Annotated in this window: 47 protein-coding genes and 1 pseudogene (1 of these 48 running past the window's edge); 28 read left to right on the top strand and 20 right to left on the bottom strand. The window is 33.3% G+C overall.

What is annotated here, in order from left to right; translation table 11 throughout:
• The 3 genes from V7719_RS16610 to V7719_RS16600 all read right to left on the bottom strand — a co-directional run.
• A protein-coding gene (locus tag V7719_RS16610; protein WP_335731071.1) for a tetratricopeptide repeat protein crosses the window boundary here: on the bottom strand, positions 1-1,222 show its 5' portion. 365 nt of this gene lie to the left of the window's left edge; only the first 1,222 of its 1,587 coding nucleotides appear in the window; the start codon lies at positions 1,220-1,222; its stop codon lies off the left edge, out of view.
• 173 nt (positions 1,223-1,395) lie between these two features.
• Positions 1,396-3,294 (bottom strand): T9SS-dependent choice-of-anchor J family protein, encoded by a 1,899-nt coding sequence (locus V7719_RS16605; protein ID WP_335731070.1) that lies wholly within the window; start codon positions 3,292-3,294, stop codon positions 1,396-1,398.
• A gap of 275 nt (positions 3,295-3,569) precedes the next feature.
• Positions 3,570-4,382 carry a DUF1853 family protein gene (locus V7719_RS16600; RefSeq protein WP_335731069.1) on the bottom strand — a complete coding sequence of 271 codons (813 nt, stop codon included), beginning with the start codon at positions 4,380-4,382 and terminating at the stop codon, positions 3,570-3,572.
• A 76-nt stretch (positions 4,383-4,458) separates the two neighbouring features.
• Here V7719_RS16600 and V7719_RS16595 point away from each other — a divergent pair, with 76 nt between their 5' ends.
• The 3 genes from V7719_RS16595 (at position 4,459) to V7719_RS16585 (ending at position 8,012) form a co-directional block, all read left to right on the top strand.
• Positions 4,459-5,580, top strand: coding sequence for a DEAD/DEAH box helicase (locus V7719_RS16595; protein ID WP_335731068.1), 1,122 nt, complete (start codon positions 4,459-4,461; stop codon positions 5,578-5,580).
• A 232-nt stretch (positions 5,581-5,812) separates the two neighbouring features.
• Positions 5,813-7,366, top strand: coding sequence for a DEAD/DEAH box helicase (locus tag V7719_RS16590; protein WP_335731067.1), 1,554 nt, complete (start codon positions 5,813-5,815; stop codon positions 7,364-7,366).
• Positions 7,367-7,466: 100 nt separating this feature from the next.
• Entirely contained in the window at positions 7,467-8,012 is a 546-nt protein-coding gene (locus V7719_RS16585; RefSeq protein ID WP_335731066.1) for a DUF4251 domain-containing protein, read from the top strand.
• Between the two features lie 2 nt (positions 8,013-8,014).
• On the opposite strand, the gene V7719_RS16580 is transcribed toward V7719_RS16585, so the two are convergent.
• Positions 8,015-8,485 (bottom strand): LytR/AlgR family response regulator transcription factor, encoded by a 471-nt coding sequence (locus V7719_RS16580; protein WP_335731065.1) that lies wholly within the window; start codon positions 8,483-8,485, stop codon positions 8,015-8,017.
• Between the two features lie 348 nt (positions 8,486-8,833).
• Positions 8,834-9,025 carry a hypothetical protein gene (locus V7719_RS16575; protein ID WP_335731064.1) on the bottom strand — a complete coding sequence of 64 codons (192 nt, stop codon included), beginning with the start codon at positions 9,023-9,025 and terminating at the stop codon, positions 8,834-8,836.
• 189 nt (positions 9,026-9,214) lie between these two features.
• Between V7719_RS16575 and V7719_RS16570 the strand changes: the two genes are divergently transcribed.
• Together V7719_RS16570 and V7719_RS16565 are read left to right on the top strand one after the other, a co-directional pair.
• Positions 9,215-10,492, top strand: coding sequence for a nuclear transport factor 2 family protein (locus tag V7719_RS16570; RefSeq protein ID WP_335731063.1), 1,278 nt, complete (start codon positions 9,215-9,217; stop codon positions 10,490-10,492).
• Between the two features lie 48 nt (positions 10,493-10,540).
• Positions 10,541-11,113, top strand: a complete 573-nt coding sequence (locus V7719_RS16565; RefSeq protein ID WP_335731062.1) for a hypothetical protein — start codon at positions 10,541-10,543, stop codon at positions 11,111-11,113.
• A gap of 69 nt (positions 11,114-11,182) precedes the next feature.
• Here V7719_RS16565 and V7719_RS16560 read toward each other — a convergent pair whose 3' ends face one another.
• Positions 11,183-11,779 carry a hypothetical protein gene (locus tag V7719_RS16560; protein ID WP_335731061.1) on the bottom strand — a complete coding sequence of 199 codons (597 nt, stop codon included), beginning with the start codon at positions 11,777-11,779 and terminating at the stop codon, positions 11,183-11,185.
• Positions 11,780-11,788: 9 nt separating this feature from the next.
• Positions 11,789-12,352: a YceI family protein gene (locus V7719_RS16555; protein WP_335731060.1), complete on the bottom strand. Its 564-nt coding sequence runs from the start codon at positions 12,350-12,352 to the stop codon at positions 11,789-11,791.
• Positions 12,353-12,542: 190 nt separating this feature from the next.
• Between V7719_RS16555 and V7719_RS16550 the strand changes: the two genes are divergently transcribed.
• Positions 12,543-13,352: a winged helix-turn-helix domain-containing protein gene (locus tag V7719_RS16550; protein ID WP_335731059.1), complete on the top strand. Its 810-nt coding sequence runs from the start codon at positions 12,543-12,545 to the stop codon at positions 13,350-13,352.
• 3 nt (positions 13,353-13,355) lie between these two features.
• Here the strand turns inward: V7719_RS16550 and V7719_RS16545 are convergent, their stop codons facing one another.
• The 6 genes from V7719_RS16545 to V7719_RS16520 form a co-directional block, all read right to left on the bottom strand.
• Positions 13,356-14,363: a PorP/SprF family type IX secretion system membrane protein gene (locus V7719_RS16545; RefSeq protein WP_335731058.1), complete on the bottom strand. Its 1,008-nt coding sequence runs from the start codon at positions 14,361-14,363 to the stop codon at positions 13,356-13,358.
• Positions 14,364-14,393: 30 nt separating this feature from the next.
• Positions 14,394-22,616, bottom strand: coding sequence for a T9SS type B sorting domain-containing protein (locus tag V7719_RS16540; protein ID WP_335731057.1), 8,223 nt, complete (start codon positions 22,614-22,616; stop codon positions 14,394-14,396).
• 71 nt (positions 22,617-22,687) lie between these two features.
• A complete protein-coding gene (locus tag V7719_RS16535; protein ID WP_335731056.1) occupies positions 22,688-25,288 on the bottom strand; it encodes a PorP/SprF family type IX secretion system membrane protein in 2,601 nt (866 codons plus the stop codon).
• Between the two features lies 1 nt (position 25,289).
• Positions 25,290-26,753 carry a gliding motility-associated C-terminal domain-containing protein gene (locus V7719_RS16530; RefSeq protein WP_335731055.1) on the bottom strand — a complete coding sequence of 488 codons (1,464 nt, stop codon included), beginning with the start codon at positions 26,751-26,753 and terminating at the stop codon, positions 25,290-25,292.
• Positions 26,754-26,848: 95 nt separating this feature from the next.
• Positions 26,849-28,162, bottom strand: coding sequence for a hypothetical protein (locus tag V7719_RS16525; RefSeq protein WP_335731054.1), 1,314 nt, complete (start codon positions 28,160-28,162; stop codon positions 26,849-26,851).
• A 270-nt stretch (positions 28,163-28,432) separates the two neighbouring features.
• Entirely contained in the window at positions 28,433-28,885 is a 453-nt protein-coding gene (locus V7719_RS16520; RefSeq protein WP_335731053.1) for a hypothetical protein, read from the bottom strand.
• Positions 28,886-29,388: 503 nt separating this feature from the next.
• Between V7719_RS16520 and V7719_RS16515 the strand changes: the two genes are divergently transcribed.
• Positions 29,389-30,021, top strand: a complete 633-nt coding sequence (locus V7719_RS16515) for a hypothetical protein (RefSeq protein WP_335731052.1) — start codon at positions 29,389-29,391, stop codon at positions 30,019-30,021.
• A 15-nt stretch (positions 30,022-30,036) separates the two neighbouring features.
• Here V7719_RS16515 and V7719_RS16510 read toward each other — a convergent pair whose 3' ends face one another.
• Positions 30,037-30,954, bottom strand: coding sequence for a M23 family metallopeptidase (locus V7719_RS16510; protein ID WP_335731051.1), 918 nt, complete (start codon positions 30,952-30,954; stop codon positions 30,037-30,039).
• A 365-nt stretch (positions 30,955-31,319) separates the two neighbouring features.
• Between V7719_RS16510 and V7719_RS16505 the strand changes: the two genes are divergently transcribed.
• The 5 genes from V7719_RS16505 (at position 31,320) to V7719_RS16485 (ending at position 37,886) form a co-directional block, all read left to right on the top strand.
• Positions 31,320-33,347 carry a M13 family metallopeptidase gene (locus V7719_RS16505; RefSeq protein ID WP_335731050.1) on the top strand — a complete coding sequence of 676 codons (2,028 nt, stop codon included), beginning with the start codon at positions 31,320-31,322 and terminating at the stop codon, positions 33,345-33,347.
• Between the two features lie 235 nt (positions 33,348-33,582).
• Positions 33,583-33,957, top strand: coding sequence for a DUF4242 domain-containing protein (locus tag V7719_RS16500; RefSeq protein WP_335731049.1), 375 nt, complete (start codon positions 33,583-33,585; stop codon positions 33,955-33,957).
• Between the two features lie 91 nt (positions 33,958-34,048).
• On the top strand, positions 34,049-35,143 hold the full coding sequence (locus tag V7719_RS16495; protein ID WP_335731048.1) for a nickel-binding protein: 1,095 nt from the start codon (positions 34,049-34,051) through the stop codon (positions 35,141-35,143).
• A 304-nt stretch (positions 35,144-35,447) separates the two neighbouring features.
• Positions 35,448-36,041, top strand: coding sequence for a helix-turn-helix domain-containing protein (locus V7719_RS16490; protein WP_335731047.1), 594 nt, complete (start codon positions 35,448-35,450; stop codon positions 36,039-36,041).
• A gap of 180 nt (positions 36,042-36,221) precedes the next feature.
• Entirely contained in the window at positions 36,222-37,886 is a 1,665-nt protein-coding gene (locus V7719_RS16485) for a serine hydrolase domain-containing protein (RefSeq protein ID WP_335731046.1), read from the top strand.
• Here the strand turns inward: V7719_RS16485 and V7719_RS18820 are convergent.
• Positions 37,883-38,587: pseudogene (locus tag V7719_RS18820) on the bottom strand (LytR/AlgR family response regulator transcription factor). The gene V7719_RS16485 and the pseudogene V7719_RS18820 overlap by 4 nt on opposite strands.
• A complete protein-coding gene (locus V7719_RS16470) occupies positions 38,584-39,708 on the bottom strand; it encodes a sensor histidine kinase (RefSeq protein ID WP_335731044.1) in 1,125 nt (374 codons plus the stop codon). Before V7719_RS16470 ends, V7719_RS18820 begins: the two are co-directional and overlap by 4 nt.
• A gap of 214 nt (positions 39,709-39,922) precedes the next feature.
• Between V7719_RS16470 and V7719_RS16465 the strand changes: the two genes are divergently transcribed.
• Entirely contained in the window at positions 39,923-41,179 is a 1,257-nt protein-coding gene (locus V7719_RS16465; RefSeq protein WP_335731043.1) for a S41 family peptidase, read from the top strand.
• Position 41,180: 1 nt separating this feature from the next.
• Positions 41,181-42,218 carry a WD40 repeat domain-containing protein gene (locus tag V7719_RS16460; RefSeq protein ID WP_335731042.1) on the top strand — a complete coding sequence of 346 codons (1,038 nt, stop codon included), beginning with the start codon at positions 41,181-41,183 and terminating at the stop codon, positions 42,216-42,218.
• A 365-nt stretch (positions 42,219-42,583) separates the two neighbouring features.
• Here V7719_RS16460 and V7719_RS16455 read toward each other — a convergent pair whose 3' ends face one another.
• Together V7719_RS16455 and V7719_RS16450 are read right to left on the bottom strand one after the other, a co-directional pair.
• Positions 42,584-43,324 carry an acyl-CoA desaturase gene (locus V7719_RS16455; protein ID WP_335731041.1) on the bottom strand — a complete coding sequence of 247 codons (741 nt, stop codon included), beginning with the start codon at positions 43,322-43,324 and terminating at the stop codon, positions 42,584-42,586.
• Positions 43,325-43,381: 57 nt separating this feature from the next.
• The gene (locus V7719_RS16450; protein WP_335731040.1) at positions 43,382-43,951 is read right to left on the bottom strand and encodes a Crp/Fnr family transcriptional regulator; all 570 of its coding nucleotides are present in this window, start codon (positions 43,949-43,951) and stop codon (positions 43,382-43,384) included.
• 175 nt (positions 43,952-44,126) lie between these two features.
• On the opposite strand from V7719_RS16450, the gene V7719_RS16445 reads away from it, so the two are divergent.
• The 4 genes from V7719_RS16445 to V7719_RS16430 all read left to right on the top strand — a co-directional run bounded on the left by V7719_RS16445 (position 44,127) and on the right by V7719_RS16430 (position 48,859).
• A complete protein-coding gene (locus V7719_RS16445) occupies positions 44,127-45,467 on the top strand; it encodes a DEAD/DEAH box helicase (RefSeq protein ID WP_335731039.1) in 1,341 nt (446 codons plus the stop codon).
• A 5-nt stretch (positions 45,468-45,472) separates the two neighbouring features.
• Complete coding sequence (locus V7719_RS16440; protein WP_335731038.1) at positions 45,473-46,786, top strand: DEAD/DEAH box helicase; 1,314 nt, start codon at positions 45,473-45,475, stop codon at positions 46,784-46,786.
• A 4-nt stretch (positions 46,787-46,790) separates the two neighbouring features.
• Positions 46,791-48,326: an SDR family oxidoreductase gene (locus V7719_RS16435; RefSeq protein ID WP_335731037.1), complete on the top strand. Its 1,536-nt coding sequence runs from the start codon at positions 46,791-46,793 to the stop codon at positions 48,324-48,326.
• Between the two features lie 92 nt (positions 48,327-48,418).
• Complete coding sequence (locus V7719_RS16430) at positions 48,419-48,859, top strand: KTSC domain-containing protein (protein ID WP_335731036.1); 441 nt, start codon at positions 48,419-48,421, stop codon at positions 48,857-48,859.
• 191 nt (positions 48,860-49,050) lie between these two features.
• On the opposite strand, the gene V7719_RS16425 is transcribed toward V7719_RS16430, so the two are convergent.
• Positions 49,051-49,209, bottom strand: a complete 159-nt coding sequence (locus V7719_RS16425; protein ID WP_335731035.1) for a hypothetical protein — start codon at positions 49,207-49,209, stop codon at positions 49,051-49,053.
• A gap of 85 nt (positions 49,210-49,294) precedes the next feature.
• Here V7719_RS16425 and V7719_RS16420 point away from each other — a divergent pair, with 85 nt between their 5' ends.
• Together V7719_RS16420 and V7719_RS16415 are read left to right on the top strand one after the other, a co-directional pair.
• The gene (locus V7719_RS16420) at positions 49,295-50,299 is read left to right on the top strand and encodes a fatty acid desaturase family protein (protein WP_335731034.1); all 1,005 of its coding nucleotides are present in this window, start codon (positions 49,295-49,297) and stop codon (positions 50,297-50,299) included.
• 16 nt (positions 50,300-50,315) lie between these two features.
• Positions 50,316-50,558, top strand: a complete 243-nt coding sequence (locus V7719_RS16415; RefSeq protein ID WP_335731033.1) for a cold-shock protein — start codon at positions 50,316-50,318, stop codon at positions 50,556-50,558.
• A gap of 68 nt (positions 50,559-50,626) precedes the next feature.
• Here the strand turns inward: V7719_RS16415 and V7719_RS16410 are convergent, their stop codons facing one another.
• The gene (locus V7719_RS16410; RefSeq protein WP_335731032.1) at positions 50,627-51,532 is read right to left on the bottom strand and encodes an SAM-dependent methyltransferase; all 906 of its coding nucleotides are present in this window, start codon (positions 51,530-51,532) and stop codon (positions 50,627-50,629) included.
• Between the two features lie 177 nt (positions 51,533-51,709).
• On the opposite strand from V7719_RS16410, the gene V7719_RS16405 reads away from it, so the two are divergent.
• From V7719_RS16405 to V7719_RS16370, 8 genes are all read left to right on the top strand, one after another.
• On the top strand, positions 51,710-52,285 hold the full coding sequence (locus V7719_RS16405) for a TetR/AcrR family transcriptional regulator (RefSeq protein WP_335731031.1): 576 nt from the start codon (positions 51,710-51,712) through the stop codon (positions 52,283-52,285).
• 55 nt (positions 52,286-52,340) lie between these two features.
• On the top strand, positions 52,341-53,063 hold the full coding sequence (locus tag V7719_RS16400) for an SDR family oxidoreductase (RefSeq protein ID WP_335731030.1): 723 nt from the start codon (positions 52,341-52,343) through the stop codon (positions 53,061-53,063).
• Between the two features lie 310 nt (positions 53,064-53,373).
• Positions 53,374-54,483, top strand: a complete 1,110-nt coding sequence (locus tag V7719_RS16395) for a serine hydrolase domain-containing protein (RefSeq protein ID WP_335731029.1) — start codon at positions 53,374-53,376, stop codon at positions 54,481-54,483.
• Positions 54,484-54,495: 12 nt separating this feature from the next.
• The gene (locus V7719_RS16390; RefSeq protein WP_335731028.1) at positions 54,496-55,200 is read left to right on the top strand and encodes an SDR family oxidoreductase; all 705 of its coding nucleotides are present in this window, start codon (positions 54,496-54,498) and stop codon (positions 55,198-55,200) included.
• Positions 55,201-55,300: 100 nt separating this feature from the next.
• The gene (locus V7719_RS16385; protein ID WP_335731027.1) at positions 55,301-55,762 is read left to right on the top strand and encodes a nucleoside deaminase; all 462 of its coding nucleotides are present in this window, start codon (positions 55,301-55,303) and stop codon (positions 55,760-55,762) included.
• A gap of 3 nt (positions 55,763-55,765) precedes the next feature.
• Positions 55,766-56,224, top strand: coding sequence for a RidA family protein (locus V7719_RS16380; RefSeq protein WP_335731026.1), 459 nt, complete (start codon positions 55,766-55,768; stop codon positions 56,222-56,224).
• Positions 56,225-56,229: 5 nt separating this feature from the next.
• Positions 56,230-56,826, top strand: coding sequence for an NAD(P)H-dependent oxidoreductase (locus V7719_RS16375; protein ID WP_335731025.1), 597 nt, complete (start codon positions 56,230-56,232; stop codon positions 56,824-56,826).
• 203 nt (positions 56,827-57,029) lie between these two features.
• Positions 57,030-57,320, top strand: a complete 291-nt coding sequence (locus V7719_RS16370; RefSeq protein WP_335731024.1) for a hypothetical protein — start codon at positions 57,030-57,032, stop codon at positions 57,318-57,320.
• The last annotated feature ends 351 nt before the right edge of the window (positions 57,321-57,671 follow it).

Raw genomic sequence — 57,671 nt, 5'->3', positions numbered from 1 at the left:
GATTGTTTCTATCTGATAGATATAAGGCTTTTGAAGATAGCTTTCTGTTCTTAAAATCAATCTCATTTTTTAATTTTTCCTGCTGCAGTAACGACAAGGTTTCTTTTTCTTTCAACTGTTTTTCTAACAATATTTTTTCTGTTTTTTCTTTATCTAATTCTAGATTAGTTAGTTCTTCAGTTTTTTCGTGTAATATCTTTTTTTGTCTACTCTTCATAAAGCTATTACGCAATGCCCAGCCAATAATCACAACAATAAAAAAAGAAGCAAATAATAAAATATAAAATTGTTTCCCCTGATCCTTAATTTTTTCTTGTTGATACAGTAGTTCTTTCTGATAGTTTTGAATCTCAAATTTCACTTTATTGCTCTCAAATAAACGGCCATTTTTAATATTATTCAGCCTGTTTTGTGCTATTAATAACGTATCCTTAATAGATAAAGCCGACTTAAAATCACTTTGCTCTATATGCAAATCAGATAAATGCTCATAAACATTTATTTTGTTTTCTATATTTAAACGACCTTCAAGGGCTTTATTTGCATAAAACATAGCTTTCTTAAAATCTCCTTGCTTTTGATATGACTTAGAAATGATTAAATAATTAGAAACCTTATGCTCCTTATATTCCTCTGTAAAAAATTGCGATTCTAGTTGAAATGAAAGCTTTATTGATTCTTTATACCTACCGCCTAACATATAATTATTGGATAAGATAAGATTTGCTTCTAAAAGCATTTTTGGGTCGTTTTCAAAAATTTGAATCGCTTCTTTTAGAAATTCTTGGGCTGTAGTTAGGTCATTTTTTTCATTTAAAACCGCACCTAGGTTTATTGCATATAATCCCTTTTTTATTAACTCTTTATTGTCATTTGCTGTATTATATGCTTTTCTGAAATTTTCTTCAGCCTTATCAAAGTTTTTCTCCTTAGAATACAGTATAGCAATATTATTGAGAACACTTATTTCATAGGTTGGTTGCAAATGATTTATTGCAATATCATATGCTTCTATATAGTTGGAAAGTGCCTCTCCATAATCTAACATAGAATAATAGTTAGCTCCAATATTATTTAATGCTAAAAACAGATCTTCATAATTCTCATTTTGTAGAGCCAGAGATTTAGCTCTAACTAATAGTTCCAAAGACTTTTCATGGTCCTTTTGTGTCATAGCTTCAATCCCAGATTCAATGAGTTCTCTTTCAGATTCTTGAGACACACAAACGAACTGGGTAAACAAAAGAAGACAAATTATACTATACCTCATAAGGTTAAAGATTTCTCTTAATCAAATATAGCTAAATTTTAGTTTACTAATTTTAATAAAATAGCACAAAAAAAGTGGTCTATTATAAGACCACTTAAAAAAACATGTTAGCTATTAATCCTAAGTTATTTTTTTATTATACGTTTTACAAGCATTCCATTTGTTGTTTCAACTTGCAAAATATAAAGACCACTGCTTAATGAAGAAACATTGATCTGATTATTTATTAAATCAATATTATGAGCAGCACCTAAAATGTCAAATAATCTCACATTATTAATAGAGTTATTTGAATTTAATTTGATATTTATCACTTCAGTTGTTGGATTAGGATAAACCAATAAATCCTTATCTAAATCAAATTCAGAGTTAGACAATGTGGATTCGTTTGCATTAAGAGCTATAAAGTATTCATAGTTTTGACCAAATGAATCAGCTGTTGCAGTAATGGGTAATCCTCCGCAGCCATCAGTTCCAAAATATCCTGGTTGTCCAGTTCCAGCCCCTTGAGCTGGCAGAAAATTAGCGCCAACTGGGTTTGGTACTACATATTCTACTACAATATGGGTAACTGTTGAAGGCACTAAAATTGGAGTTGTAAAATTATAGCTTCTCAACTCTGCCATGAAATTAGCATTTCCAACATTTATTGGATCTAAAGCAAAATCTTCTGTACCTAATACCGTAGCTGTTCCTGGATCAAACCCAGTTGGAAAAGTGCCATCTGCTTCATAAACATTAACCGTTATTGTTTGTGCTATATCATTTTGAAAAACACCAATGTCAATTGAAACTAAATCTATAGGTGTTATTACTCCAAAAGTTGCCAATTCAAAATGCCTTGCAATTCTATCGTTTGGACCACATGTAAAACCTTGAGCTTGAGATACCGATGATCCAAAATTATGGGTAATTGTGTAATCTGCTGATGGAGTAGGAACATCATTTGCGTCTACAGAAATAAAATACTCATAGTTTTGAGGAAACACATCTCCTGTAGCAGTAATTGGTAATCCTCCACATCCATCAGTTCCAAAATATCCAGGCTCTCCAGTTCCAGCGCCTTGAGCAGGATGAAAATTAGCGCCAACTGGGTTTGGCACAACATATTCAACTACTATATGAGTAACTGTTGAAGGCACTAAAATTGGTGTTGTAAAATCATAGCTTCTCATCTCAGCCATAAAATTAGCATTTCCAACATTTATTGGATCTAAAGCAAAATCTTCTGTACCTAATACAGTAGCAGTGCCTGGATCAAACCCAGCTGGAAAAGTTCCGTCTGCTTCATAAACATTAACTGTAATTGTTTGTGCTATATCAACTTGCCAAACACCTATATCAATTGATTCTAGTTCTATATATCCAGTAACACCGAAAGTTGATAATTCAAAATGTCTAACAACTCTATCATTAGGACCACAAGTAAAGCCTTGAGCTTGAGATAATGATGAACCTAAATTATGAGTAATTGTGTAATCTGCAGGTGGTGGGGATTCTATAGAAAGATTATCTATTTGTAATTCTTCATTATAATTAGTATCATGATGTCTAAAAGCTACATATACTGTTGATGACCCGACAAAATCAGAAACATCTAATGTTCTCTCAGACCAAGTCTGAGTGTTTTGTGGATTTTCACCAAAAGTTATAGGCGAGGCTGCTAGAGAAACTAAGTCATTTGCTGTAGCAACGTAAACATCATACTGCTCAGAACCATAATTGGCTAGACATTGCACATTCCATTTTAATGTAGCATTTCCTGTAACAGCTGACAAGTCAATAGCATCAGTAACTAACCAATTGTCTGGAAACAATTCAGCCCATCCATTATTTGGATCAGCAGAAAATGATGACACAGAGCCAGCGCTAGCAAGCCATGTCTGACCATCTAAATCTTCATCCGAATTATTCCATCCCGCTGGTATGCCAGCACTAAAATCTTCTGACCAATGTACTGTTTGAGCATTTACACCTACCAAGGATAGAAATGCAAAAAACAGAATAAAGTAGTTTTTCATCATAATTTTAAAAAGTTTTAATTATTAGTTTTCGAGAATTAAAAAACAAATGTAGATTTTAAAAACATTTTCGCATGATTAATTGCAAAATGTCACACTATTTCCGAATGTGATTTAATGTAATATAAAAGTAAATCAAAAAATTTTCAATGACACCACTGCATATTATCTATTGATTATCAGGTAATTACTTTTTAAAAAAAGTGTGAGTTAAGATGATTTAAAAGTAAAATGGGTATTATCCCTTTGCATTCTTTTTGTCCACTCATAAAATGGTTTTACCACCAAACCAAAAAGCCTTTAGACAGTTCTCCAGTTTCATTTTTCATCCAAAATAATGGTGACAGACTGTTTTTCAAAAACTTATCTGAATCACTTCTGAAATTTGAATACTCCAACCAATTAACAGTATCATTGGGTTCTAAAAACCAATCTAGTTTTGGTGGTATATAGAATTGACAGTCTGCAAATTGTTCTAACTGTATTTTGTTAATGTAAAATCCACAGACACAATCTTCATTTAAGTCTTTAAAATTTACGTTTTGTTGATAGGGTACAAAAAGCTGTGCTTTAAATAAGACACGTTGTTCAAAGTTAAAATGACCCAACTCCAATTGTTTTAAAGTTGATTTGCAATCTTCAGAATAGAGTAGAGGCAACTGCTTTTCTTTTAGCTTAGAAAGTTTTTCTATAAGACTATCTTTTCGGTTGGGACCAATCCATCGCTCTAATTCAGAATCACCAACAGATGCATCATAAACATAAAATTTGTAGATGATTTCTAAATGTATAGGCTTCTCATCAGCAATAATTAAAGCATCTAATTCGCCTAAAGTGTGTTTATCTTTCTGTATCTGAATATTTTCTGCAAGCAAATCAATCATCTCACATGTTTCAATCTGATTAAAAACAAACTGTTCGGCCAATTGCCCTAAACGTAATCGTCGCTCCAATTTCCGAAGAAAAACTAAGCCATATTCATTTGGTAATGCTAACTGTTTAAGATTGTTTACTGCATTATTTTTCCAAAGTACATGCGTGTTACAGTAAGCTAGATAAAGCTGTTGGATATGTTTCGAATCTATTTGCATTCAGCATCGAAATTACGAATATTAATTCTGAAAGCTACTAGAATAACAATACCTTTGCAGACAATTACAATTCACTATGGACACCACATTTTTCGACTTAGGGATTTCTAAATCTTTAATTCAAGGCTTAAAAGAACTCAATATAAAAACACCATCGCAAATTCAAGAAGAAGCGATTCCTGTTTTATTAAAAAATGATACCGACTTTATAGGATTGGCGCAAACAGGGACTGGAAAAACAGCAGCTTTCGGATTGCCAATTCTTCAGAATATCAATCCAAAAAAAGATCATGTTCAAGCTTTAATTTTAGCACCAACACGAGAATTGGTACAACAAATTCAGAAGCAATTATTTAAGTATACAAAGTATTGCGATGATAAGATTTTTGCAGAAGGTGTATATGGAGGTGAGAAAATGGACAAACAGATTAAACGTTTACAGCGAACCACTCATATCATTGTAGCAACACCTGGACGTTTGCTAGATTTTATTGAACGAGGTGAAGTGAACATCAAAAATATAGACACTTTAGTTTTAGATGAAGCTGATGAGATGCTAAGCATGGGATTCAAGCAGGATTTAAATAAAATTTTAGAGTATACAACCGGAACACGACGCACATGGTTGTTTTCTGCCACGATGCCTGAGGAGATCCAAAAGATTATAAAGACATATATGTCGCCAGATGCTGTTCGTGTTGAAATTGATAGAAATAGTATTGTGAATGCTAATATTTCGCATCATTATATCGTAACGTCTATCAAAGAAAAAACCAATATGATTGCACGTTTATTAGATAAATATGACGATGATAGAGGGATCATTTTTTGTAGAACAAAAGCGGGAACAGTTCAATTAGCTGAAACATTAAAAGCTGAAGGGTTTTCAGTCGATGCACTTCAAGGAGATATGCAACAAAAGGAACGTGATAAAGTGATGCGTGCGTTTAAAAACGAATCCTTGCAGTATTTGATATCAACTGATGTTTCGGCCAGAGGCATTGACGTTAATAACCTTGCATTCATCATACATCATCAATTACCCGATCAACAAGAATATTATACACACAGAAGCGGCAGAACAGCAAGAGCAGGTAAGACAGGTGAATCTATTGCACTTATTATTTCAGGAGAAGAGAAAGACATCCAGACAATTCAAAAAGATTTGGATATTAAATTTAGACAAATGACATTTTAAAAAATTAATTAAAAACTTATATCGAAAGAGCGTGTTTACTCATATAATTAGTCTACTTTCGCAGCCACTTAAATATGTAGCAATACGTATTTAGGTATTACACAAATTAGAACTCCTTAGTATGGTCACTAAGGAGTTCGCTTTTTTTATAACCTTAAGTAAGAAAAGTTTTAGTGGTTTATTCGTTATAACGTTGAAAAGACTTTAATTTTGCAAATCATTAAAAGCCGTTATGATCGACAACAAATTAGGCCTTCAGCCAAAAAAAACTGACAAAGAATTATATAGTTACCAAAAAGGTGCGATAGGTGAAATTTTTGAGAAGTTTGAAACGGCTCCAGACGATTATCATTTACTTTATCAATTACCAACAGGAGGAGGAAAAACTGTTATTTTCTCTGAAATTGTTCGTCAGTACCTAAAAACGCATAAAAAGAAGGTGTTAATAATGACACATCGCGTTGAACTTAGTAAGCAAACATCTACAATGCTCACAAGTTTTGGAGTGACTAATAAGGTCATTGATAGCAAAGCAAATTTAGATGATCAAGATGACTATAGCTGTTTTGTTGCTATGGTTGAAACTTTAAATAACAGGCTTAATGACGGTCAGCTTGATATTTCTGGTGTGGGATTAGTGATTATTGATGAAGCCCATTATAATTCATTTACAAAACTTTTTAAGTTTTTCGACAAATCGTTCATTTTAGGAGTTACTGCCACACCTTTAAGTTCTAATAAAGAATTGCCGATGAAAGGTAATTATAACGAGCTTATTGCTGGAGAATCTATTGGGTCGTTAATTGAAAATGAATTTTTAGCTCGCGCAGAAGTCTTTCAATATGACATGGGACTAACGTCTCTTGAAATTGGAAGTAATGGTGATTATACGGTGAAGTCATCTGAAGATTTGTATTCAAGTCCTGCTATGCTTGATAAGCTGTTAGAGGCGTATAAGAAACATTCTAACGGTAAAAAGGCCTTGATTTTCAATAATGGTATTAATACCTCTATTATGGTATATCATACATTTAGAGAAGCTGGTCTGCCAATTGCTCATTTGGACAATACTGCAACAAAAAAGCAGCGAAGCGAAATACTAAAATGGTTTAAAGAGACTCCAGATGCTATTTTGACTTCGGTAAGTATATTAACTACAGGTTTTGATGAACCAACTATTGATACCATTATTCTTAATAGAGCAACAAAGTCTTTGACTTTATACTATCAAATGATAGGAAGAGGCTCACGAATTTTGAACAATAAATCTATGTTTACAGTGATAGATTTAGGAAATAATCATCATCGTTTCGGACCTTGGGGAGCAGATCTTGACTGGGGTACGATTTTTAGATCTCCAAACTTTTATATGGATAAGTTAATGGATGACGAAACCATTGAAGGCAAGTTTAAGCATGAAATGCCTGAAGAATTGCGATTGGAATTCGCTAAATCTGAAGAGGTGTATTTTGATATTAAGCAAACCTATAAAGATGTGACTTTTAAAGGTATATCTTCAAAAGTTGTACTTGAGCGATCTATAGAACAACATGCAAAAATTTGTATTGAGAATAGCGAAGATATTTATGATGCTTTAGCTTTAGCAAAATTATTAGGTAGTGATGTTGATGTTAGAATTGATGTTTACTCAAAATGTATAAGTAAGAGTACACATAACTTTTTAAGTTGGTTACGAGATGATTATCGAAAAAAGCTAAACTCCTATTTACGAGCAAATTTTGATCAAGTTTTTGAGGAGATACATGGATTTCCTCCAGAGGACTAAATGTAATTCAATACTAATGGATTAATTATTTAGTGTTAAAGTTTTGAATTCATATTTCAAAAAAGCCTATATTAATTAGAGTCATTTAAAGTATTACGTTATGAAAGCGATTTATAGATTTGCCATTATTTGTGGTTTTTTAATATTGAGTTGCGCATCTTCAAAAACTATAGCAACTCCAGAACAAATTCAAGCCTTAGATGCCTTAGTAGAAGGGCAATCATTTACTATAAAATCGGATTGGGCATTCCCTCAATCTTCCAGCGGATTATTAGCACTTCAAAACTCGGGTTTATTAGCTCCAGGTGATGCTAATGCAAGTCGGTTTAGTTTAATGAGTAATCCCAATTATCTAAAATTATCTGGTGAAACTATTGATTCTTATTTGCCTTATTTTGGAGAGCGTCAAGTGGTTACCGATAGAAGTGGAAGTGGAGGTATCGAATTTAAAGAGACTATAAGAGATTATAAAGTGACTAAAAATGAGAACAATAGCTATACGTTAAAGTTTGGTGCTAAAAGTCATAATGAAAACTTTAGAGTCATTATTGAGATATTTCCAAATCTTAAAACGGAAATGATCTTGAAAGGAGCAAAGCGCTCCACTATAAGATATTCTGGGAAAATTACTCCAATTTCAGAATAGGTTTATTTCAGTAATTCATTGACATTAACTTTATACATTTTACCAATAGGGATTGTATAATCGTCGATATGAATTCTATTGCCTTCTATGCATGCTATCTGAGTTTTGGTAACAGCAAACGATTTATGAACTTGTAGGAATTCTTCAGAAGGTAGGACGTCTAACATATCCGAAATTTTCTCCCTAGTGCTAATCGTATCATTTGTCGTGACTACTTTTGTATAATTTACTGAAGCTTCAGTAAACAAAATTGTAGCTATATCGATTTGAATATAACTTTTGTTTTGCCTGAGAAATACTTGGTTTGTACTTGTGTTATTGTCTTCGGAAGACATATTCTTTGCAGGAGCATTTAAACCTATAACTTTATTGACGGCTTTTAAGAAACGCTCAAAGCTGAAAGGTTTTAGTAAATAATCTACTATACTAAGTTCATAACCTTCTAATGCGAATTCACTGTAGGCAGTGGTCACGATAACTTTTGGAGGAGAAGCCAAAGTTTTTAAAAATTTAAAAGGACACTTATAAGAAAGGAAAGCAGAGAGAAGGGCATACAGAACCATCATTAGCATTGGTAGAAAACCAAGACTATATCTATTATTCAAAAAGCACAATTCATATGTATAAGCTTCAAGAGGTTATTGGTGAAGACCATGTTAATATTGCTTTAAAGTAATTTCGTGAAGGCTGGAATACACATAACGGTAAATTAAAAACAGCTACAAAAGATATACGACAAGTAAAGATTTAATTAACTATTTAAGAGAAGTAACTCCAAATAAAAAGAAACATATAATTGGAGATTTGTTTGAAAGTATAGATTAATCTATATCTAATTCATCTTTAAGCTTATCTAATTTTTCTTTAGCCTTTATTAGCGTTTGTTTGTTATCATCATAGGATAATGTGATTTTAATATGGCAGTTGCTACACGTGAAATCTTTTCCTCTCATAATATTGCTAAAATCAAATTCAATTTGAGTTTTACATTCTGGGCATGGAATACTAGGCATTTTGCTTCAATTTTCATAAAGGTACAAATATCTAATCATCTAATTACAAGATTACTAAGTATTATTGTCAAGCATATCTCACTTTTTGTAATGAATGCTTATTAGTTTTTTTTGATAGGCATTTGTTCATTGCTAGAGTAGAAGCGGTATATTTAATATTTCAAATAATCATCACATCAAAAAAAAATTATGAAGCTAAAATGGTCAGTTTTAAATTTCACGCTATTACTAATTACGTCTATAACTGCTTTTGGACAAAGTAATGAAACCCAAAAATATTATAGACATTTAAGCTATAATCACGTCTCTCCATATATTGAATTTATTGGCACACATCAAATCGATAAAGCAACGGCACAAAATACATCACATTATGTGTTTAAAGAGAATGAAAAAGGGCAACTAATAGAGATCTTAAATAATCATTACCACACTGAAAGGGTTCATCCTTTGGCTTCTATTGGTGCTTATAAAACTGTAATCGACTATAATGATAATAGAGAGATTAGAACCTTTTATGATCCTAATGGAAAACGTATTTTAAATGATAGAGCTGTCTATAAAGAAGTGTATTATTTCGATTCAAAGCAGTTTAAAGACAAATTAGAGTTTTTTGATTTGAAAGATCAACCAATGGAATCTAATTGGAAAATCGCCCAATATCAATGGTCTAAAAAGAAGAAACTAATCATCGAAAAGCGTTTTAACCTAAAAGGAGAGCTCGTTAATATCTCACCTTACTTTGCGTTTGGAATTACAGGAATTAAGCTTAACAAAAATGGAACCCCTAAAGCACATTATAATTTAGATGAAAATTTAAAAGTTAAAAACAACGCTATTGGTGTTGCTTTGTATCAAGATACCTTTGATGCTAATGGCAATCATGTGAAGTTTAGTTACCATGATAAAGCTAATGCTTTAGTGATGAATCAATGGAATTACGCTATTGGAGAAAAAATATATGATGATACGGGAAATCAAATAGGCTTAAAACGATATGATGAAACAAATGCATTGTTAACTGATTTTCAAACACCTTCAAATGTAAAGACCACAATGAGTGCTATTGCTTCTGCCAAAGACTCTTTAGCAATTAAAAATAGAGCGTTGGGTTATTTAATTGGGCTTCAAAAATTGGATCCAAAACTAATGGGCGAGGTACTAAATGATAGTCTTAATAAGGTAACTATAGGCTACGATAGACAAACCAAGAAAGAGTATGCGAATCGAACCACACATGCGCAAATGATTGCGTTCGCAAATTCCTGGAACAAAGCTAATAACAAGTTCCCATTTAACCCAAACAATCAAGTGATTATTTTAGACATTTATAATCGTATAGCCAACGTAAAACTTGTTTCTGACAACTGGGTCGAATACCTTCATTTAATTAAATTAGACGGAAATTGGCAAATTATAAATTTGATATGGCAACATAAAGATATTGGTCGCTATCCAAAAGATTAATCTTTATAATTCTATATTCAGAAATCACCATTTTTTATACTAAATACTATGATTACTAAATTAAAACTACTCCTTTTTGCTTGTTTAATTTCTTTAGCATCTTCAGCACAAGACATTGAAAGTCCCACTAAACAGTTTTGGAACACTCTCAAATCACATTGTGGAAAAGCGTATCAAGGCCGTTTAGAATTGCCAAAAGAAGATAAAGACTTTGGAGGTAAACAACTAGTAATGCATGTTCGTAAATGCACAGAAACTGAAATTAAAATTCCCTTTTTTGTTGGAGAAGATAAATCAAGGACTTGGGTATTGAGTTATGAAAATGACCGCATTACATTAAAACATGATCATAGGCATGAAGATGGTACAGAAGACGACGTGAATTTTTATGGTGGAACAACTACTAATACAGGAAAAGCAGACCTGCAACTATTTCCGGCTGATGAACATACTCAAAAAATAATTCCAGCTGCTGCAACAAATGTATGGTGGATCACCATAAACGATACGACGTTTACCTATAATCTAAGACGTCTTGGTACTGACCGCGTTTTTAAAGTCGTAATGGACTTATCTGAAACAATCAAAATTCCGGATGCACCTTGGGGTTGGGAAGATTAATACAATTTTAGACTAATCAGAATAATTGTTTGATAGCGAAACGCCTCTTGTAAAAGAATAGTTTTTTTTTTAATTCTGGCATACATCTGCTTTAAGGGTAATCTCCTTAAATCGCTGCCAAATCTCATGATTAAAATCCTGAGGAGACAATCTAAATATGACGTTTGATCTGTTGGTGTCTTCACAATAATGTACTTTAACCTGTACATTTAAAGTCATCATAGCTTCAGAGGTAAAAGAATCATAGACTCGAATTTTTCCAATGTAGTCCACATTCATATTATCATTTTCGGCTTTGATAAAGAGCACTGTGGTTTCTGGAACTTCGAAATCCTTTTTCTTATTCACGGCTTTCATGAGTCCGTCATAATAGAATTTCACTTGTTGTTCCAAATCCTTTACTGTTAGCTTTTCAATGCGTTTTATATGCCATGCAAACAAGTAACACCAAAAGTCTTCATGTGTTTTATCTCTCCATTTTTTAGCAAATCGGAGATCTTCGTATCCTTCTTTATATTTGATTTCAGGGGCAAAGCCAATTGGGAATTTTATAACCTCTTTTAACCAAGTTGTGTCCGATTCTAAAACGCCGAGTGCTTTTTCTTCTTGTCCTAAAGCAATCATTGAACAAAGTAGAAATGCGATGGTAAGTATGCTGTTTTTCATGATTTAAAGTTATAAACTTAATTTAATTTCAAAACCAATTCCATCAGAAATAGCGCCATCTCTCATTTTGCTGTTGTAACTAACACCCCAAAGCATTCTATCAATTTTAAACTTAGTAGTCATTTCCTTATTTTTAAAATCTACTTCAGCATTAAATGACATAGGATTTGTGACACCTTTAATTGTTAAATCCGCAAATATTTTCATGTGAGTACTGTCATGATATTCTACTTTAGTAATGGCTAATCGTGCTGTTGAAAATTGTTCGACATCAAAAAACTCAGGATCTTTTAAATGGTTAACAAGACCATCGTTAGCTTCTTCAGTTTTAATATCCTCACACATGATACTTGTCATGTCAATTATAAATCTACCACCAGTAATAACATCATCAGTTTTAAGAAAATAACCTTCAATAAAACGTATCGTTCCATTATGTCCTCCAAAATAAAAGGCATATTCTCCAGACCATTTCAGTTCACTTTTGGAAGTGTCTATTTTAAGATATTCTTGGGTATAAGAGCTTGCGATTGAACAAATTGTGATTAATACTATTAAGATACGTGTTTTCATGTGTTTAATTTTTTGTTTTGATTTCTGATGTAAAACTAGAATCAGCACAAGTGAAAAGTGTCAAAAAAATGCAAAAGAAGTGTCAACAGTTGCAAAAAGTCCTGAAATATTATGTTATTTACATCAAATTATGAGAAAGCGACAATTTTATCTTATTAGCGGTGTGTTTGTTTTTCTGATTTTACTCAGTATGATATCATGCTCAAGTAAATCAGAAACCGACGATTCAGGAAAAATAAAAGTAGCATTACGCGAAGCGGGTAATCAATTATTGCTTAGACAACAAGATTCTACATCTATCATTTTACCTATTGTTGAAACAGAATCATTTGCTTATCAATTAGCATTTCAGAATGCACTATCATTTGAACCTAATGAGTTAGTGACTGTCATCGATAGTAGTTTTAATGTTGCTGCTTTATCTGAAAATTATCGTGTTGAAGTTATCCAATGCTCAGATGATGAAGTTGCCTATAGCTATGAAATGAATAAGGTGATGGAACGAACTATTATTCCTTGTGCTGGACGTTTTCTACCAGAAGGATGCTATACTGTTAAAGTTATTTTTTTAAATGAGAGTAGTGGATTCTTTAGTAATAGTAGTGCACTGGTCTATATTTTAATTGCTAGCTTTCTAATATTTTTAATTTATCACTTTAAAAAGAAAACAAAGTCTTCGGAAATTTCAAACGGAAGTTCCACAAGCTATTCTGAAATTGGCAGTTTTCAATTTTACCCTGAACAAAACAAACTTGTAAAAGCGGCAACAGAAATTAGTCTTTCAAAAAAGGAATGTGAACTCTTAACTATTTTTGTAGCCAATCCAAATCAAATCATCAAACGTGATGAACTCACAAAAAAAGTATGGGAAGATAATGGCGTTTTTGTTGGCAGAAGTTTGGATACTTATATTTCAAAATTGCGTAAAAAACTTCAAGATGATGATCGTATTAAAATCACCAATGCACATGGTGTTGGGTATAAATTAGAGATTAGTTAATCTCTAATTTCGGTTATTACCATTATTCTTATACTTTCTATAGCTCGTCCCTTTTGTACAAGCGCATTCACTAATACCTTGCAGAAAATCTATTCCTATAGTTATACTGTGTGTACCCGAATTAAATCCAGAAAGGTCATTCATAGTTAATTGATAAGAATAGGCAAAATAGAAGTTATTCTTCATGAAGCCTGCCATTGGTCCAATATTTAGAGGCTTTAAATATTGATCGTTTATAAAGCGATAAGAAGCACCTATCCAATAGTAATCTCCAGACCTATTAAACTTTCTGTATTTGAAATTGACATCGGTAGCCGAACGCCCATCACTATTAAACAATTGGAAAAACACAGAAGGTTCAAATTCAACATTTTTATTCTCCTTATTTGTAAATATATATCCAGTGTATGCTTGGTAATTCAGAAGTCTATTTGGTTCAAAACCATTAAAGTTTTCTATTTTTTTATCCAATATATTGTTCGCATTTAGACTAAAATAGAATCTATTAAATCGGTATAAAAGACCGACATCAAAATTGTGATTTGATATAGATCTATCATCAACAATACTTGGATCTACGATTGGTATGTCTTCAGTAGGTTGGAAGTTTTCGATATCTATTCTAAAACTATTGATGTTGTATGAAAGTCCAAAAGACAAATACTGCTTCGATGTATAATCCAAAATAATGTGATGCGCAAAAGAGAATTTTATTCCTTTCTGACGTGTATTTCCATTTCGATCATTATACATAGATATACCAACACCTGACTGATCTGCAATTCTGAAATCGGCATATAACGCCTGATTGTCTGGTGCATTTTTAATGCCAACCCATTGCGTAAGTCCGTTAGCTCTAACCTTCAAATTATCTCCAATACCAGCATAAGTAGGAGAAATCACAAAGTCATTATCTGCTAAGTATTGTGTCCATACAGGTAAATTTAATTCTTGCCCATAACTAAAAGCTGTAAAGGCGAAGAAAAGAATATATAGTATAAAATTTTTCATTTTGTAATCTGTTTTAATTCGTTAGTGGTATTACCTATAAAGGGTGAAATGTCCAACATACTCTTTATTAACTGTTGGATTATTAGGCCTAACTACATACCAATAATCACCTGTAGGAAGCTCTGTTCCTTTGTATCTACCATCCCAAAATTCACCTACACGATAGGTCGCTACTTTACGACCATATCTATCAAAAATATCGAATGTGAGATTTGGAAAATCTTCTACACAACCTGGCGACCAAGTATCGACAACACCATCACCATTAGGCGTGAAATAGTTTGGAATACAAGGGCCTAAAAGTTCTAGTTCAATTTCTGCCATTGCTTGACAACCACTACTATCTGTAACAATTACTGTATATACTCCAGATTCGGTTACGATGAAAACATTTGTTGTACCATAATCTTCACCATTAAATGAGAATTGATACTCTCCAGTACCACCAGCTGCATTTGCAATTATTTCGCCTTGTTCTCCGCCTTCAACTAATACTAATGATATAGGATCAAATGTTTCAATATCAAAGAATTCAGTGGTTTGAATACAACCATTGGTATGTCTAACATCGATATAGTGATCAGTTCCCGGAACTACATTTGTGAATATGTTACTTATTTGGTAAGCGCCTCCATCAAGAGAATAGTCTAATTGTGAAAGATCAGTTATACTGACATCAACGCTAACTGTAACTGTATTAAGTGTTACATTGTTTTCACATATATATTCAACCGCTACTATTGGGTTAATAGTCACAGGATCTGGGAATGTAATATTCCATTCGGTTTCACAGCCTTGTGCATCTCTTACATAAACGATATGATCGCCACCATTTAATCCTATAAAACTGAATTCTGTTTGTCCAGAAGCTCCAGTAATGTAAGTGCCATCATAATCATCTAGACTAACACTATAAGGTAAAGTTCCACCAGAAATATCAACGCTAAATTCACCATTGCCTTCACCTTCACAGGTTTCTTCAAATAACGAATTTGGTACAATACTTAGAATAACTTGAACAGGATCATTAATCGTAAAGTTGAAAATTTCATAGCAACCTAATACATCTTGAACAATAACATCATAATTTCCAGGGGCTAAGTTTTCAAAAATATTGGTTTCAAAAAATTGATCTAATTGAGGCGAAATCGCATATTTAATGATACCAGTACCACCTGTTGCATTGATCTCTAAAACGCCGTCATTGTTACCACTACATGTCACGTCAGTAACCGTAAAAGATATAGTTAAAGGCGCTGTAGGTTCTGTAATAGAAATAGGAGCAGATGCTATTTCACAATCTCCGCTTTCTACGAATACAACATAAGTTCCAACAACCAATTCGGTAAAGATACCTGGGCTATTTTGTGTTGCAGGAATTGTATTTCCTGACGTATCTTCCAAAGTGTAAATATAATTCCCTAAACCGCCTTGTGCAGTTGCTACTATAGATCCATTATTATCTCCAGCACAATTAATTGTCGGATTCATAGATTCCAAATTAATGTCTAAAGGAAGTAGTGGGTCGATTGTAATTTCATTTGACACGTTAGCGATACAACCATTGATGTCTCTCACATAATATTGATAAGTTCCAACTGGTACAGAAAATGTTGTTGAAGAACTAAACGATCCTAATATAGTTGTGAATGAACTATCATTACTATAGGTATATAATCCTGTTCCACCAGTTGCACTTAATGTAAGCGCAGATTCGGTTAAACAGGTTTGGTTTGTCGTTTTTACTAAAGTTGCTTGTATAGGACTAGGTTGAGCGATAACAATATCAACTGAAGTGAAGAAACATTCATTCCCATCACTGATAACTATAGAATACGTTCCAGCTCCTAAATCACCAAACATATTTGAAGTTTGCGGACCTGAAGAACTTGGCGTAGGCAAAATAGTATTTAGGGTATAGATGTATTCCGTTCCTTGACCACCAGTAACATTGCTTATCGTTATCGTAGCATTTTGACCTCCAAAACATGACAACAATGTTGTGCTAGGTGTAAATGTAGCATCTATTGGTGTTGGTTCAACTAGAAATATATTTACAGAAGCGATACAACCTTCGGCATCCATAACATTTACTGTATAATTTCCTGCAGATAAATCTGTAAATGTACCATCCGGTGAAAAAGCAACTGTTGCAGCTCCAGTCAATTCATATTCATAATCTCCCCATCCACCATTTGCAATAGCATTAATAGTGCCTTGACTATTATCACATGAGACATTAGATGTTTCTGTCGCTATTAATGTTAAGGCTTCAGCTGGTGAAGAAATAATTACCGTAGACGTTGCAGAACAAAATGGGCTTTCGGTTTCTGTAATCACTACTGAAAAAGTACCAGCAGACATTCCAGAGACTGTTATTGGGTTTGTTGATGTATTTGCATTTATGACACCAAAAACTGATGTTGAAGCAGTATCAAATACTTCATACGTATATGCGCCAGAATAACCACTTACATTAATTTCGAATGATCCTGAATTATCTCCAAAACACGTTACTGCTGTCGGAGTAGTAGTAAATGTTGGATTTACAGGTTCTTGTAAAGAAATGGTAACATCTTCTGTACAAGACGTCACTGTATCTGTTATTGTTACTGTATAAATTCCTGATGGAACACCAGTAAATACATTCCCACTTAATAATATAGAAGCTGGATTTGGACTAATACTATAGGTATACGATCCCGAACCTCCAGAACTTGTTAGTGTTATCTCACCATCATCATTGTTGCAAGATGGTAATGCTGTAACATTTGGTGTTATTTCTATTGGAGCTGAAATATCAACTGATACTAGATTTCCACAACCATTTGCATCTTGTATTTCAATGGTATGTGTTCCTGAAAATAGATTCGATATGCTAAATGGTGCTGTTTGCGTTTGAAAAGCGCCACCATCAATACTGAAACTGTATGGTGAAATACCAGCTGTATCTAAAGTCACATCGATTTCATAATTTCCTTCAGTTACTGTACATGTATTATTGACTACTGCTGAAATAACAGGTGTAGCATCCATTGGTAATACGACAACTGGACTAGATATGATACATCCGTAAGCATCTAAAACATGAACATAATAGTTTCCTGCATCTGCATTGAAAACACTTGCTGAAGCCCAATTCACATCTGAGGCCAATGGAGCAGAGGGCGTAGTCGTTATCTGATATTGATAAGGAGCAGTGCCATTTTGCGCTATGGCGCTTATAACTCCTGAATTAGCATTACAATTTGCATTTTGATCTACGGAAACCGCCAAGTCTAATAATATTGCAGATTCAGTAATATTGAAAGGTGTAGTTACAACACCACAACCTGAGTTAGAACCTGAAGTCTCACTAATTGAAACAAAATAATTACCGAAAGGTAAAGGTCCTAAGTTTGTTACTGAAAGCGTCCCATTTGCAGGAACGGTTCCAGAGCCAGTTACTCCAGTTGAAACTAAAGTTAATGAATCAAATATTTCATAATCAACATTTACTGCAGTTCCATAAGTACTATTAATTGTAAAAGACACATTGCCATCATCACTACCAGTACATGTTATATTATTTGAACTTACGGCACTTAGTGTTAAAGTTGAATTTGTAGGTATTGGAGCCGTGGCTGGTTCATAATAACTACAAAGCGTTGATGCATCATACACGATAAATGTATAAGTGACACCAGGAGTCAAACCATTGAAAGTTGCCGATTGACTACCAATTGAGTCTTCTGGAATCCATGATCCTAGAGGGTTAGGATACACAGATAATGGTCCTTGATAAATACTAAAAAAGAAAGGTCCAGCACTACTTAAAGTAGAACCTATACTCACAACAGCTTGTCCGCCAATAGCGCAATCAACAGTAGCCGTTACTAAAATATCTAAATCGGTAGGAGGAGAGGCGACAAGAACATCCTGATTTAACACAGAACAACCATTGCTATCTACCACGTTTATTTCATATAAACCAAAATCAACAACATTAAAACTTACTGATGTTGTTCCAGTGGTATTAAGTTCTGAGTTAGAATAACCGTTAGTTCCTGTTACAAAATAGTTATAAGGCGAAGTTCCGCCTGTCACCGAATTTATAATTATAGATCCTTGTGAAATACCACCAGCACCACAAGTGATATCAATAGTGTTATAATCAACTATAATAGGATCAGGTTCATTTATGGTAATTGTATCAGTAGCCTCACAAGAATTCGCATCTGTTAACGTAATAGTATACGTACCTGCTGTTAACCCAGAAGTTTGTGTTCCGTAATCTGTTCCAGTAGTATCGTTATTAACGTTTATTACAAAAGGAGGTGTTCCAACTGTTGTATCTATAGTGATGTCAATGGCGCCATTAGAATCTCCATTACATAAAACAGGTTGTGTTTGAGCTACAAGGGTCAAAACAGGAAGCGAAAGAGGTTCTATTGTTATCATGCTTGATTCTGCAGTACAACCATTAGCATCTGTAATTTCAAATTGATACATACCATCATTAGGTGTAGAATAAGTAAATGGTGTTCCAGTAGCTCCTAATGAAGTGTAAGTACTTCCATTTACAGATACAGCATATGTAAAAGGAGCAGTACCTGTAATAGTTCCAGTTATAATAGCATCTGGTGAAATAGTACAGTTTAAATCTTGAGTTAAAACAATATAAACCGCTGGTGTTGGAATTGGATCAATGGTATATGATTCATTGTACACACATTCATTTTCATCTCTAACTTGAAATGTATACGTGCCAGGCTCTAATCCAGAAAATGTATTTGAAGTTTGATATGGGGTTGCATTTGCCGCTGGTGCTATAATTTGATATTCTAAAATTCCTGTACCACCTGTTACTCCAGTTATAGTGACTGTAGTTGTATTTGACGGACAAGTTATAGGTGAATTGTCAAAAGTTAAATCTGTTGGAGGATTTAATGCATCTATGGCGATTTCATTGGTAATTGAGGTACAATCATTGGCATCCTTTATGGTAATTGTATAAGTTCCCGAAGTTAATCCAGTAAACGTATTACCAGCTTGAAAGTTTACACCATCAATGCTATAGGTAAATGGTGCGTCTCCTCCAGTAATTGTAGTTACTGTAATTGTTCCAGTTCCTGTACATGTAAAATCTGAGGTTAACTCGGCAGTACCTGAGATTGCAATATTCTCAACTATGGTAACTGTTTGAACAGTTGAACCACATATTGATGAACCAATTCCGTATTGAACTACGACATCATAATCACCTGCTGTAAGACCAGTAAAAATTGGTGAATTCACAAAAGTAGTTCCACCATCAATGCTGTACTCTAAATTGTTTCCGTTAGTAGCCGTTACATTTATAGTAATTGTTCCGGTATTTCCTAAACCACCACAAGATATATCTGTTGTTGCAATAGTAAACTCTGGTTCTGCTATTGCATCGACTGATATTGTTGTATTAGCGCTACAGTTATTAGAATCAATAACAATAATATCATATACTCCAGCTGAAGTCACTACAATTTCAGGTACCGTTTGGAAATCTGTAGAACCATTCACAAAATAGAAATATGGAGGTGTTCCTCCTTCAGGGTATACTGTGATTTCGCCATCTGTACAGGTTAACGGAATAGTAATCGCAGCTGTAACTGTTAATAATGGCGGTTCTATAATAGTAACATCTTCAGAATAGAAACAACCGTTTTCAGTTTCTACTGTAGCTGTATACGTTCCTGGATTTAAATTTTCAAATATATACGTATTCTCTAAAATTGGACCGACACTATTAACTAATGTTCCACCATCATATAAGGCATATGAATATTGAGGATCCACATCATTTGCTGCCAATTGAATACTACCTTTATCTCCATTACAGAGTGGTTGAAGGATGGTCGTCGAAACCGTAAAATCACGATCTCTAATTTGAACATCTGGTACTGTAAAGACACATGGATTTGTTGGAATACCAATTTGTCTAATATATACCGTATATGTTCCAGGAGTAGTTACAGTGAATACATTACTCGTTTGATAATTTGTACCATCCAAACTGTATTCGTAACCAGTTGGCACGTTATTTACGGTTATACTTCCAGGTGTTGTACAAATGATATCTGTAGCAATTACTGTTGCGTTTAATAAATTTTGATATACATTAAAATAAAACTGAACAAAGCAACCACCAGCAAAATTTATGGTTAGTCTAAACTGACCTGAAGTATTTGCTAAGAAATCTGGTCCAGTTCCTACTTCATTCCATGTGCATAAATCGTCTTCATTAGCACAATCTGGGTTGGAAACTGCAGCGCAGCTTGATTCATCTAGTTGTTCCCATATAATTGATGATGCTCCAGAAATATTTGTTTGAATAAATCTTGAATCGTTAGCTCCACATAAAAATATATTTGGTAATAATTTTCCATCGTTAGGGCAGGTGACAACTTCATCTGCATAAGGAATAACAGGGTTTTCAATAGTTCCACCGAAAACCTCTACAACATATACTTGTTGAATAGATTGACAAGGCGCAATAGCTGTGTTGGATGAATAATACGTTCCTGTATCTGTTACAGTAATCGTTTGTGTAGTTCCAATTATAGGAGTTCCTGTAGGACTTGTAGACCAAGAATATGAATCATAATCATTTGCGGCTGTTAAATCTACACTATCACCACATAATACAATATCCTCCGAAAACACACAATCGAGATCTGTTAAGAAATTTGTAGCTTGTGGTGATAATAGGCATCCTGTATTACTATTTAAACTTGGGTCATCAGAAATTTGAAATGTCGGATTATAGAATCCGTTATACGTTGCAAAAGCTTGATTATTAATAAGGTTTGAACATGCATCTGCTAGCTGATTACAAGTATCAACTACCTGTACTTCAATTCGGATTTCATATACAGGATCATTCTCTTCAACTAAATAATCTTCTATAGCAAAAATAATTTCTCTCGTTATAGGATTATAACTAGCAACAGTAACTCCTGGTGGAAGTACCAAATCAGCTGGGTAATTGAAAATAATATTTATAGGAAGAATGTCTCTAATTTGAAAATTAGTAGCATTATCGTTTCCTGTATTTTGAAAGCCAATGACATAATTTAATGAAGAGCCAAGACTAACTGTTTGACCACCGATATCATTTCCGGCATCGTCTTCTACAATTTTGGTGAGAACAATATTTGGTTCTATAATTTCTACAGCGAAGGCAAAGAAATATGGAAAATATGTGTCGCCACTAGTCTCTAATCGAATGATTCCAGAAGTAGCGTCGTTTGCAATTACAGAATTCCCTGGATTTGGAATTGCCATTACTCCAGTATCAAACCCTAAAGTATTTGAGCTATTTGGGACTCTGTTATTTACAGGGGTAGCATCCAATTGTGTTACCGAACTATTAAAAAAGTTAGCTACAGGACGATCAACAGTAGATAAACTCACACCATTAAGTCTTAAACGATCCCCTAAAATTGGGCTATCGCCTTCAAGTGTAGCAAAAGCGAAGTTGGCTCTTACAGGAGCGGGAGCAGGAACAGTTCTAAATCCATCAACTGGAATATCCAATGATGTATTATTTCCAGGTACACTAATCGCACTAAAGCCATCAAAACTGGTAATTGATTTTCCAGGTAAAGTTGGATCTTCATAAACAATAAAGAGTGACCATCCGGCCGATTGACCAGTGCCATTAAACGGATCAAACGTTGCCGTTTCTCCTAAGGCAGAAGACACGTTAGCAACGGTGTATGTTCCTAAATCTGAACCCGTAGGATAACTGGTTACGATAGAGGTTACATCAGCAAAGCATGCATATGAAAAACTATCGCCTCCATCTACAGTGGTTCCGTTGGCATCATAAATAATAGTTCCTTGAATATCATTATAAGTATCTGTAGGTCCTTTAAATTTTACTTCGGTGATTGGATCGTCTCCAGGATTCACAGCACCCCAATATAAACCAGCATATATAATTCTATAACAATTTGGATTCGGAATATCTAAATCCGCACTAGTAGAACTAAAGGTCGTAGCATCACCATCAATATCGATATATTGCATATCTACATTATGATTATATACTGAATTATCATTAAATGCATTATTATCTGGCCCAAGAATATTATTACCAATAAGTACGATATCACCTTTTAAATCCTGATTAAACCTTGGTGTAAATGGCTCATAATTTTGAGCATACGATTGTAGGCCTAAAAACAATAATGAAACAATGATTGTGATTCTAGAAAAAGTAGGTTTTTTCATGATACTTAATTTTTTTAATTCTATTTCCAGCTTGGGCAATGCTAAGAATAGAATAGGGCCTTATTATATTTTTAATTCTCTATTTTAACGAGGGACATTTTTGTGTTATATGGTCTGTTTCCTTTTGACTTCAATCCTTCATTCGCGGCTTCGATACTATCGAATTTATCGTAATAAATGTAATACTTACTCGTGTTGACATCATAAAAGAAGTCAACGTTTGAACGTCCAGATGCAACGACTTTAGTTATAAAATCATTTCGCTTTTCAACATCAGTATGTACAGCTATAGTTAGGTAATATCCATTTTCAATATTTTGAACATTTTTCAGAATTTGGATGTTATTACTTTGCTCTTCACCAAAATCAAAATCTTCTGTTTTCAGAGGAACACTACTTTGTGCTGTTGCTTGTTTTATATTTTGCAAAGTTGCCCTGTCTTGTGAATAACGCTCTTCCTCATTATCAAATGCTGCACGTTTAATTCGACGTCTTCTTTCAAATTCGGTTGCTACTCTAATATCCTCTAATCTTATAACTAGGTTAGCTCTAGCTTTAATAGCTTTTGATTGTTCAGACTCCAAGCGTTTTAAAGCTTTTTGATAATATAAATACACATCATCATTGGTAATAGTGTCTCCTTCGAATTTATCATCATACAAAGACTTCAATTCTTCAATCTTTTCATTACGTGTTTTGATGACATCATCCAAATTTGTTTTAATAACATTTATAGCATTGTTTTCAGCAGTTATACTCTTAAAAGGTTTTTGTTTAACTGCAATGCCTTGTTCACTTAAATCATTTTCCTCTTTCAAATCTTTAAGGTCTTGGTCTTTAATCCCAACGATATCATCAAATTGTTTTAATAATTCGTTTTGAGTTACTTTAGTGTCTTCTGTTTGCTGTGTTAATTCATACATAGATTTACCAAGCTCATCCTTAGGATTAGAAATAAGTTCTTCTTTAGTTTTTTGTTCCGCTATTAGTTTAGCTTGTGCATCTGCTTCTTCTTTGGCTTTTTGTTCTACTAATAGTTTGGCTAGTGTATCTGCTTCATCTTTAGCTTTCTGTTCTGCTAATAGTTTAGCTTGTGCATCCGCTTCATCTTTAGCTTTCTGTTCTGCTAATAGTTTAGCTTGTGCGTCCGCTTCATCTTTAGCATTCTGTTCTGCTAATAGTTTAGCTTGTGCGTCCGATTCATCTTTAGCTTTTTGTTCTACAAGTAGTTTAGCTTGTGCATCCGCTTCATCTTTAGCTTTCTGTTCTACAAGTAGTTTAGCTTGTACATCCGCTTCTTCTTTAGCTTTCTGATCTGCTAATAGTTTAGCTTGTACATCCGCTTTGTCTTTAGCTTTCTGTTCTACAAGTAGTTTAGCTTGTACATCCGCTTCTTCTTTAGCTTTCTGTTCTGCTAATAGTTTGGCTTGTGCATCAGCTTTATCTTTAGCTTTCTGTTCTACTAATAGTCTAGCTTGTGCATCAGCTTCTTCTTTAGCTTTCTCTTCTGCTAGTAGTTTGTCTTGTGTATCAGCTTCTTCCTGAGCTGTTAGTTCTGCCAGTAGTTTAGCTTGTGCATCCGCTTCAGCTATTGCTCTTTGTTCTGCTAATAGCAGGGCTTTTGCATCGGCTTTTCTTTCAGTAGATAATTTGCGATTTGCTTCTGCTTTGTCCTTATCAATTTTAGACACGACAGGTTTTCTTTTATCATCAGATATTAATAATCCACTAACTTCATCACCACTACTGTAACCGTATCTCCCTTTACTTTTAAATCGGTATGCCAATGTGATATCGTGAGATGGACCAAATTCGGTTAAATCACCTAAGGCTTTCTCAAAATTATACTCTATAGCAATCTGAGAAGTAATGTTTATACCAATACCACCTGAAGCACCATAAAGCGAGTTATAACCTACTTGCGCCCAGATACCTTTGGGAACAGTAAGCATTACTATTGCAGAAACAACGGTTTCATCTTTTCTGAATTCGGATTTTAACAAACCTGAAAATTTACTTTCATCAAAAAAGCCTCTAGAATTCATGTAGCCTGTGTACATGATATGCGCTTGAATACTTTCTTCAGGATTATCTTCGATAAGGGTAGATGACTCAAAATTGTATAAGGCCAAGTTGTTTATCGATACACCAAAATCCAGAAACACTGTTCCGTAGTTAATTCCAGGATTAATGGTCAACAATAAGTTGTCAGGGACATTTTGTAGAGATGGATCATCAAAATTGGTAATGACGCTTCCTGTATTTATTCCGCTTTTATAGGCACCAACATTAATACCAAACGTAAGGTTATTGTCTCTTGCTATTCTAACGTTATATGCGAAATTTAAAGTACCACCAAAGGTTGTTAGAACACCATAATTTTGCTGAAACAATCCTATTCCAGCTCCAATGTTTTCACCAAACCTTCCAGAATAACTTGCTAAATAGGTGAGTGGTGCATCTTCAAATTGTACCCATTCTCTTTTATTAAAAATACTAATATATTGTGTTTGTTCTCTTACAAAACTAAAAGTAGGGTTGATTGCAAAGCGGTTAAAGGTTAATGAGTTTCTAACGGGAAGTTTAAACGCAACGACCCCATCATCCTCTTGAGAATAGAACATCTGTATAGAACAGATACATAATACTAAAACAAAAAGATGTTTTTTCATATTATTTCAATACGGTTATTGAACCTTTTTTGGTTTCATTATCTGTTGTTGTTATCACGTAATAATACACCTGATTGATGCTTGTTAAATTCAAATTATTTTCTGGCCAGTTATTGAGATAATTGTCGGTTTGAAATACGATCTTACCTTGGTTGGTCATTATCATGACGGTTGTATTTGTACCATTCACATAATTTGTTGGAATTACCCAAGTGTCATTGATACCATCTCCATTCGGACTAATTACATTTGGTAATTTTTCTACATCAGGAAAAGGATCTAAGGCTTCGTTTATTTCAAATAAAAATTCTCTTGAACCCGTACAGCCCGAAGTTTCAGTAACCACTACTTTATAATTACCAAATTCAGTTGCCTCGTAGTTGTCTTCGGAAAGATCAGTAATTAATACACCGTCTAAATACCATTCAAATTCTGGATTAATAGCTGTCGTAGTAACTTCAATTGACAGTGTTTCTCCTTCTTCGATTATATTAGTTTCAGAAACATTAATAGAACCTTCAAATAGTTCGCTTTCAAGTACTATTGCACCAGCAGCAGAACAATCTCCTAAATTCACTAAAACGGAATACAGACCAGACTCATTAGCTTGGTACATTTGATTTGTCGCTTCTGGTATAACATTTCCGTCTTTATACCATTGATAGCTATTGCCACCTATTGTGCTTAATGTAGTTGATCCTTGATCTGGACAAAACGGATTACCTAAACTTGATGAGATGCCAGCATCAGCTTCACCAGATACAACAGCGCTTATGGTCACACGATTTGAAAACGAATCAGAAGTACAAGTACCATAGTTCGTTTCAACAAAATAAGTTCCTTCTTCACTAACTAATAGAGTTGGACCTTCATCAACAAAAACAGAAGTTGTTGGCCCAGTTTCCTTATACCAGTTGAATGTAAGCGAAGGATAATTGAGTGGTGAATCGTTCGATCCTGTACCAGGATTATCCATAGTTAACAAGTAGCTTCCACCAGAGCAATAAGCACCAGTGGAAACCAAGTTGTTAATGGTAAATGGGGAATCCTGAATTTTATAATATGCAGCAAAAGCCACAGATTTAGAACTTGTAGCTGCAGGAGCGCTACTTTTTATTCTTATTTTATAATTTTCTCCAGCTGTATCAGTTGGTAAAGAGAAATCAAAGGTTGTAGGTGACGTAGTAACTGCACCTGGATTTGATGTATATACAATCGTCGGACTTGAGAAATCACCATCTGCATCAGACATTTCAATTGTAAATTGGTTTGATGCATTTAAAACTCCCGGAGGAGAAAACACAAAAGTCGCGCTATAAGTATTGAAAGATTCACTTGCACACGCCTGACTAAACCCAAGGTTGGGTTGGCCAATAACGATTTGGGCATTTACTTTTTCTTGTGAAACAAGAAGAAAAATACAAAACCCAAAATAGAGTTTATATGCAAGCTTTTTGTAGTACATTTAATTAGGGCGTAATTTTTTTATCCTATAAGCAGTTGTTCTTTAATTAAGATTTCTGATTGCTTGAGAGATTTATTAATTTGGGGTTAAAGCGGTTAATCTTCATCTTCTATAAGGTCATTGGATGCTATAATTCTATTGATTCTTAATCTAAAATCTGGTCGTTTACTGTTTTTCGAATCAATAAATGTTTCAGAATCTGGACCTTTAGAATACATATTATCAAAGGCTCTGCTGCCATACCAATTTTCTAAGTCATCGTTATTCGTATAACCTTTTCTGAATATATTTCCTCTACAGTTATTAAAATAAGTTCTAGTGAAATTTATCTTACTAAGATTCTCATTGTTTATTTTAATCTTATCATCAATTATCACCGCTGGATTAAACCCAGAAATCACACTTTTATCAATCATAAACGAAGCATCCTCTCCAATATAGATGGCTTCACTAACTAATCCCAATTTTATATCTTGCTCTAAATCAGCACTGAGATTAATCAATGTTAAATTTTCAGCTTCAACAAAGGTTTGTTTTTTTGTGAAATCTACATCGTCTTTAATATCATGGGCAGACACATACATTGCTCTTGAAACATCAGCACCAGACACGTAAGGTGATCTTATGGCTAAGGAATTCATTATGTAACATTGCGCTCCATAATTAAATTCGTAATCGTTACCACTAGATTTATAGGAAACCATTTTATCTAAAACGATATCTCCACCTAATACATTAAATGAGTTGCCTTCACAAAAGCTTACCATTATGTTTTCTATAATTGTTCTTTGTCCAACACCAGCTAAGGTGAGTCCGTTGAAGTAACCATAATCTCTAGTCCTTTTTCCTGCATATTCAATTCTCACATGCCTTAAAACACCTGAGTAACTATTAGGATTATCACCACCATAGCTTAAACTTTTTTCAGCAGATGGACGCAAACCATAGTTTAATGCAGATTCACTACCAAATTTGTTAGTAGGAGCATCACCAAGAATAAATAACCCTCCCCAATCACCTGGTTTCTTAACACTTCTGCTAGATGTAAAAATAATTGGATCCGTATGTGAACCATCGGCAATTATTTTAGATCCATTACTAATAGTAAGTGAACCTTTGGATTTAAAATCACCAATGATTACTGTACCTGGTTCTATAGTAAGTGTTGTGCTATCAGTCACAAAAACATCACCTGACAATAGATAGATGTCTCTTTTATATAACTTTGTGTCTTTTGTAATGTTACCACTCAGTATTTGAGTAGGCATACCATAGTCAACCTTGTTTGGTTTAAATTCGGTCCAAGGATTTAGCCAGTTATTATAACCAATTATTCCTTTTTCTTGCTGAGCAATACTATTGCCATACACCAGTGAGAAGAAAAGTGTAATTAAAGTAATTTTTTTCATAGTAGGTTAAATTCATTTGTTAAGAATAGTGAGCACGTAAATATACAACCAAAAATAGGAATAATACTTATGAAATGCAAGAAATATCGATGAAATGCACTAATATATATAATACTGAAGAATATTCTTACAATATAATATCTATATTCAAAAAAGTGAACATAACATTAACTAACACTAAATTAAGGGCTTAACTAATTTGGGATGGAATCAAAAAAAACCTCAACATATAATGCTGAGGTCTTTAATAACTAATAAAAAAAAATATTACTAATCAGTTTTAAAGTCGTTGTATGTATGTAATGATTTAAGCGTTTCTTCATAAAATAAGATAGCAGCTATTAAATCACGAGTATCAGAATAAGGTAATATCTTTTTCTGAAATTCTATAGTACTATCAAAATAACCAATTGAAGCTTCTATGTTGGCTTCTAAGGCCTTCTTATTATCTTTGGTTGTCGGAATTCCTAAAGACTCCATAGTAACACCAGGTTTAGTAGCAAATGCTATATTTGGCAAAATATTGACAATAACTTTAATACGTTCGCTATATAAAGTCAATAATTCTCCTTTAGACATCTTATTCAATTGATCATGATTATGATATTTGGAAATATTTACTTTACCAGTAATTATGTTAATAGGATCTTTCTTTTTTTGGGCGAAACTGATGCTAATCATCATAAAGAAAGTAGCAATAAATAAAGTAGATTTTGTTTTCATTTTTGGGGTTTTTAATAGATCTAGGTGGAACAAATCTATACAAATAATTAAAAAATCCAATTTAAATTTCACTTTTTTTTAATCTTTTTTGTCATATGAAATGCAAATTTCTTGGATAAACTGCTTATTTACTGGATAAAACGCAAATTTATACGATGAAATACTTTTTACGTTTTTTGCATTGATTACTCTATCTAAGTTCGTTTTTTAGAGGTTTTTGAATAATGTTATACTCATTTGGTACAGAAAAGGGTGATAGAATTTTCTTAACTTTTTAGTAAAAAAAAGGTAAAATTATATTGTGATTCTGAAGAAATTAATACGCTGTGATTTTTTTACTCTTCTAAACATAGAATCAAGTATTTATTTAAAAAACACATTCATTTCATCGATATAATTTGCCAATTGAATCATTTCATCGTCAAATTTGAGCATTCATGTGATTTTTAGTGGTTTATCACATAAATCTTGCAATTTTGATTGAACCAAATATGCTTAACCACATGAAACATCTTATCGCCCTTTTTTGTTTTACTAGTTTCTTTGGTGTTAATTTTTCGATTAACGCTCAAGAATCTGTAGATCTTTCCGAAGACAAATCCGATAATTATTTAGAACGTCATCCCATATACGATTATACTGAAGTTCAATTGAATAATACCGATACTATTCCGGATTTTGGATCAAAACCCAATAAACTGAAAATTTCAGGAACCATATTCGAAAGTGATGGTGTTACACCTGCAAAAGATATTATTTTATATATCGAGCAAGCAGATGAGCAAGGTGATTTTGATTTGAGAACCGAAAACGATAAGCGCTACGTACATCACAGAGGTTGGATCAAAACGGATGCAGATGGTCATTATACCTTCTATACGTTTCTTCCAGGGAATGATAGACGTTATAATCAGTTACAGCAATTATTTCCTGTTGTTAAAGCTCCAACAAAGTCGGACTATGAAATAGCAAGTTTCCTTTTTGATGAAGATCCGCTATTGACAAAACTTTGCCGCAAGAGAATTTCTAAAAAAGGTGATCCAACAAGAATTCTTAAACCTAAAAAAGATGACAATGGATTGTTGGTTGTTGAAAAGGATATCGTTTTAAGCTCAGGTGATGAAGCTTCTAAATAGTCTTTAATAAATTCCTTATTTCTCTATCACTAATTTTTGACCAATTCGAAGAACAGAATTTCGTTTGATTGTATTCGTTTTACATAATGAAGCGATAGACACATTATTGCGTTTTGAAATTCTTGATAACGTATCTCCAGACTTTACCACATAAATAGATTGCTGTTTAATTAAGCTCGTAATGGCTTCTTTTTCGGAAAGTAGCAGTTGTATTTTGCTTTGTCGTTTTGAATTATGCACAATAGGACGTGTCCATTTTTTAGTAACCCAAAGTTCATTGGCTCTAATTCTGTTTTGGTCATTAAACTCAAACAGATATTCCGGATTTATAGAAACACCTTTATAGTTTACCACCAGATGCAAGTGACTGCCTCTAGCATTTCCAGAAGTACCACCTTTACCTAAATAATCACCTCGAGCGATAGTGTCGTTTTCTTTTACACCATATTTTGATAAATGTGCATAGACCGTTTCTAAACCATTATAATGCCTAACGACAACAGTTCTACCATGACCGCTAGTATAGCGAGACATTCTTATAATACCATCAAACATGGCAAATAGACTATCCCCAGTCACTAGATCAATATCAATTCCTTTATGTGGTCGTCCACGACGCCAGCCATAACGTGAGGTCACAACTTTATTTTTGCCAATAGGAGAATAGTATGTAGAATCTTTAAATTGGAGTTGCAACGGAAATTTGAAGTTGACATCTTTATAGGGATTGTAAACTGTACTATCCCAATAGTCAGCTTTAATATCTAGTGGAACAATTGTGTCTTTTAAAACTCCGACTTCAGTATTTACTGAATCGATAGTTTTAATAAAACTGAATTCTGATAGATCAATAGTTAATTCAGGTGTCTTTTGAGCATACAGGCTGAAAGACAAGATGAATAAAAAGAAACAGTTGAGAACTAATTTCATCATAATAAATGAATGCGCTAATTTTTTTGATTCACGAATTTAAAAAATAAAAACGTTTAATCGTGTTAATTTGTTGTTAGAGTTGTTCACAACAAAACCATAATAGTTATAGTTTTCTTGTATGAATGGAATCCGATAGTTAAAATAGCACAACTATACGTTAACTATGTTGTTTTTTAATACCTGATATCTACTTAAATTTATATCAAATATTGAATGAAACATAAAGTAATTGATTTATATCACTAAAAAGAAACATTCAATTCTAAATGCTATAAAAAGCTCTTGGTCCTTAAGAGCTTTTTATATGTTAGATAAAATACACAAATAGAAATCCATATCTTTGAGCAAACAAAACAGATTATTCTATGAAAACACTTTGCTACTGCTCATTGATTCTATTGGTATTTTTTTCTTGTAAAAATGATAAAACCACCACTAATGAAATTGCCCAAGACATAAAACCACCAGTTTTTGATGGTATTGATGACGCTATTAAACCTGGAGATGATTTCTTTAATCACGTTAATAAGAACTGGTTTGATAAAGCTGTCATTGCTGAAGATCAAGTTGGAGTAGGTGCTTACCGGTTTTTGAATATTCCACAGCAAGAATTACTTAAAAATATTTTACAAGAGGTATCACAGGAAGAACATCCAAAAGGTAGTATCGAGCAAAAGGTTGGTGATTTCTATGCTTCTGGCATGGATACTATAAGTATTAATGAACGTGGAATTAAACCTATTCAGTCCATTTTAGACAAGATAGAAACTATCGGAGATGTGGCATCTATGACAGATTTTGTGGCGACACAAATAAAATCTGGTGATTATTCAATGTTTGTGCCTTATGTCTCTCCAGATCAAGAGAATAGTTCGATAAATATTTTGCATTTCGCTCAGACAGGATTGGGCTTACCAGATCGTGACTATTACTTTTCTGATGATGCTTCGGTTAAGCGTATCCAAGAGGCTTATAAAACCTATCTAGCAACGCTTTTCGAATTGGTAGGTGATGAAAACCCTACAGCTCAAGCAGCTATCGTTTATAACATTGAAAAGCAATTGGCAAAATCACATAAAACACGAGTAGAACGCAGAATAATCAAAGAAAACTTCCACAAAATGGCAGTTTCCGAATTACAACAAAAACATCCAAACATCGGTTGGACAACCTTACTGAAAAATTTAGGTGCTGAAGTTGATTCTTTAGATTTAGCACAGCCTGCTTATTATGACGCCTTAAATTCTATGCTAACCTCGATTCCTTTAGACAATTGGAAGTTGTATCTCAAAGCAAACTCTATAGGATCTCACGACAGTTTTTTAAGTAAACCGTTTCAAGATGCTGCTTTTGAGTATTCTAAAGTTATAACGGGTCAGACTGTACAACAACCACGAGTAAAACAGATGGTGCGTCGTGTTGATAGACAAATTGGCTTTGCACTCGGACAATTATACGTCAAGCGTTACTTTAATGAAGATGCAAAAAAACGCGCACTTGATTTGGTTAATAATTTTCAAAAAGTACTTGAGAAACGTATTGATAATCTCGATTGGATGAGCGATAGTACAAAAGTAAAAGCTAAAGACAAGCTATATGCCATTAATAAAAAAATCGGCTATCCTGATGTTTGGAGAACTTATGACGTTTCTATAGACCGAAACCAATTTTTTGAAAACGTCGTCGCTTTACACAAAGACGCTTATCAGCAAGGACTGAGTGAACTCAATAAGGCACCAAATAGAGACGAATGGGGAACAACACCTTCTACGGTAACTGCGTATTACAATCCAGCATTAAATGAAATTGTGTTCCCAGCAGGTATATTACAAGCACCTTATTTTGATTTGTATGCAGATGATGCGGTTAATTATGGAGGTATAGGCATGGTAATAGGGCACGAGTTCACACATGCGTTCGATGATCAAGGTGCTCAATACGATAAAAATGGAAATGTAACCAATTGGTGGACCGAAGCTGATTATACAAAATTCAAAGCCAAAACAGAACAGATTGTTGAGCAGTATGGCGCTTTTACAGTATTGGATAGTATACATTTAAAAGGCGCATTAACCGTTGGTGAAAACACAGCTGATAATGGTGGAATTGCTATTGCGTATGATGCATTTAAATTGACAGAACAAGGACAAGACACTACAAAAATTGGTGGTTATACAGCAAACCAACGTTTCTTTTTATCTATTGCTAATATTTGGCGTGTCAAAATGCGTGATACATACTTACGTAACTATGTGACTACAGATCCACATTCACCACCAATATGGAGGGTTAACGGACCTCTAATGAACTTTACACCCTTTTACGACGCTTTTGATGTACAGCCAGGTGAAGCCAATTATAGATCGGAAGAAGATCGTATAAAGATTTGGTAACATTTTTTTTTAAAGTGATGTTTATTCTGACTAAGTAGTAGTTGGAGATCATCTATTTATTAAAAAGGAATAAAATAGAATACCTGAAAACCCAAGTTATACTAGGGTATGGTATATGAATGCATTAAGATTGAAAATGTCTTGAACCAAAAGTCTACTTTTTTGGACCAAATGAATACCTCCTTGGTTTAATGATATAGTAGTTTTGAAGTATTAATATTTAAAACTTTTAAATATGAAGACTATTAAACTCATCGTAATCCTGGCATTAATAACTACAAACTATACGCAAGGTCAAGAAAAACAAAATAAAGAAACAACTAAAAGCAATGACATTATGAAAACTTATGTAATCGAACGTATTATTCCTGGAGCAGGAGATTTAACAGCAGAACAACTAAAAGGCATTTCACAAACATCCTGTAATGTATTAAAAGAAATGGGTCCAAAAATTGAATGGCAACATAGTTATGTTACAAATGATAAAGTTTATTGTGTTTACAAAGCAGAAAATAAAACACTAATAGAAGAACATGCTAAAAGAGGTGGTTTTCCAGCAAATTCGATCAGCGAAGTTGCCACGATAATTAGCCCAGAAACAGCCAAATAATAAATTAAAGTTTAGGAAAAATAGGACACTATCAATCTCAGAGACAGCTTCTTGTTTTATAAAATTAGTATCTTACTTGAAAATTTGTCTTATGCCAATATATATGGACTTTCACGATTTGCCAGATGGCGTTACTGCAGCCCATGTCGCAGAAATGCATCAAGCAGATTTGAAAATTGAACACCAGTACAATTGTCGAGGATTAACCTATTGGTGCGATGAAAGACGGCAAACAGCATTCTGTTTAATTGAGGCTCCTAATAAAGAAGCCATTAAAGAGCTTCATGAAAAATCACATGGCGCTGTTCCACAGCGGATCATTGAAGTTAATGATACTTTAGTCGAATCTTTTTTAGGTAGGATAGAAGACCCTGAAAAATCACAAAACACCAAACTCAATATTATAAACGATCCCGCTTTTAGAGCATTGGTGGTCATTACCTTGAAAAGGAAAACTCTAAGAAGTGAAGATATCAGTACGTTTAATGCTGCTATTCGCGGTTATAACAAATCCATAATTAATAGTGTTAGCAAACAAAATGGACGTGTTGTTAAACATGATTCCAATTCCTTTTTGATGTCATTTGTTTGTGTAACTAATGCAGTGAATTGTGCCATTGAAATTCAGGAATTACATAATTGTGTGATTACTCCAGATTTAGAATTCAACATAGGCATTAGTGCTGGTGTTCCTGTTACGGATAAGAAAAGTATCTTTGAAGAGACAATAAAAGATGCAAATTATTTAGCATTGGTAAGCAGTGGTCAAATTGTACTTTCACCTGAAGTTAAGGATTTGTACGAAAGTGAGAATCAAAATAATCCCATAAATTTAGGAGGCATTACGTCTCTTAATACTACTGAAATGGAATTTGTAATGCAACTAAGCGCGTATACTGAAAATGTATGGTCTCAGTCTAATATTACAGTAAGCGATTTTCATAAAAGCTTAGGATATAGTAAATCAAAATTATACAGAACAATGATGTCTATCATTGGAAAATCTCCAAACAGCTTTTTGAAAGCGTATCGATTAAATGAAGCATTGCAATTATTAGACAAACAAAATTCTAATATTTCGGAGGTGGCCTATAGATCAGGATTTAGTAGTCCTGCTTATTTCTCTAAATCTTTCCAGGAAACTTATGGCATATTACCTTCAAAGTATATTAAGCAAATAGCGTAAGTCTTTTTCAGGAGTTTTAAATCTGAATTGTTATTTGTATAACTAAACCAAAGACCATATTATATAAAACTACAAATAATTACTACCTGTAGTCTTTATATATAAGGCTAGTTATTATCTATTAAAGCTCACGGATAATATCTTCATAAAGTCGATTTTATTATACGGAAGTTTATCTTACTATTACTTCTATTAAGCAACGAGATAAGGACGTATAATGTCTACAGAATGGAATAGAACTCTGGTGTAACTTTCTTTAATTATCATATATTGCAGATTAAATTGACATAGGATTAATTTATTTATGCAGATTGAAAACTCAAGTTTAGGAAGTAAAATAAGCAATTCTCGTAAGAAATTGGGCTTATCACAAGAGGCTCTAGCTGAAAGGGCAAATGTATCTTTAAGTACCATTCAACGCATAGAAAAAGGAACTGTAAAACCGAGATCCTTTACCATAAAAATATTAGCTGAAACTTTAGAATTAGATGCTTCAGAATTATTCTCAGACCTTGTAGATAAACAAACACCAAAATCTTCTTTTTCTGCATTAAAGCGTATGAATTTATATACCCTGTTATTGGTTTTTATCCCATTTATTAATCTCTGCATACCATTTATTGTTTGGAAAAAGAGCAAAGAAATCCACCCCAAAGAGAACATCGCTGGAAAGATGTTAAGTTTTCAATTGTTATGGAGTATCCTTACCATTATTGGAATATTAATTTCAATTTTTCTAACAAACCTCATTACAGGACAAGCTGGTTTAGGAGGTTACATTGCAAACACATTGTATTTACTTGCGGTAGTCTTTAATGTTTTTGTAATCGTTAAAACGTCTTCTCAACTTAATAAAGAGGACAAAAATGTACTTTCATTCGTGCCTAATTTATTCTGATTTCTTTTGGATAAGTTCAATATCCTTACTTTTTTGTTTTTGTAAATATCTGATATTCAGATAGGTCATTTCAAATGACCTGTAAATGCGGTAAGAATGCTGTACGTTTGACTCTACAATTTATAAGTCTTCACTCTAATTTTGCAGCTTCAATCAAAATCAATCAGTAAATCAAAAAACATGAAGAAATTTATTTTACGAATCGGCTTATCCATAATAATAGCATTAATAATTTGGGGAATATTCATTGCTTTTAAACCAGAACCAAAAACCATAGGAGATTTAATGGAAAGTTATGAAGACCCAGGAGTGAAAATAAAAATTAGAAGTCCATTTAGTGGTTCAGTATTAGTCGCTAAAAAAGGAGAAATCATTTTTCAAGAAGCTTATGGAGAATCAGATAGAGTAACTAAAACTCCTAATGATATAGATACCAAATTTGGTATTGGTTCAGTAACCAAACAATTTACAGCAATGCTAATCATGCAATTGGTAGAAGAAAATGCAATAAAATTGGAGGATACTATAGGCAGGTATATTTCATATTTACCAACAGATAAAGCAAATCATATTACAATTCATCAACTATTATCTCATACTTCTGGATTACCACACTATAATGGATTACAAGCTATAGGTATGAGTTTAAAAGATTTCGGTAACACCAGTTATTCTCCAAAAGCATTGACAGAATTAATTGGTAGAACCAATTTAGTTAACAAACCAGGAACAGAATTCACATACAGTAGTTTAGGTTATGATCTACTGGGAGTTATATTGGAAGAAGTTTCTCGGAAATCATATGCTGATTTATTAGAGGAAAAGATCGTAAAGCCTTTAAAATTAAAGAACACAGGATTTGGAACTAATGAATATATTTCGAAGGAATTGGCAAGAGGTTATAGCTATCGAGAAGTATATGGATGGGATTGGTGGACTTCAGAGCATGGTGGTTCAACTACAGAAGCACCTTTTAGAGATCAATCAACAGCTTATGCTGCAGGAGGTATGCATTCAACGGTAATGGATTTGTTTTTGTGGAGTGAGGCTGTAAAATCGCATAAATTGTTATCTCAAGAATTAACCGAAGTAATGTTCACACCAAATATGCATGGACATTCTTATGGTTGGGTTAGGAATTGGGATGATGTGATAGAGAAAAACATCAATGTTAGGCTACATGGACATGGAGGAGCATTGGCTGGAAACAGTGCGTTTATTGCTTTATATGATGATGAAACTACAATTATTTATTTGTCTAATAGAAGTAATTTAAAAGCCGAAGAAATTTTACATCAAATACATTTGCGAGCTAATAATTTAAAAGATGAACACAGTCTAAAAGGCTACCCAAATAGAAGTTCTTATGACAAATTTGAGGAAACGGGAGGTATGGTTGCCTTGCAAGATTATTTCAATAGACTTTCAGAATATAGCGGTTATACCGTAAACCCATCAAATAGCACGATCAGAGGTGTTATGAAAATTCATTTGGAAGCTGAAAAAAGAGAAGTTGCAGATAGTTTAAAAACAGTATTCTTCAAGACCTATAATCCAGACGAGAGAACACTTAATGAATTTGGCTACGATTTTTTAAATTCGAGTACTCCTGAATATGCTTTAGAATTCTTTAAGGAAAACACTGAAAGATTCCCTAATTCTTCAAATGCTTGGGATAGTTTGGGAGAAGCCTATTTTGTGTATGAGGATTACGAAAAAGCTGTAGACTGTTGTAGAAAAGCGGTAGAGATTGGAGAAAACGTATCACATAGGTCTCTAAAGATATATAAAGAAAACCTTAAAAATGCACAAGACAAACAAACGGGTAATGCTAAAGTAGACTAAAACAGCTTATTGATATTCCCTTTATAAGTCTGTCCAATTGGTATTTTATGTTCATTAATTAATATCCTATTGCCTTCAATTTGTCTAATTTTATTTTTAGCAACAATAAAGGATTTATGGGTTCTAATAAAATCGGGTTTGGGGAGTAAAGTCTCTAAATCCGAAATTTTTTGATGACTCACAATCAAGTCATTCTTTAAATACACCTTGGTATAATGTCCATAAGCCTCTATAAATAAGAGGTCTTAGAAATGAATTTGATGATGCTTTTTATCTCCTTTTAAGAAAAAACTAGAGGCATCTGGCACAGTTTCTTTGGTTGATACTATAGGAGTACTTTTCTTGTTTTCATTAGTATCAATGGTTTTGTTAATTGCTTTTATAAAACGTTCGAAGCTAAATGGTTTCAGTAAATAATCAGAAATATTAAGTTCATAGCCTTCTAAAGCAAATTCCTTGTATGCCGTAGTAACTATTATTTTCGGAGGATTGGATAATGTTTTTAAAAAATCAAATCCAGATAATTTCGGCATATTAAGATCAAGAAAGAGCAAGTCAATAGTATGTTCATTTAAAAATTGCATGGCTTCAAAAGCGTTATAGCAATTGCCTTTCTTTTCTAAATGAGGTAAATTTTCACAATACTTTTCAATAATACGATGCGCAATTGGTTCGTCATCTATAATTAAATAGTGAGTCATGCTGTTTCTATTTTAAGTGAAAATTTATAAATATTAGCTTTAACTTCAATTTGGATGTCATGCTTATTAGGATATAACAATTTTAAGCGTTGTTTTAAATTGTTTAGCCCAATACCAGTATTTTGATTGGCTTCCATTTGTCCAAAATTATTTTCAATATTAAAGTGAATCATGCCGTCATCTGTTTTTAAATTAATATGAATATAAGCATCTTCTGTTAAACGTTCTACACCATGTTTAAAAGCATTTTCTAAAGGAATAATAAATAATAGTGGTGCGATTTGGTAATTTAATTCATTCGAATGATTAAAAGTAATATCAACGGTTTTATGATATCTTATTTTATGTAATTCGATGTAATTCTTTAAATATTCAATTTCATCCTTTAATGACACAAAATCTTCTTTGCCCATATAAATGGTATAGCGCATCATATCAGATAATTTTAAAACCACATCAGGCGCATCATCAGACTTTTCAACCGTTAAGCCATATAAATTATTTAAAGTATTGAAAAAAAAGTGTGGATTGATTTGACTTTTTAATAATGCTAATTCTGCTTTAGATTTTTTTGACTCAACTGTTTTTACCCATTTCCATTGTTGATACAGCCAACTTAAAAATAGCACTAAAAATGGAGAGGTTATGATGATTTTAATCTCTTTTTCTTGTTGCAAGTAGCTAGCTAGGTCATCGATATATACTCTTATATAGACAAAATAGCCTAAAGCCAAAACGTAAAAGCCAATTATGACCAATGCATATTTCTTAAAATAAGAAGGCGCAATAATTGAGAAAAAACTTAATCCAACACCTACTAACCCAACAAAGGTTAATGGATTGTCAACTATTTTGGAGTTCAAGTCATTTATAATGATAACCAAAAAAAGAACCATCAACGCGACTAGTTTTATGCTAATGGTTTTATGCTGTTTTAAAAATGAAAAATAATGAATAGGTAACGAGATCAATAACCAGCTAAATATAAAGCTTAATGTGTTTGCCAATACTTCTGAATTATCAATATGAATAAAATCAAAGTATGACAAAACGAAGACCATAATACGATGGATTAACAGTCCGTATATAAATCCTTTGTATTTTTTTAGAAATGTAATCATGAGTCAAAATTAATGATAATTGTCTTTGTCCTATTATAAAATGCATCAACTCATATAAAATCGACATAAACGCCATTATTTTTTACATTTATTGGGTTTGAGTGTATTAATAATTCTTATACGTTCAAATTTTATGGGTTGATGAAATATACTTTGTTGGGTTTTAGTTTGCCTATACGTTTGTTGAAAATTATAAATAACAAACTACTATATTATGAAAACGTATTTTAAAATTATGTTCTTTATGTTATCATTTGCTTTCATGCAAAATGGTATAGCACAAGACAAGCAAAGTATATTAACAACAAATGAAAAAAATGCTATTGTATCTTTAATACAAACACATTTAAATACATCTTATATTGATTTAGGGATATCAAATAAAATGATAACCGAATTAGGTAAGAATATAAAATCTAAGAAGTATGAGGCCATAAAAAGCCCTTCCGAATTTTCTCAAGCTTTAACCGAAGATTTGCAAAGGATTAGCAACGATTCACACCTTAAAGTTCGATTTGAACCAAAACGTATTGCTCAAAATAAACGCGTGATTTCCGATGAAATGCAATCAGAAAAGGAAAAAAGAATGGCTATGAAAATGGCGGAAATCAATTTCGGTTTTACGGAAACAAAAATACTAGATGGGAATATTGGTTATTTAAATCTACGTCTCTTTGCAGATATAAAATATGCTGAAGAAGCGGCAACTGCCTCCATGAATTTTTTAAGTAATACCAATGCCATAATTATCGATTTGCGAACTAATGGAGGAGGCGTTCCGAGTATGATGCAATTATTATCGAGCTATTTCTTTGATGAAACTCCCGTTTTATTAAGTGATTTCTACGAACGAAAAACCAACACAAAGACCCAATTGTATACGTTTGCAAATGTTGATGGGAATAAAAGTGTAAATAAACCTATTTACATTTTAACGAGTAAGCATACATTTTCTGCAGCAGAGGCGTTTACCTATACCTTGAAGCATTTAGATAGAGCCACTGTAGTTGGTGAAGTCACTAAAGGAGGAGCTAACCGAACGAAACGAATTAATTTAAACGACGATTTCACTATTTCGGTTCCGTATATCAAATCAATACATCCTATTACAAAAACCAATTGGGAAGGAAAAGGCGTGCAACCCAATATTGAAACCTCTGAAAAAGATGCTTTTGTAAATGCTTACATAGATGCCATTAATAAAACGGTTAAAAGGAAAAAGAATAATGTTTTAAATAAAATTGGGTATACGTTTTTAAAAGAGAAATCGGTTGATAATGCAATTATCGTATTTAAGGAAAACGTAAAAATATTTCCAAACGATGCTAATACATGGGATAGTTTAGGGGAAGCGTATGCTATGAAACGTGATAAAGAAAATGCATTAAAATGTTATACCAAAGCTCTAGAGTTAGATCCAAATTCTGAATCTGCAAAAGCAATGATTTTAAAATTGGAAAACATCAAATAAAATGAAAAAAGGAAAAGTCATACTCTTGTTTCTATTATTAGCCTTACTGTACATTGTGTATTCACAATTATTTAAACAACCAAAACTAGTAGACGGAAACTTTATTGAATTAAAGGATACGTTCACGCATCATTCTGATGGTGTTTGGGAAGTGAAATTTAGTCCAAATGATTCCCTTTTGGTAAGTGGCGGATTGGAAAACGAAACTAAAATTTGGTCTAGAATTACAGGTGAAGTTATTCATAGCCTGCCTCATGATTACGGAACACCTTCAGTAGATTTTAGTCCAGATGGTTTAACCGTTTGTACAGGGTCTTATGATGGGAAAGTAAGAATTTGGAATGCAAAAACCGGACAACTAATTAGAATTTTAGAAGGACATGAAGGCACATTATGGTCAGTAACTTATAGTCCCAATGGAAACCATATCGCAGCTGGTGGAAATGATGATACAGTTTTAGTATGGAATATAGATACTGGTCAATTAATTTATGAATTTAAAGATGCTGAACATAATATATGGGAAGTCGTGTTTAATCCAACCGGAGAATTATTATTAGCTTCTGGTAGTGATAATGCCATAAGAATATATGATATGAAAACTGGTAAATTGGTAAACACACTTTTGGGTCATTCTATGGTTCCATTAGCAATGGATTTTAGCCCAAATGGCGCATTATTAGCTAGCGGAAGTGATGATAAAACAGTGAAAATATGGGATACCAAAACTTGGGAATTATTGCATACTTTAAAAGGAGAAAACGAAGCATTACATTCTGTAGTATTTATAGATAACAATAGAGTTTTGGCCGGTGGAACAGACAAAAAAATACTTGGCGAGCTATTAGAATATCATTTTGGTTTTACAGGTTATACAAAACCTGTAATTGCTACATTATGGGATGTGAAAAATGAAAAAGTACTACAAACTTTATCAGCACATACCGATGATATTGGAATGGGTTGCGATGTAAGTTCCGATGGTCGCTGGTTAGTGACATCAAGTAAGGATAAAACAGTGAAATTATGGGGTCTTTAAAAGTTGAAAAAATGATAAAAAAAACTCAAGTCTGATTTATGAAGTCGTCATGTTTTTACTTTTGAGCTATCTTTCTATCTAAAAACATAAAATGAAACAGCTTATCTAGATGATTTTAATATTTATAGGAACTTTTTTTCCTTCTTATTCCCAATCTTCTGATGCTAATAATGTAGTAGGTAAAAATGAGACTATTCATTGTCAAATATTGAATGAAGAGAGAAGTATCCAAATATATTTACCAAAAAAATATGAATAGGATAAAGAAAAAAAATATCCAGTATTCTATGTTTTAGATGGTCAAGAATATTTTTCACATGGCAGTCGAAATAAATAATAAGTAGCGGTATATCTTATTGCAACTATTACTCTTTCACTCTAATGGGTTTCAAATGAATACAACCAAAAGCATCTAATAGTTTTATAATCAAATAGGTGATATCGATCTCATACCATTTCACCCCAAAATTGGCACTACTAGCATGCTTATGATGATTATTATGATAGCCTTCACCCATCATTAAAAAATCAAATCGGAAGAGGTTTTTACTTGTGTTTTTCATTGTATAATTGACATACCCATAAATATGGCCAAACCAGTTAATTATCACACCATGAATAGGCGCCATTAAAAACGCAATTGGCAATAATAGCCATTGCCACCAAGCCGTTACAAAGAATGCAAAGAATAAGATATAACCTGTAATCCAAAGCAATCTTGAAAAGCGAGAACTCGCAAATAGATCAAAACCTGTCCATTGCGGAACGTTTTTGGTAAAACGCTGATCAATGTCAATACGCTGTTTATTAATATCTTGATAGATCGTTTTTGTTTTCCACATCATCGCAAACAAATTAGCATCATGAGATGGAGAATGCGGATCCTTCTCAGTATCTGTATATGCATGATGCATACGATGCATAATCCCATATCCATAGGCGCTTAAATAACTTGAGCCTTGAAATATCCAAGTTAGAATAAAGCTAATGCGTTCCATAGTTTTCGACATGGTAAATACCTGATGTGCTGCATAGCGATGCAAAAAGAAAGACTGAAAAAATAAGCCTCCATACCAAAGCACTAATACGAAAATAACGATCACCATAACTTTTTTTTGTAAAGATACTTCGATGTTACATGTGAAACAATGAACCTAAATCAATTAAATACGCTTTCTGATTCGACTTAACGCTTGTGCGGTCACACCAATATAGGAGCTGATGTATTTTAATGGAATCACCTTCAGGAGTTCAGGACGTTCTTTAAACAATTTCACATAACGTTCCTCTGCAGTCAAATTCAATAAATTTTGTTCACGCTTAGATTTTAGCAAAAAGAGCCGTTCTGCAGTCAATCTGCCAATCAAATTTCCAATTTGTGTTGTTTTATAGACCGATTGCAAATCGTCATAAGTGATACTTAAAATGGTCGTTTCTGTAAGTGCTTGTAGTTGATATGCAGAAGGTGTTTGTGTTAAAAACGAATCATAAGCACTAATAAACTGGTCTTTAAAACTAAATCCAAAGGTGATTTCTTTCTCTGGATTTTCTTTCGGAATAAATAAGCGAACAACACCAGATTCAATAAAGGAAATATGATTTTCTATAGCATTGAGCTTTAAAAAAATCGTTTTCTTCGGAATCACACGAGGTTGCAATTTTGATGTAAAAAACTCCCAATCTGATGTAGATATGGTCGCTATTTGATCTAAGTGGTCTTTTATCTGTTGCACATTTTTTAATCCTAGGGATTGAGCTTGCGAAGATAGGAATTCAGATAGGCATATGAGGTAATTAGCATTGATATATTATGTTCCTTTTCATTAGAATAGAACATTCTAAATTCACAAGAAACTATTTGTCCAATTCCCAAGAACAGTATCGCTATCTTTGCCAAAATTATTTTTTATGTCAAACCGTTTTTCCGATTTAGGAATTAATGAACAATTACAACAAAGTTTAACCGATTTACAGATGTCTGTTCCAACAGATATTCAAGAAAAGGCCATTCCAGTTGTTCTAAATCAAAAAGAAGATCTTGTTGTTTTAGCAAAGACAGGAACAGGGAAAACAGCAGCTTTCGGATTGCCTTTACTGCAGTTGATTGCTGTAGAAAAGACCAATGTACAAGGGCTTATATTGGCGCCAACAAGAGAATTAGGACAACAGATTTATAACAATTTAGTAGCATTTGCAGCAGATAGCCCAAACATTTCTATCGCGTCTTTATGTGGTGGTATTCCCATAAAACCTCAAATAGAACGTTTAAAAACCACAACGCATCTGGTTGTAGCAACTCCTGGACGTTTAGTTGATCTAGTTAAACGTGGCGCTATTGATATTAAAAACTTAGAGTATTTAGTATTGGATGAAGCTGATGAAATGGTAAGCGCCTTAAAAGAAGAGGTAGATGTTATTATAAAAGGCATTCCCAAATCTAGAAGAACATTATTGTTTACAGCAACCCTATCTGGGACTATAAAACAATTGGTTCAAAATTATATGTCAAAACATGTGGTGCATCTAGAAGCAGATATGGAAACTCTGGGTCATCAAGGTATCGACCATCAATATGTGGTTGTAGAACCTATAGAAAAGCTAGAGGTATTACTTCATTTTTTAAATTCTAAAGAAGGGCAACGCGGCATTATATTTTGTAAAACTAAAGCTGCTGTTAATAAATTGGCAAAAAAATTAGCAATAAATAAGTTCTCTTCTGGCGCGATACATGGTAGTTTATCCCAAGGTATCCGTGACCGTATTATGGGGCAATTTAGAGAAGGCTATATCGATATTTTAGTCGCTACCGATTTGGCAGCTCGTGGTATTGATGTCAAAGACGTATCATACGTTGTCAATTATCATTTGCCAGACACTTATGATGCCTATGTACATAGAAGTGGACGAACGGCTAGGGCAGGAGCAAAAGGGCTTTCTCTAACCATTTTGCAGAAGGAAGAAGTTGAAGATATTACCGATTTTGAAAATGAATTAGGTCTTGTTTTTAATGAATTTATAAAAGCAGACGCACAAAGCATTGAAGAAAATAATGGTTTATTATGGGCTAAAAAAATATTTAAAGCCAAACCTAATCGTGAAGTCTCTGAAGATTTTAAAGCTAAGATAAAAACGATATTTCATCATTTAACAAAAGAAGAACTCGTCGATAAAATATTAGCAAATTACTTAGCACAAACTAGTACTGAAAACCTAAAATCTGAAGCGTCTAAAAAGACTAAAACGAAATAAATAGTATGGCAAATAGCATTAAAAACCAACAGGATATTTTAACGAAATTGAATATTCAGGCTTTGAACCCCATGCAAGAGGAAGCCATTTCTGTCATTGAAGCAACAACAAATACGATCCTATTATCTCCAACCGGAACTGGAAAAACATTAGCATTTTCATTACCGCTTTTGAAATTTTTAGACCCAGAATCTAAAGAGGTTCAAGCATTAATACTAGTGCCATCACGGGAATTAGCCATTCAAATTGAGCAAGTCATTCGTTCTATGGGATCTGGTTATAAAGTAAATGCTGTTTATGGCGGCAGACCTATGTCTAAAGACAAAATTGAAATTAAACATAATCCTGCTATTTTAATAGGAACACCAGGTAGAATATTAGATCACTTTAATAATGACCGCTTTTCTAAAACGCATATTAAAACGCTCATTTTAGATGAGTTTGATAAGTCTTTAGAAAATGGTTTTGAGCAAGAAATGAAAGCTATTATAAGTCAGTTGCCACATATCAATAAGCGTATTTTAACGTCTGCAACTCAAGCGGTGGATGTTCCTGGTTTTGTGCGATTAGACAAGCCATATACCATCAATTATTTAAAAGAAAAAGTTGCCTCAAGATTAGCTCTTAAAATAGTGTTATCTCCAAGTAAAAATAAATTACCAACACTGTTGGATTTGGTACAGCATATTGGTAATGAACAAGGTATCATTTTCTGTAATTTAAGAGACAGTATCGACCAAGTCAGTTCGTTTTTAGAGCGCAATAAAATTAGTCATGCATGCTTTTCTGGAGGTATGGAACAAAAAGATAGAGAACGGGCTTTAATTAAATTTAGAAACGGAACCTGCCAATTATTGGTTGCAACAGATTTAGCAGCTAGAGGTATAGACATTCCAGAAATGGGGTATATCATCCATTATGAATTACCGCGACATGAAGAAGATTTTATTCATAGAAATGGAAGAACAGCCAGAGTAGATGCAGAAGGAACGGCCTATGTCTTAAAATGGAAAAGCGAACAATTACCTGAATTTATTAAGGATGCAAAAAGCATAAATATTTCTAAGAAAGCACCTCATAAACCACAATACTGGGAAACTTTATTTATATCTGGTGGACGAAAAGATAAAATTTCGAAGGGCGATATCGCAGGATTATTTTTTAAACAAGGCGGAATTAATAAAGATCAATTAGGAACTATTGAGCTCAAACCAGATTGTGCGTTTGTAGCTGTTCCTCTTGCCATTGCTGATGAATTGGTCGGAAAATTAAACAATACCCGATTAAAAAAGAAAAAGGTAAGGGTTACCGTGCTTTAATGATATGAGTGAAAATAATCCAAATCAAGACATAGAATTCTGTATTACAACCCTACAGAATATACTAGATGATTCAAATCAACTTTTTGAATTACCAGAATCTCAAAGAATAGCACTTTTAAAAGTTACTGGTGAATTGTCTAGGCCAAACCGTGATGAATATCAGCGTCGTAGAAAAGATGCAAAAAAGGCGGCAAAGCGTAAGATGATTGCTCGGGACAAACATGCGCGAAAAGAAACCGGAATTAGATCTGCTAGAGAAGCAAGTATTTTTACTGCGCCAAAATTATTAGCACCAATTGAAGCACAAAAAGATACCTCAGAATTAGAATCGCCAAGAAATTGTTATGTATGTAAAGCGGTATATACCAAATTGCACCATTTTTATGACACGATGTGTACAACCTGTGGTGATTTAAATTATGCGAAACGGTTTCAGACAGCAGACTTAACAGGACAGGTTGCCGTAATTACGGGTTCGCGACTAAAAATAGGCTATCATATTACATTAATGTTACTGCGATCGGGAGCAACAGTTATTGCTACCACACGATTTCCTACAGATTCTGCAATTCGGTTTTCTAAAGAAGATGATTATAACCAATGGAGCGATCGTTTACATATTCATGGATTAGATTTACGTCATATACCAAGTGTAGAGATTTTTTGCAATTATATAGAACAGCAATATACACGCTTAGATATTTTAATTAATAATGCAGCTCAAACTGTACGACGACCCTCTGGTTTTTATTTCCATTTAATGGAAAATGAAAAAATGCCCATAGCTCAATTACCAAAGCGCGCTCAGCATTTATTGAAAAGTCATGTGAGTTGTTTACAAGAATTATCAGATTTAAGTATTCCTACTTCAAAGACATCAAAAAATAATGTGTTACCAGTTACATGGCATGGTCCGGAACCAGGAATCGGCTTGCGTTCTTCAGCAGAACTGTCTCAAATCCCATATAGTTTTGATAATTCTTTACAAACGGCAGAAGTTTTCCCTGAAGGACAATTAGACGCAGATTTACAACAAGTCGATTTGCGAAAAACCAATAGTTGGCGCTTAAAACTAGGAGAAATAGAAACGACTGAAATGGTAGAGGTTCAGTTAGTAAATGCTGTAGCTCCATTTGTTTTATGTAATCGCTTATCGCATTTGATGATGAAAGAAAATACCGGTAAGAAGCATATTATTAATGTGTCTGCTATGGAAGGGAAGTTTCATCGATTTAAAAAGGAAGCCCGTCATCCACATACCAATATGGCAAAAGCTGCTTTAAATATGTTAACGCACACGTCGTCTGCAGATTTTGCTAAGTCGGGTATTTATATGAATGCTGTTGATACCGGCTGGGTAACCGATGAAGATCCAGCAGAGTTATCTAAAAAGAAAATAGAAGTTCACGATTTTCAACCACCTTTGGATATTGTAGATGGTGCTGCACGCGTTATGGACCCTTTAATTGATGGTATTAATACGGGGAAACATTGGTGTGGAAAATTCTTAAAAGATTACTTTCCTATTGATTGGTAGAACATAAATTGCATTAAAATTAAAAGCATTGCAAAATATCGTAATTCATTTGATATTTACATGTACTTTTGCGCCTTCAAATAAAATTGATAATGAAGCGCATAAATGAATACAAGAAACTCTTTGGAGTGGAAAACGACATCGAATTAAAGACTTTAAAAAAGAGTTACCGTAATTTGGTTAAAGAATGGCATCCAGATAAATTTCAAAATGGAGACGCTATGCAGGAAGAAGCAGAGATCCATAGCCGAAAAATTATTGATGGCTACCATTTTCTTGTGAGCATGGCACCTGAGACAAAAGTATCAAATTTCGACAGCTATACAGAGACCATTACCAATTCTGGTATTGCAGATTATACTCATAAAGGCTTATTGTTAGAAATTAGCTTTCTTGATGGATCAACTTATGAATACTTTGGCGTCACAAAACAAGTCTATATTAAAATGATCAATAGTGCTAAGCTCAATCGTTTTGCAAAGCGTACCATATTTCCTCATTATACCTATAGAATGTCGAAACGTACAACTTAAAAGTCCATTTAAAAATGGATAATGAACGAAAGGGGCGTGAGGTTACATATTAAATTGATTATCAAATGTTTAACACATTATTTTAGTAACCAACATTAATTTAGCCTACATTTGCAAAGTTAATTATTTAGACAGCTTCTGTTTTTTAATTTCTTACCATCTTAAACAATCCTTATGCTTTCTTCATTTTTTTAATAGACGTGATTCAGTGATAGTAATCTGATACGTTGCAAGGCTTCAATACAATAGGGCATTGGTAATGCATCACGCAAGACTTCCTTTGTTTCCGAAGTAATAAAAATAAAATAAAAAGATAATAGCATCGACAATCCAAAATTTTCAAGAGACATAAATTCCGACTTTTCAAAAACCTTAAGAAGCCGAGTCAATACCTATTTTAAAACCAATAATACAAGTCGAAATGCCAATTCAACAATGGTGGTGAAGACCATTATTATGATAGCCTTGTTCTTTGTGCCATTACTTACACTTGCATCAGGTATGGTGACTGAAGTTTGGCTACTTTTTTTATTGTACATATTAAGCGGATTGGGAATGGCAGGAATTGGTATGGATGTTATGCATGACGCCATTCATGGGTCATATTCAAAAAACAAAAAGATCAACACACTTTTAAGCTATACGTTTAATCTAATAGGTGCTAATGCAACGGTTTGGAAAATACAACACAATGTCTTGCATCATACCTTTACAAATATTGAGCATGCAGATGATGATTTGAATGCGCCATTTTTCTTACGATTCTCCCCACATGCTAAACACTACTGGGTACACCAATTTCAACATATTTATATCTGGTTTTTTTATGGCATATCAACGATATCCTGGATCACCACTAAAGATTTTGTGCGTTTAAAACGGTATAGAGACATGGGATTTTTAAATGAGAAAAATGAATACAAAAAAACACTGATAAGCATGATCGCTTGGAAACTATTTTATTATTCATATGCCTTGGTATTGCCTATGGTTATGCTACCATTTTCGTGGTGGATCATTCTACTGGCCTTTATAAGTATGCACTTTGTTACAGGGCTCTTAGTCAGTATTGTTTTTCAGATAGCTCATATTATGCCAGCGAATGAGTTTCCACTTCCTGATGCAGAAGGACATATGAACGATAATTGGTATGCGCATCAATTTGCTACCACGTCTAATTTTTCACCAAATAGTAAGATTTTATTTTGGCTTATAGGTGGACTAAATTATCAAGTAGAACACCATGTATTGCCAGATGTGTGTCATGTACATTATAAAAACCTAACAAAGATTGTATCAGAAACAGCACAAGAATATGGAATGCCATATCATGTTAAAAAATCATTTATACATGCTATTTGGGATCACACAAAAATGCTTCGCATGTTAGGGAAAAAGGAAATCCTAAGTATTGATAAAGCGGTACTTACAAATTTTTAATTAAAACACAGAACTCATGATAAAAAAATTTATAAATAAATTAATGAATACTAATAAAGTAAACGATATGAAACAAGGTACCGTAAAATTTTTCAATAACTCCAAAGGATTTGGTTTTATAAACATAAAAGATACAGATCAAGATGTCTTTGTGCATTCAACAAACCTCATAGATGAGATTAAAGAAAACGATGAAGTGACATTCGAAGTAGAAGAAGGAGAGAAAGGCTTAAGCGCAGTAAAAGTACGTTTGGCATAAACTACCCAACAAAAAATATAAAAAAACCATCTTCATTGATGGTTTTTTTGTTTCCTGTTGTGAGATACTTAGACCTTCTCAAAGACTAATCGGTAGTGATCCATAACCTCTTTTTCAAAACAAACCTTATTCGGACTTACTTTGAAAATGGCAACCAGGTGTCTGAATTCCTTATCCATAATATATCTAGGGATCAGAGAAAGGTAAAGCCAATATTTTTTTAGATTAAATTTTCTAAATTTCTTCCGCCATTGGGCTATAGTTTCAATATAATCTAACCTTCCGCTACTTTGGGAAATTAGTTTGAAACCAGGTGCCGCACATTGGATAACCATTTCGGGACCATAGGGAAGCCAAGATCCTGGGAATTGTTTTACCATGAGCGCCATAATATAGGCTGTAGATCCTTTTTCAGCATTTACATCTAGCTCCTCAAAATCAATCATATTCTTACTGAAGACCATCGTCTGCATATAAAACCGACCACCAATGGGCAACAGATCATATAGCACTTTAAAAAAATCTTGATAAACTTGCACTTGTTTGCCAGCTTGCCATTCTTCTACCGAACAGAAATGTTCCAATCCACCAATACAGGTAATGGCATCAAAAGTTCCAAAATCTGTTGGTTTGATATAGCGGCAGTCTTTTACAATCACATTATATCCATTCTTTTGACATGCATCGGCCTGCCCTTGAGAAAGCGTCAGACCTATACTTTCAGCGCCTCTGTCATGGGTTACATAACGTGTGAAAGGCGCCCAACCGCAAGCCATATCGAGTACTTTGGAACCTTTAGAAATATTGAGACTATCAGCTATGAATTTATGCTTTGCTTTTTGAGCGTCTTCCAGCGATATCGTGAAATCACCATCGTATTTCGCTCCGCTATAATCTCCTGTTTCTCCCATACTCAAACGAAATATTTCGTCAATCGTAGTATAGGTGAAATCTAAATCTTTTTGTTCTGCCATGTGTGTTGTTCTCTTTTAATTTATGCTTAAAATGGATCTTTTTGTAAGGTAGTAAAAATTGACCATGTGCTATTGGAATAGCCGAAAGAAGTGTATGTGGAATAGAATAATTACAAAATATTTTGGTATTTAAAAAAAAGTATTACCTTTGTAGCCGACTGGTCTAATATATAAATCATGAAGACAGAAACAATAGATAGCATTTTAGAAATAGGGACGGATTTAATTCTTAAAAACGGATATAACAATCTTGGTTTAAATAAGATATTGGAAACCGCCAATATTCCGAAAGGGTCATTCTATTACTATTTTAAGAGTAAAGAAGATTTTGGTGTGCAGGTTATCAAGTTTTATTCTGAAAACTCAATAACATTTTTAAACAGTTATCTAACGGATAGTACAAAAATGCCTAAAGCTAGAATACTATCATTTTTTGAAGACATGAAAAATGTGTATATTAATAAGGGGTATAAGGAAGGTTGTTTATTAGGTAATAGTAGCCTTGAGTTGTCGGATATGTCTGAAGCATTTAGTGATTCGGTTGCAAACGAATTAAACAAATGGCAAGATTGTTTTGAGAAGTGTATTCAAGAAGGACAGGATAATAATACCGTTAAAAAAGATGAAACAGCTAAGGACATGGCTGATTTTGTTTTAACCACTTGGGAAGGTTCTTTATTGCGTATGAAATCTTCGAAAAATACTGAATCAATTACAACATTTATAAAATTTTTAAATAATTATATTTTATAATTTTTTTAGTTATTTGATAGTAGACTGGTCTAATTTAATATTTAAACAAAAACACATGAAAACATTAGAAAACAAAACTGTAGTTATTATTGGAGGAAGCCAAGGAATTGGATTAGAAACCGCCAAAGAAGCCATCGAGAAAGGAGCCAATGTCACCATTGCAAGTAGATCACTTGAAAAACTTGAAAAAGCAAAAAATCATTTAAATGGAAACGTTTCTATCTATCAATTAGACGGAAGTATCGAAGCAGAAGTGAAAACATTTTTTGATACCTTCGAAAAAGTAGATCATTTGGTCGTTTCATCATCTGGAGGTTATGGAGGCTCTATTAAAGAATTAGACATGGAAGCTGCTAAAGCGTTATTTGATTCAAAGCTTTGGGTCCAAATGAATGCTGTAAAGCATGCAAGTCCGAAAATGGGAAAGGGAGATTCAATAACTTTATTTTCTGGGATCGTTAGTAAAAAAGCAATTGTTGGACAAATGCCTTATACAGGAGTTGGAGGAGCTGTAGAATCTTTAGGAAAAATGTTAGCCTTAGAATTAGCGCCAACACGAGTAAATGTTATTGCTCCTGGCTTTATACATACCACGGCTTGGGATGCGTACATGCCAGCTGAGCAACAAAAAGAATTCTTTAATGGTTTTGCTGAAACATTACCGGTAAAACAGATAGGTGTTGCAAGTGATGTGACTAAAGGAGTTATGTTCTTTATAGAAAGTAACTATGTTACTGGAGCAGTTCTTGATATCGATGGAGGACAAAAATTAGTATAGTTAAATAGGGCAGAAGCATTGTTTCTGCCCATTTAATAACAAAATCATGAGAACATTAAACACAACTTAAATAACAAGTAGAATTAAAAACACAAAGAATTATATTTGGAACAGTAAAAGAAGAAATAAAAAAGAAAATCTTATTCGAGCCATAGAACAAATTCATTTATAGACTTTATAAGTGAAACACACAAACGTTTAAAAAAAATTGACTTACCATAAAACGTTGTCATATGACAAGGTTTACATTTTATTTTTACATGAAATTTGCTCCAATATTGAAAACAAAATTCATACTTAAAACACACAAATGATAAAAAATTATCTTTCAGTATTCGTACTACTTTCGGTGTATGCTTGCAATAGCGATGTGAAACTTGCATCAGACAATCAGTCTGCACAAGACCATATTTTAACAAAAACCCAAGCGGATATAGTTTTTGAAATGACAAAAGTATTTCCAAATCAAACACAGGTCTCTATTGCTCTAATTGAAAATGGTGTAGCACAATTCTACGGAATAAAGCGTGTGAATGATACTGTCATTGGCGTCGAAAATAAAGAGAACGTATTCGAGATAGGTTCAATATCAAAAGCATTTACAGGTACATTACTGGCTAATGCCGCTATAAATAACAATTTAGACATAGAGGATCCTATAAATAATTATATTGATTTTTCTCTAAAAAATGATATCAAGATCTCTTTTAAGGCACTTGCAAACCATACTTCTGGACTATCAAGAATGCCTTCAAATTTTGACAGCTATATGGACGATACTGACAATCCGTTTAAAAATTATCATTTAAAGGAGTTAAAAGAATATTTAATGGACGACTTGGAATTATCCAAGAACCCCGGTGAGAAAAATGAATATTCTAATTTGGGAGTGGGTTTATTGGGATACGTTCTTGCTTCTATGGAAAAAACAACTTATCAAAATTTAATAGATGAAGAGATTTTTTCAAAATATAATATGTCAAGCTCTACAACTGATCGATCACAAGTTTCATCAAAATTAGTGCATGGCTTAAACGAAAAAGGAGAAGAGGTTTCCAATTGGGATTTGTCGATATTGGTAGGTGCTGGTGGAATTTTGTCTACAGTTCAAGATTTATCAAAATTTATAATTGCTCAATTCGATGAATCAAATAAAGAATTGGCATTATCTAGAATAAAGACTTTTACAATTAACGAAAAATTTGACGTAGCTTTAGGTTGGCATATTCGTAAAAATGAAGATAAACCTGAATGGTACTGGCATAATGGAGGTACTGGCGGTTATTCTTCTTCATTGGTATTTAACACCGAAACAAAAAACGGTATTGTAATACTCTCCAATGTCACTGCCTATAGCGAAAATATGGGTAATATAGATAGTTTGTGTTTTGAACTCATGAAAACAATTGAAGAAAATTAATAACAAAAACATATGAAAATCAACAATTCGAAAGTACTAATTACCGGAGGAAGTTCTGGTATTGGGAAAGAAACGGCGAAACAGTTTATAGCAAAAGGCGCTAAAGTTGTTATTACTGGAAGAGATAAAAGTAAGCTGAATAAAGTAGCAACAGAAATAGGAGCAATCGCATTACAATTTGATATTAGTGATTTAAAAACAATTCCTCAGAAAGCAGAAGAAGCTATGATACTTTTAGACGGGAAAATAGATACGCTAGTAAATAATGCCGGAATAGGTGTATTTCCTATACTTGGTGAAATCACTGAAGATGATTTATTGAATGTCTATAATACAAATGTATTTGGTTTGGCTTTACTTACACAAGAATTCATCCCAATATTTAAGACACAGAAATCGGGTAACATAATAAACATTGGATCCACGGCTAGTCTAAAAGGCTTTGCAAGAGGCTCTGTATATGCAGCATCAAAATTTGCTGTAAGAGGTATGACTCAATCTTGGCAAGCCGAGTTGCGAAAAGATAACATAAGAGTTTCCTTAGTCAATCCAAGTGAGGTAACAACCGCCTTTGCAGATGCATCTAGAGAAGAACGTGGCGAAGAATCAAACAAATTAGGATCGGAAGATATTGCCAAAACCATCCTTTCAGTGGTTGAAATGAGAGACAAAGGTTTTATTCCTGAAGTCACCGTTTGGGCAACAAATCCATTTTAAATTTAAATATATAACACTGCTCACATTTCTTATGGCATGAATTGGCTGTAATTTAAATGCTAAGATAACGGACAATAAAAACATCAAAATAGCGAAAGAAATGAATCAAGATAAAAACTTTTTAAGAGACGCAATTGACATGGCTAAAACATCAAAAGCAAAAGGAAATTTACCTTATGGATGTATTCTTGTCAACAAGGAAGGAGAAGTCATTTTAAAGGGGGAAAACACAATAAACACAGATCACGATATGCTTGCCCATGCTGAAATCAACATGTTACGCGAAGCTGGCAAAATTTACGATCACACCTATTTGAATTCCTGTACTATTTATACAAGCGATGAACCCTGTCCAATGTGTGCGTCTGCAATTTACTGGACTGGTGTCGGAAAATTGGTCTATGGATTAAGTAAGTCTGAATACTATAAGATCGTTGGGAGAGAAAATCCGAATTGGGTTTTTGAAATGTCTGCTAGAGACGTTTTGTCAAAGGGTGGACGACACGTAAAGGTTGTTGGTCCATTATTAGAAGAAGAAGCTGCAAATCTACATAAACACTGAACTATGAATATCAATGATAAATTAAAGGAAATGGGCCTTGAACTTCCTCAAATTTCTACACCTGGAGGAAACTATGTTTCCGTTAATGTAAGAGGAAATATGGCTTATGTAGCCATCCAATTTCCTATAAAAAACGGCACCTATTTATACCAGGGCAAATTAGGAAATGAAATTACAACTATAGAAGGCTACAATGCTTTGAGATTATGCGCTTTAAACGTATTAGCGCAAGTAGAAAATAAAATTGGATTTGACAATATTATAGGACTCAATAATATAGATGTTTATTTTCAATCAGGTGAAAATTGGGATGAATCACCAGAGGTTGCCGATGGTGCCTCTGATTTATTTGTCAATGTATTAGGAGACAAAGGAACACACTCTAGAGCAATTTTTGGAGTAGATACTTTACCGAGAGATTTTAGTGTTGGTCTTACAACTAGTTTTACCATTAAAGAATAAAACAAATGAAAAATATACTTATAATAAATGCCCATCAAAAGTGGGATGGGATGTCTGAAGGAAAATTGAATGACCTTTTTCAAGATCAAATTGTATCTCATTTTGAAGATAGAAACTTTACAATCAAAACAACCAAAATAGAGAATGGATATGATATAGATAGTGAAGTAGATAAACACGATTGGGCCGATCTTGTTATTACCCAAACTCCTGTATTTTGGTTTAATACACCTTGGATTCATAAAAAATATATCGATGAAGTATTCACGAAAGCCTGGTCTCAACAAAAATTATTAATAAATGATGGTCGATTACTAGAAGATAAATCCAAACAATATGGTTCAGGCGGCATTTCTCAAGAAAAAAAATACATGTTATCTACAACCTGGAACGCTCCGGAAGAAGCTTTTAATAATCCGTCACAAGATTTGTTTGAGGGTAAATCTGCAGATGAAGCGCTTATCAATTTATCTGCAAATTATAAGTTTTGTGGTTTTGAAATTTTAGACGGATTCCATTCTTATAATGTTGTTAAAGAACCTCAGATTGAAAAAGACATCGAAATACTAAGAGCTAGGCTTGATATATTAACTATGAATTAAACTATGAATCAAAAAAGATTGAACATATAGCAATCCATATAATTCGTTTAAAAATGAAGATGATAAATACGTTACCTGTATTTCTTCAATCTCGGATTCCAGTGAAGAATTCCGTAAAGAACGGTTGAATAAGATGGATACCTTAGGTGAAACCTTAGCATAATTTATCTAACGTTGGCCTCATAAAACTTTATTTAGAACACATGAAAGACGACAACAAAATAGAATTAATAAAGACCAGTTGGGAATTACATGATCAAGTAGAAACAGCATACTTAAATCATAAAGCGAAACAAGGTGATAGTGAATGGTTAGAAAAGCAAAGGCTTCTTCTTGCAGACATGGCTTTGCATCTCCTACAAACATCTATGAAACCAGGTGATATAAAATCAGAAAGACTTCGTGATAACCTTCATGCTATTCTTACCATTTCTGATCAGTTTTTACCGAAGGCCGAACTTAAAAAAGCAACCGAAAAATTATATGACAGATAATTAAAAAGAAAAATTTGAGTTGCAGTTTTTCTGAATGCATATCTATTACCGTTTTCGGGGTCTTCATAAATAAGAGTATTTCTATTAAAATGAGTTTAAAATCTACCAAACAGAACCTTTTAGGCTTTCCTTATATCTTTAATACGTACTCATAAAATAAGTATTACATTGCATATGTCTCTTCATTAGTTACCTAATTAACCACAGAAACATATGGAATATATTCTTTTAATTATAATTATAATTTTATTAATCTTACAGAATTCTAAAAATAAAAGAGAAAATAATTTTTCAAATAAACAAATCGATGTTCTTCACGATAAACTAGATACCATCTTAAGGAAACAAAGA

Source organism: Psychroserpens sp., from assembly GCF_036960315.1.
In the GTDB taxonomy this organism is placed as follows: domain Bacteria; phylum Bacteroidota; class Bacteroidia; order Flavobacteriales; family Flavobacteriaceae; genus Psychroserpens.
The sequence above is the reverse complement of the archived record's forward strand: the minus strand, read 5'-3'. Positions and strand labels throughout refer to the sequence as shown.

Coding starts and splice junctions, on each gene's coding strand:
- V7719_RS16605 (WP_335731070.1), bottom strand. CDS start 3,294: ATGATGAAAAACTACTTTATTCTGTTTTTTGCATTTCTATCCTTGGTA.
- V7719_RS16600 (WP_335731069.1), bottom strand. CDS start 4,382: ATGCAAATAGATTCGAAACATATCCAACAGCTTTATCTAGCTTACTGT.
- V7719_RS16595 (WP_335731068.1), top strand. CDS start 4,459: ATGGACACCACATTTTTCGACTTAGGGATTTCTAAATCTTTAATTCAA.
- V7719_RS16590 (WP_335731067.1), top strand. CDS start 5,813: ATGATCGACAACAAATTAGGCCTTCAGCCAAAAAAAACTGACAAAGAA.
- V7719_RS16585 (WP_335731066.1), top strand. CDS start 7,467: ATGAAAGCGATTTATAGATTTGCCATTATTTGTGGTTTTTTAATATTG.
- V7719_RS16575 (WP_335731064.1), bottom strand. CDS start 9,025: ATGCCTAGTATTCCATGCCCAGAATGTAAAACTCAAATTGAATTTGAT.
- V7719_RS16570 (WP_335731063.1), top strand. CDS start 9,215: ATGAAGCTAAAATGGTCAGTTTTAAATTTCACGCTATTACTAATTACG.
- V7719_RS16565 (WP_335731062.1), top strand. CDS start 10,541: ATGATTACTAAATTAAAACTACTCCTTTTTGCTTGTTTAATTTCTTTA.
- V7719_RS16560 (WP_335731061.1), bottom strand. CDS start 11,779: ATGAAAAACAGCATACTTACCATCGCATTTCTACTTTGTTCAATGATT.
- V7719_RS16555 (WP_335731060.1), bottom strand. CDS start 12,352: ATGAAAACACGTATCTTAATAGTATTAATCACAATTTGTTCAATCGCA.
- V7719_RS16550 (WP_335731059.1), top strand. CDS start 12,543: ATGATATCATGCTCAAGTAAATCAGAAACCGACGATTCAGGAAAAATA.
- V7719_RS16545 (WP_335731058.1), bottom strand. CDS start 14,363: ATGAAAAATTTTATACTATATATTCTTTTCTTCGCCTTTACAGCTTTT.
- V7719_RS16540 (WP_335731057.1), bottom strand. CDS start 22,616: ATGAAAAAACCTACTTTTTCTAGAATCACAATCATTGTTTCATTATTG.
- V7719_RS16535 (WP_335731056.1), bottom strand. CDS start 25,288: ATGAAAAAACATCTTTTTGTTTTAGTATTATGTATCTGTTCTATACAG.
- V7719_RS16530 (WP_335731055.1), bottom strand. CDS start 26,753: ATGTACTACAAAAAGCTTGCATATAAACTCTATTTTGGGTTTTGTATT.
- V7719_RS16525 (WP_335731054.1), bottom strand. CDS start 28,162: ATGAAAAAAATTACTTTAATTACACTTTTCTTCTCACTGGTGTATGGC.
- V7719_RS16520 (WP_335731053.1), bottom strand. CDS start 28,885: ATGAAAACAAAATCTACTTTATTTATTGCTACTTTCTTTATGATGATT.
- V7719_RS16515 (WP_335731052.1), top strand. CDS start 29,389: ATGAAACATCTTATCGCCCTTTTTTGTTTTACTAGTTTCTTTGGTGTT.
- V7719_RS16510 (WP_335731051.1), bottom strand. CDS start 30,954: ATGATGAAATTAGTTCTCAACTGTTTCTTTTTATTCATCTTGTCTTTC.
- V7719_RS16505 (WP_335731050.1), top strand. CDS start 31,320: ATGAAAACACTTTGCTACTGCTCATTGATTCTATTGGTATTTTTTTCT.
- V7719_RS16500 (WP_335731049.1), top strand. CDS start 33,583: ATGAAGACTATTAAACTCATCGTAATCCTGGCATTAATAACTACAAAC.
- V7719_RS16495 (WP_335731048.1), top strand. CDS start 34,049: ATGCCAATATATATGGACTTTCACGATTTGCCAGATGGCGTTACTGCA.
- V7719_RS16490 (WP_335731047.1), top strand. CDS start 35,448: ATGCAGATTGAAAACTCAAGTTTAGGAAGTAAAATAAGCAATTCTCGT.
- V7719_RS16485 (WP_335731046.1), top strand. CDS start 36,222: ATGAAGAAATTTATTTTACGAATCGGCTTATCCATAATAATAGCATTA.
- V7719_RS16470 (WP_335731044.1), bottom strand. CDS start 39,708: ATGATTACATTTCTAAAAAAATACAAAGGATTTATATACGGACTGTTA.
- V7719_RS16465 (WP_335731043.1), top strand. CDS start 39,923: ATGAAAACGTATTTTAAAATTATGTTCTTTATGTTATCATTTGCTTTC.
- V7719_RS16460 (WP_335731042.1), top strand. CDS start 41,181: ATGAAAAAAGGAAAAGTCATACTCTTGTTTCTATTATTAGCCTTACTG.
- V7719_RS16455 (WP_335731041.1), bottom strand. CDS start 43,324: ATGGTGATCGTTATTTTCGTATTAGTGCTTTGGTATGGAGGCTTATTT.
- V7719_RS16445 (WP_335731039.1), top strand. CDS start 44,127: ATGTCAAACCGTTTTTCCGATTTAGGAATTAATGAACAATTACAACAA.
- V7719_RS16440 (WP_335731038.1), top strand. CDS start 45,473: ATGGCAAATAGCATTAAAAACCAACAGGATATTTTAACGAAATTGAAT.
- V7719_RS16435 (WP_335731037.1), top strand. CDS start 46,791: ATGAGTGAAAATAATCCAAATCAAGACATAGAATTCTGTATTACAACC.
- V7719_RS16430 (WP_335731036.1), top strand. CDS start 48,419: ATGAAGCGCATAAATGAATACAAGAAACTCTTTGGAGTGGAAAACGAC.
- V7719_RS16425 (WP_335731035.1), bottom strand. CDS start 49,209: ATGTCTCTTGAAAATTTTGGATTGTCGATGCTATTATCTTTTTATTTT.
- V7719_RS16420 (WP_335731034.1), top strand. CDS start 49,295: ATGGTGGTGAAGACCATTATTATGATAGCCTTGTTCTTTGTGCCATTA.
- V7719_RS16415 (WP_335731033.1), top strand. CDS start 50,316: ATGATAAAAAAATTTATAAATAAATTAATGAATACTAATAAAGTAAAC.
- V7719_RS16410 (WP_335731032.1), bottom strand. CDS start 51,532: ATGGCAGAACAAAAAGATTTAGATTTCACCTATACTACGATTGACGAA.
- V7719_RS16405 (WP_335731031.1), top strand. CDS start 51,710: ATGAAGACAGAAACAATAGATAGCATTTTAGAAATAGGGACGGATTTA.
- V7719_RS16400 (WP_335731030.1), top strand. CDS start 52,341: ATGAAAACATTAGAAAACAAAACTGTAGTTATTATTGGAGGAAGCCAA.
- V7719_RS16395 (WP_335731029.1), top strand. CDS start 53,374: ATGATAAAAAATTATCTTTCAGTATTCGTACTACTTTCGGTGTATGCT.
- V7719_RS16390 (WP_335731028.1), top strand. CDS start 54,496: ATGAAAATCAACAATTCGAAAGTACTAATTACCGGAGGAAGTTCTGGT.
- V7719_RS16385 (WP_335731027.1), top strand. CDS start 55,301: ATGAATCAAGATAAAAACTTTTTAAGAGACGCAATTGACATGGCTAAA.
- V7719_RS16380 (WP_335731026.1), top strand. CDS start 55,766: ATGAATATCAATGATAAATTAAAGGAAATGGGCCTTGAACTTCCTCAA.
- V7719_RS16375 (WP_335731025.1), top strand. CDS start 56,230: ATGAAAAATATACTTATAATAAATGCCCATCAAAAGTGGGATGGGATG.
- V7719_RS16370 (WP_335731024.1), top strand. CDS start 57,030: ATGAAAGACGACAACAAAATAGAATTAATAAAGACCAGTTGGGAATTA.